General features: G+C 46.4%; 38 protein-coding genes and 1 pseudogene (1 of these 39 running past the window's edge). 20 read left to right on the forward strand and 19 right to left on the reverse strand.

The window, feature by feature from the left end; translation table 11 throughout:
* Nucleotides 1-149: 149 nt before the first annotated feature.
* Nucleotides 150-1,055 (reverse strand): lysophospholipid acyltransferase family protein, encoded by a 906-nt coding sequence (locus RDP42_RS05220; protein WP_303912778.1) that lies wholly within the window; start codon nt 1,053-1,055, stop codon nt 150-152.
* 126 nt (nt 1,056-1,181) lie between these two features.
* Between RDP42_RS05220 and RDP42_RS05225 the strand changes: the two genes are divergently transcribed.
* Nucleotides 1,182-3,017, forward strand: coding sequence for an ABC transporter ATP-binding protein (locus RDP42_RS05225; RefSeq protein ID WP_303912814.1), 1,836 nt, complete (start codon nt 1,182-1,184; stop codon nt 3,015-3,017).
* A 17-nt stretch (nt 3,018-3,034) separates the two neighbouring features.
* On the opposite strand, the gene RDP42_RS05230 is transcribed toward RDP42_RS05225, so the two are convergent.
* A complete protein-coding gene (locus RDP42_RS05230) occupies nt 3,035-4,066 on the reverse strand; it encodes a glycosyltransferase family 9 protein (protein WP_308762829.1) in 1,032 nt (343 codons plus the stop codon).
* Between the two features lie 17 nt (nt 4,067-4,083).
* On the reverse strand, nt 4,084-4,689 hold the full coding sequence (locus RDP42_RS05235) for a DUF4254 domain-containing protein (protein WP_303912773.1): 606 nt from the start codon (nt 4,687-4,689) through the stop codon (nt 4,084-4,086).
* A 144-nt stretch (nt 4,690-4,833) separates the two neighbouring features.
* Here RDP42_RS05235 and pdxB point away from each other — a divergent pair, with 144 nt between their 5' ends.
* From pdxB to rnc, 4 genes are all read left to right on the forward strand, one after another.
* Complete coding sequence (gene pdxB, locus RDP42_RS05240; RefSeq protein WP_308762830.1) at nt 4,834-5,844, forward strand: 4-phosphoerythronate dehydrogenase PdxB; 1,011 nt, start codon at nt 4,834-4,836, stop codon at nt 5,842-5,844.
* A gap of 157 nt (nt 5,845-6,001) precedes the next feature.
* Entirely contained in the window at nt 6,002-6,238 is a 237-nt protein-coding gene (locus RDP42_RS05245) for an acyl carrier protein (protein WP_022353800.1), read from the forward strand.
* 15 nt (nt 6,239-6,253) lie between these two features.
* Complete coding sequence (gene fabF / locus RDP42_RS05250) at nt 6,254-7,519, forward strand: beta-ketoacyl-ACP synthase II (protein ID WP_308762831.1); 1,266 nt, start codon at nt 6,254-6,256, stop codon at nt 7,517-7,519.
* A 3-nt stretch (nt 7,520-7,522) separates the two neighbouring features.
* Nucleotides 7,523-8,542: a ribonuclease III gene (gene rnc, locus RDP42_RS05255; RefSeq protein WP_308762832.1), complete on the forward strand. Its 1,020-nt coding sequence runs from the start codon at nt 7,523-7,525 to the stop codon at nt 8,540-8,542.
* Nucleotides 8,543-8,678: 136 nt separating this feature from the next.
* Here the strand turns inward: rnc and RDP42_RS05260 are convergent, their stop codons facing one another.
* Genes RDP42_RS05260 through RDP42_RS05270 form a run of 3 tightly spaced genes read right to left on the reverse strand, consistent with a single transcriptional unit; the run spans nt 8,679 to nt 12,939 of the window.
* On the reverse strand, nt 8,679-9,494 hold the full coding sequence (locus RDP42_RS05260; RefSeq protein ID WP_303912762.1) for a DUF3108 domain-containing protein: 816 nt from the start codon (nt 9,492-9,494) through the stop codon (nt 8,679-8,681).
* Nucleotides 9,491-11,416: an Ig-like domain-containing protein gene (locus RDP42_RS05265; RefSeq protein ID WP_308762833.1), complete on the reverse strand. Its 1,926-nt coding sequence runs from the start codon at nt 11,414-11,416 to the stop codon at nt 9,491-9,493. Before RDP42_RS05265 ends, RDP42_RS05260 begins: the two co-directional genes overlap by 4 nt.
* A 17-nt stretch (nt 11,417-11,433) precedes the next feature.
* Nucleotides 11,434-12,939, reverse strand: a complete 1,506-nt coding sequence (locus RDP42_RS05270) for a GH3 auxin-responsive promoter family protein (RefSeq protein WP_308762834.1) — start codon at nt 12,937-12,939, stop codon at nt 11,434-11,436.
* A 152-nt stretch (nt 12,940-13,091) separates the two neighbouring features.
* Here RDP42_RS05270 and RDP42_RS05275 point away from each other — a divergent pair, with 152 nt between their 5' ends.
* The gene (locus tag RDP42_RS05275) at nt 13,092-14,102 is read left to right on the forward strand and encodes an ATP-dependent 6-phosphofructokinase (RefSeq protein ID WP_308762835.1); all 1,011 of its coding nucleotides are present in this window, start codon (nt 13,092-13,094) and stop codon (nt 14,100-14,102) included.
* Nucleotides 14,103-14,157: 55 nt separating this feature from the next.
* Here the strand turns inward: RDP42_RS05275 and RDP42_RS05280 are convergent, their stop codons facing one another.
* Genes RDP42_RS05280 through ruvB form a run of 3 tightly spaced genes read right to left on the reverse strand, consistent with a single transcriptional unit; the run spans nt 14,158 to nt 18,086 of the window.
* Nucleotides 14,158-15,516 carry a TIGR00341 family protein gene (locus tag RDP42_RS05280; protein ID WP_308762836.1) on the reverse strand — a complete coding sequence of 453 codons (1,359 nt, stop codon included), beginning with the start codon at nt 15,514-15,516 and terminating at the stop codon, nt 14,158-14,160.
* A 44-nt stretch (nt 15,517-15,560) separates the two neighbouring features.
* Entirely contained in the window at nt 15,561-17,051 is a 1,491-nt protein-coding gene (locus RDP42_RS05285; protein WP_308762837.1) for an oligosaccharide flippase family protein, read from the reverse strand.
* A 9-nt stretch (nt 17,052-17,060) separates the two neighbouring features.
* The gene (gene ruvB, locus RDP42_RS05290) at nt 17,061-18,086 is read right to left on the reverse strand and encodes a Holliday junction branch migration DNA helicase RuvB (protein WP_204475594.1); all 1,026 of its coding nucleotides are present in this window, start codon (nt 18,084-18,086) and stop codon (nt 17,061-17,063) included.
* A 116-nt stretch (nt 18,087-18,202) separates the two neighbouring features.
* Here ruvB and RDP42_RS05295 point away from each other — a divergent pair, with 116 nt between their 5' ends.
* A complete protein-coding gene (locus RDP42_RS05295) occupies nt 18,203-19,009 on the forward strand; it encodes a 4Fe-4S binding protein (protein ID WP_308762838.1) in 807 nt (268 codons plus the stop codon).
* An 18-nt stretch (nt 19,010-19,027) separates the two neighbouring features.
* On the forward strand, nt 19,028-20,158 hold the full coding sequence (mnmA, locus tag RDP42_RS05300; RefSeq protein WP_308762839.1) for a tRNA 2-thiouridine(34) synthase MnmA: 1,131 nt from the start codon (nt 19,028-19,030) through the stop codon (nt 20,156-20,158).
* 87 nt (nt 20,159-20,245) lie between these two features.
* On the opposite strand, the gene RDP42_RS05305 is transcribed toward mnmA, so the two are convergent.
* The 4 genes from RDP42_RS05305 to RDP42_RS05320 are packed head-to-tail and all read right to left on the reverse strand — an operon-like array spanning nt 20,246 to nt 29,776.
* Nucleotides 20,246-21,787, reverse strand: coding sequence for a sulfatase (locus RDP42_RS05305; protein WP_308762856.1), 1,542 nt, complete (start codon nt 21,785-21,787; stop codon nt 20,246-20,248).
* A 52-nt stretch (nt 21,788-21,839) separates the two neighbouring features.
* Nucleotides 21,840-25,424 (reverse strand): glycoside hydrolase family 2 TIM barrel-domain containing protein, encoded by a 3,585-nt coding sequence (locus tag RDP42_RS05310; protein ID WP_308762840.1) that lies wholly within the window; start codon nt 25,422-25,424, stop codon nt 21,840-21,842.
* 9 nt (nt 25,425-25,433) lie between these two features.
* Nucleotides 25,434-27,437, reverse strand: a complete 2,004-nt coding sequence (locus RDP42_RS05315) for a family 20 glycosylhydrolase (protein WP_308762841.1) — start codon at nt 27,435-27,437, stop codon at nt 25,434-25,436.
* A 26-nt stretch (nt 27,438-27,463) separates the two neighbouring features.
* Nucleotides 27,464-29,776: a glycoside hydrolase family 20 protein gene (locus RDP42_RS05320; RefSeq protein ID WP_308762842.1), complete on the reverse strand. Its 2,313-nt coding sequence runs from the start codon at nt 29,774-29,776 to the stop codon at nt 27,464-27,466.
* A 670-nt stretch (nt 29,777-30,446) separates the two neighbouring features.
* Between RDP42_RS05320 and metG the strand changes: the two genes are divergently transcribed.
* The 9 genes and pseudogenes from metG (at nt 30,447) to RDP42_RS05365 (ending at nt 41,418) form a co-directional block, all read left to right on the forward strand.
* Nucleotides 30,447-32,489 (forward strand): methionine--tRNA ligase, encoded by a 2,043-nt coding sequence (metG, locus tag RDP42_RS05325; RefSeq protein ID WP_308762843.1) that lies wholly within the window; start codon nt 30,447-30,449, stop codon nt 32,487-32,489.
* Between the two features lie 105 nt (nt 32,490-32,594).
* Nucleotides 32,595-34,037: a lipopolysaccharide biosynthesis protein gene (locus tag RDP42_RS05330; protein ID WP_308762844.1), complete on the forward strand. Its 1,443-nt coding sequence runs from the start codon at nt 32,595-32,597 to the stop codon at nt 34,035-34,037.
* Nucleotides 34,038-34,997 carry a glycosyltransferase gene (locus RDP42_RS05335; protein ID WP_308762845.1) on the forward strand — a complete coding sequence of 320 codons (960 nt, stop codon included), beginning with the start codon at nt 34,038-34,040 and terminating at the stop codon, nt 34,995-34,997.
* 58 nt (nt 34,998-35,055) lie between these two features.
* Nucleotides 35,056-36,423, forward strand: a complete 1,368-nt coding sequence (locus RDP42_RS05340; RefSeq protein WP_148330214.1) for a bifunctional cytidylyltransferase/SDR family oxidoreductase — start codon at nt 35,056-35,058, stop codon at nt 36,421-36,423.
* Nucleotides 36,420-37,244, forward strand: coding sequence for a LicD family protein (locus tag RDP42_RS05345; protein WP_308762846.1), 825 nt, complete (start codon nt 36,420-36,422; stop codon nt 37,242-37,244). The genes RDP42_RS05340 and RDP42_RS05345 overlap by 4 nt, the downstream gene beginning before the upstream one ends.
* Nucleotides 37,228-38,275: pseudogene (locus RDP42_RS05350) on the forward strand (hemolysin activation protein). Before RDP42_RS05345 ends, RDP42_RS05350 begins: the two are co-directional and overlap by 17 nt.
* A gap of 10 nt (nt 38,276-38,285) precedes the next feature.
* Complete coding sequence (locus RDP42_RS05355; RefSeq protein WP_308762847.1) at nt 38,286-39,362, forward strand: glycosyltransferase; 1,077 nt, start codon at nt 38,286-38,288, stop codon at nt 39,360-39,362.
* A gap of 27 nt (nt 39,363-39,389) precedes the next feature.
* Nucleotides 39,390-40,652, forward strand: coding sequence for a glycosyltransferase family 4 protein (locus tag RDP42_RS05360; RefSeq protein ID WP_308762848.1), 1,263 nt, complete (start codon nt 39,390-39,392; stop codon nt 40,650-40,652).
* Complete coding sequence (locus RDP42_RS05365) at nt 40,645-41,418, forward strand: glycosyltransferase family 2 protein (protein ID WP_308762849.1); 774 nt, start codon at nt 40,645-40,647, stop codon at nt 41,416-41,418. Before RDP42_RS05360 ends, RDP42_RS05365 begins: the two co-directional genes overlap by 8 nt.
* 44 nt (nt 41,419-41,462) lie before the next feature.
* Here RDP42_RS05365 and RDP42_RS05370 read toward each other — a convergent pair whose 3' ends face one another.
* Nucleotides 41,463-43,955, reverse strand: a complete 2,493-nt coding sequence (locus RDP42_RS05370; protein ID WP_308762857.1) for a YfhO family protein — start codon at nt 43,953-43,955, stop codon at nt 41,463-41,465.
* Nucleotides 43,956-44,045: 90 nt separating this feature from the next.
* On the opposite strand from RDP42_RS05370, the gene RDP42_RS05375 reads away from it, so the two are divergent.
* Nucleotides 44,046-44,741, forward strand: coding sequence for a 5'-methylthioadenosine/adenosylhomocysteine nucleosidase (locus tag RDP42_RS05375; RefSeq protein ID WP_204475610.1), 696 nt, complete (start codon nt 44,046-44,048; stop codon nt 44,739-44,741).
* A 6-nt stretch (nt 44,742-44,747) separates the two neighbouring features.
* Entirely contained in the window at nt 44,748-45,233 is a 486-nt protein-coding gene (locus RDP42_RS05380) for an S-ribosylhomocysteine lyase (RefSeq protein ID WP_204475611.1), read from the forward strand.
* Between the two features lie 192 nt (nt 45,234-45,425).
* Here the strand turns inward: RDP42_RS05380 and RDP42_RS05385 are convergent, their stop codons facing one another.
* From RDP42_RS05385 to RDP42_RS05405, 5 genes are all read right to left on the reverse strand, one after another.
* Nucleotides 45,426-47,840 carry a sugar-binding domain-containing protein gene (locus RDP42_RS05385; RefSeq protein WP_308762850.1) on the reverse strand — a complete coding sequence of 805 codons (2,415 nt, stop codon included), beginning with the start codon at nt 47,838-47,840 and terminating at the stop codon, nt 45,426-45,428.
* Between the two features lie 17 nt (nt 47,841-47,857).
* The gene (locus RDP42_RS05390) at nt 47,858-49,462 is read right to left on the reverse strand and encodes a glycoside hydrolase (RefSeq protein WP_308762851.1); all 1,605 of its coding nucleotides are present in this window, start codon (nt 49,460-49,462) and stop codon (nt 47,858-47,860) included.
* 85 nt (nt 49,463-49,547) lie between these two features.
* Complete coding sequence (locus RDP42_RS05395; protein WP_308762852.1) at nt 49,548-51,245, reverse strand: RagB/SusD family nutrient uptake outer membrane protein; 1,698 nt, start codon at nt 51,243-51,245, stop codon at nt 49,548-49,550.
* 13 nt (nt 51,246-51,258) lie between these two features.
* Nucleotides 51,259-54,294 (reverse strand): TonB-dependent receptor, encoded by a 3,036-nt coding sequence (locus RDP42_RS05400; RefSeq protein WP_308762853.1) that lies wholly within the window; start codon nt 54,292-54,294, stop codon nt 51,259-51,261.
* A gap of 20 nt (nt 54,295-54,314) precedes the next feature.
* Entirely contained in the window at nt 54,315-55,823 is a 1,509-nt protein-coding gene (locus RDP42_RS05405) for a hypothetical protein (RefSeq protein ID WP_308762854.1), read from the reverse strand.
* A 173-nt stretch (nt 55,824-55,996) separates the two neighbouring features.
* Between RDP42_RS05405 and RDP42_RS05410 the strand changes: the two genes are divergently transcribed.
* Nucleotides 55,997-57,671, forward strand: partial view of a two-component regulator propeller domain-containing protein gene (locus tag RDP42_RS05410; RefSeq protein ID WP_308762855.1) — the 5' end (the start) only. Its footprint extends 2,426 nt past the window's final position; the window shows 1,675 of its 4,101 coding nt (coding positions 1-1,675); it begins with the start codon at nt 55,997-55,999; the stop codon falls past the right edge of the window.

Consider the following 57,671-nt stretch of genomic DNA (forward strand, 5'->3'; position numbering starts at 1 on the left):
AACACTTTGTGTATGAATTAGTTGGCTAATTTTATACTATTTACTGAATGTCCCTCAGAAGAAGAACGATATTATATCGAGCATTGCAGTAAGATTACTGAATGGACGGCCAGAGCGTTACAAAAGAAGAACGGATAACATTGTGCATCTTATTTGGGACCAAAAAGTTTCTCCCACTCCTCCTTTGTACGTTTCCAGCGGTTGTGACTCCAAAGCCAATAGGCCGGCTCTCGTTGAATCATTTGTTCCAACATACGTGCATACATATCGGTCAACTCATAATCCGGATATTCTTTTGGGTGGAGCGTCATCAACCGAAAGGTAGCACGATAATATCCTCTTTTTACCCGCTCCACATCCACATAATAAAGCGCAGCATCAACCTGCTTTGCAATACGTTCACAACCTATAAAAAAAGAAGTGTCATGATTCAAGAAGCGAGTCCAGTGATTCATATTTTCCCACTTGGGGAGCTGGTCAGAAATAAAACCAATCATCACTCTCTTATCCTGTTTTCTTAACGTCAAGATTCGACGAAGTGTATCTTTCATTAAAATGGATTCTCCTCCAAACTGCCCGCGCAAACGTAGAAAAAGCTCATCGAAGGCCTGATTGTAAATGCGATGATAAATCTGTCCCCCATGCATGCCTGGAATCCAGGCGGTCAAAGAAGCAATATATTCCCAGTTACAATAATGCCCTAAATAAAGAAAACAGAATTTCTTATCATTCTTTTCTAACTCAGCCCGTACTTCATCCAGATTGGTAAATACCATGCGACGTTTCATCTCTTTTTGAGAGATGGAGAACATCTTTATCACTTCCACCACATAGTCACAGAAAAAATGATAGAACTTTCTTTCAATAGCTTTAATCTCCTTTAAGTCCTTATCCGGAAATGACTCTACCAGATTCTTACGGACAATTTTTCCTCTGTAACGAAAACCATAATATAAAGGTATAAACAGAAGATCCGAGAAAAAGTAAAGTACGCGCAAGGGTAAAAGTGATAACAAGTACCACAGAGCAAAAACCAGATAATATGCAAATTTCATTCCACCTCTTTTTTTACAAAACACTGCAAAACTACAAAATTCCTGCTTTTTCAGAAGGTTTATTCAATTAAACTTGCAGATTTACATTATCTTTGCCCATTATTTTTCAAACCCTCAACCAACATGATGAAAGAATTCTTTCAATTGATGCGGCGCTTTGTTTCACCGTACAAAAAGTTCTTAGGGTGGTCAATACTGCTGAATGTATTGTCCGCAGTTTTCAATATATTCTCTTTCTCGCTACTGATTCCAATATTAAATATCCTGTTCAAAACCGGAGAAAACAGAAGTGTGTATCAATTGATGGAATGGGGCAGCGCTGATTTCAAAGATGTCGCCACCAACAATTTCTATTATTATACGACCCAGCTGATTGACAGCTTTGGGCCTGCTACCACCTTACTTTTCCTCGGATTATTTCTTGCCGGAATGACCTTACTGAAAACGGCTTGTTATTTTGGCTCTTCTGCCATTATGATTCCACTCCGGACCGGTGTGGTAAGAGACATCCGTATTTTAGTCTATAAAAAAGTGGTATCCCTTCCTCTCGGATTCTTCTCGGAAGAACGGAAAGGAGACATCATAGCCCGTATGAGTGGAGATGTGAACGAAGTGGAAACCTCCATTACCAGTTCATTGGACATGTTGCTGAAAAACCCGATTCTGATCATCTCTTATTTCGCCACTCTCATTGTTACCAGTTGGCAATTGACGTTGTTTACCATTTTGGTCCTGCCTACCATGGGATGGGTAATGGGAAAAGTGGGACGAGCCTTAAAACGTCAATCACTGGATGCACAGAACCGATGGAGCGATACCATGTCACAGTTGGAAGAAACGTTAGGAGGATTGCGTATCATCAAAGCCTTCATTGCAGAAAAGAAAATGACATCACGGTTTGAGAAGTGCTGCAACGATTATCGTGATGCCGTGAATAAAGTCGCTATCCGCCAATCATCAGCGCATCCGATGAGTGAATTTTTAGGAACAATACTTATTGTGGCAGTACTTTGGTTCGGTGGTTCTCTGATTCTGTCCAATCATTCTTCCATCAATGCATCAACCTTCATTTTCTATATGGTCATCCTGTACAGTGTGATTAATCCTTTGAAAGAATTTTCAAAGGCCAGCTACAACATACCTCGAGGACTGGCTTCTATGGAACGCATCGACAAAATATTAAAAGCCCCAAATACCATCCAGGACCCAATCCATCCACAACCACTGAGAGAAGTCAAGGACAAAATTGAGTTCAAGGATATTTCATTCAGTTACGACGGAAAGAAAGAAGTTTTAAAGCATATTAACCTGACCCTTGAAAAAGGTAAGACCGTGGCTTTGGTCGGACAATCTGGTTCCGGAAAATCCACACTCGTAGATTTATTACCGCGCTACCATGATGTCCAACAAGGAGCAATCACCATTGACGGCACCAATATCAAAGATGTGGCTATTCATGATTTACGCAGCTTGATTGGAAACGTGAACCAGGAAGCTATTCTTTTCAACGATACGTTCTTTAACAACATCGCTTTTGGAGTAGAAGGGGCTACCATGGAACAAGTTATTGAAGCGGCCAAAATTGCCAATGCACACGATTTCATCATGGAAAAACCAGAAGGATACAACACAAACATCGGTGACCGGGGAAGCAAGCTTTCCGGTGGACAACGTCAACGTATCAGCATCGCACGAGCTATCTTGAAGAACCCACCGATTCTGATTCTTGACGAAGCAACTTCTGCCCTTGATACAGAATCAGAACGTCTGGTACAAGAAGCGTTGGAAAGACTGATGAAGACACGTACGACCATCGCAATTGCACACCGCCTCTCTACCATCAAAAACGCAGATGAAATATGTGTATTGTATGAGGGAGAAATTGTGGAACGAGGAACCCACGATGAACTTATTCAAAAGAATGGATATTATAAACGACTTCATGACATGCAGTCATTATAAAACACTAGTGGAGGGCCTTATAAAAGGCTCTCCACTTTCTGTATGATCTGACGAGGAGTAATCTGATTCAAGCATGCATAGTCACCTCTCAGGCAAGGTTTATTTCCAAAAATAGAACAAGGCCTACAAGGTAAACTTACTTGTATGACATTGGTTTCGCTTTGTCCCCATCCCATAAAACCGGCATAAGGATGGGTAGCTCCCCAAATAGACACCACGGGAACACCTGTCAAGGAAGCCAAATGCATATTGCCGGAGTCCATGGCAATCATGACATCCAAATGACTCATCAAAGCCAATTCCTGCGACATCTTAAATTTCCCAGCCACAGAAATCACATGAGGATAAGTCTGTTCCCATTTACTCAACAAAGCCACTTCTTCCTTTCCACCTCCAAAAAGAAATAAAGTGACATTTTCTTTCTTTGAGAATTCCTGTACAACCTGCTCCTGAAGAGCTATCGGATAAATCTTTCCTTTATGGGCCGCAAACGGAGCCAGCCCAATCCATCGGTCATTCTCACCTTTATATCCCACTTCTTGACGAAGGGAGTCAATGTTTCCTTTTCGCACTCCATAAAGAGAGTGGAAAGAAATTGGGAATGAAAAACCTAACTTTTGAAAAACACGTATGTAACGAGTGAAGGATGTAGTCTGAGGCACTAATATCTTATGTTTCTGAGAAACCAGTTTCCTTCTTTTGCTTCTCTCCTTGTCTATACAAGCTACTTTTACTCCACTTACCAGGAAACACAAAGAAAGGAATCTGCTGCGCAGCACTCCATGCAGATCGGCTACAAAATCAAAATGCTCACGGCGGAGAAGAAGAAACAAACGAAATAATCCTTTGACTCCTGCATATTCTTTCTTCACATCGACTCCTCTAAACAAAAGATTAGAAGGAGCATTTACAAATAATGCAGCCATATTCGGACGACTCAAAACCACAATCTGATGTTGAGGAAAAGCTTGTGCAAAAGAATACAGCACCGGGACTGTCATTGCTACATCCCCCAGTGCTGAAAAACGGATGACCAGAATCCTTGCCATAATTTCAAGGAAATGGATTATTTCTTACCATATAATACCGGATTCAAAGCCGGGTCGTTGTACATCTTCATCTGTTTGTACACCTTCATGTATTTACGCCCCGCCTCAATGTCAGCAAGCAACTGGTCAATCGCCAACGATAAGTCTTTCTGCTGTTCCAGCAATACTGCCAGTTTGGCTTCGCACTGTTTGTGATGCACTTCATCCGTATCTGTACGTTCGACCTCTTTACGCATATGGTAAATTTTTAATGCTAAAATAGATAAACGGTCGATAGCCCATGCCGGACTTTCCGTATTGATGGTCGCATCTGCCAACGGAGTCACATTCTTATACTTATCCAGAAAATAGCTGTCAATCAACTCTACTAAGTCCGTACGGTCCTGATTCGACTTGTCGATTCTACGTTTTAGCACCAATGCTTCCGACGGATCAATATGCGGATCACGAATAATATCTTCAAAATGCCATTGTACAGTATCAATCCAGTTCTTCAGATATAAATAATATTCTATGCTCTTCACGGGATAGGGATTATGAATCGGAGCATCCACATTGTCCGTCTTATGATAATCATTGATAGCCTGCTCAAAAATAGGACGGCATAATTCTGTAAAAGTCATAGCCACAAATTTTAAACGATAAATAATAATGAAAAACAAAAATAATGATTGTTTCCTTAATAACCAACTGATAACCGCCCAAAATTATAGAATCATAAATCAAGGAAAATACTATCTTTGCAACCCTACAAAATCAACACAAAAATGAAAGTAATTGTAGACAACAAGATACCTTATATAAAAGGTCTCATCGAATCACTGGCAGACGAAGTCATTTATCTTCCCGGAAAAGACTTCACTCCGGAAGTGGTGAAAGAGGCGGATGCCCTGATTATCCGCACTCGCACGCATTGCAACCGACAACTTCTGGAAGGTAGCAAAGTACAATTTATCGGAACAGCTACCATCGGCTTTGACCACATTGATACAGCCTATTGTCAGGAAGCCGGCATCACGTGGAGCAACTGCCCCGGATGCAATGCCGGAGCTGTAGAACAATATGTACATGCAGCCCTATTGTTGCTGCAACAGGAAAAAGGGATATCACTCAAAGAATCTTGCCTAGGAATTATCGGCGTAGGACACGTGGGCGAACGTATCCGTCGAATGGCGGAACGTATCGGCATGAAAGTATTGTTGAACGACCCTCCACGGGCCGATGCAGGCGAACAAGGATTCACTTCACTGGACACACTGGCTGAGCAATGCGACATCTTAACCTTCCACACCCCATTGATTCGGGAAGGGAAATACCAGACCTTTCATCTGGCCGACCGGACTTTTTTCCAAAAGCTGCAACGGAAACCTTTTCTCCTCAACACCTCCCGTGGAGAAGTGGTAGAAACAGAAGCCCTATTGGAAGCCCTCGACACGAACACTATAGCAGGAGCCGTGATTGACGTATGGGAAAATGAGCCTCACATCAGCCGGGAACTGCTCGACAAAGTCTTTATCGGTACTCCCCACATTGCCGGTTATTCTGCCGACGGAAAAGCCAATGCCACTCGAATGGTACTGGAAGCCTTCTGCCGTTTTTTTCATAAACCGATGAACTTCCATCTCACCCTACCGGAGATTTCCCGCCCCACTCTTTCCGGAGAGGAAGATTTCCAGTTTCTCCAACAATACAATCCCCACATTGACTGTGAAAACTTACGAGCCCATCCGGAACTGTTCGAACAACTCCGTGGAGACTATCCCCTGCGAAGAGAATAAGGCACAAAAATACATGTTTTCGTGCACAGAATGTATAAAAATGTGCAAAGGGAATGCATTTATTTGTTAGAATACTTGTTTAAAAGCAGAAATATTTATTCCTTTGCAACGAAAAATCAATAAATTACATTATTTATAAACTTAAAAAATTAGAATTATGTCTGAAATCGCATCAAAAGTACAGAAAATTATCGTAGATAAATTGGGCGTAGAAGAATCAGAAGTTGTTCCAACTGCGAGCTTCACTAACGATCTGGGTGCTGACTCTTTGGATACAGTAGAATTGATCATGGAATTCGAAAAAGAATTCGGAATCTCTATTCCTGACGATCAGGCAGAAAAAATCCAGACTGTAGGCGACGCTATCTCTTACATCGAAGCTAACGCAAAATAATTTAATTCTACTTTTATGGAATTAAAAAGAGTAGTGGTAACAGGTCTTGGTGCACTCACTCCGGTAGGTAATACTGTTCCTGAATTCTGGAACAACCTTCTTAATGGAGTAAGTGGGGCAGGACCTATTACTCATTTCGACGCTTCTAAGTTCAAGACTCAGTTCGCTTGTGAAGTGAAGAACTTCAATGCTACCGATTTTATTGACCGTAAAGAAGCCCGTAAAATGGACCTTTATACTCAATATGCAGTCGTAGCAGCTAAAGAGGCGGTAACAGATGCAGGCATAGACGTCGAAACAGAAGATTTGGACAAAGTCGGAGTAATTCTCGGTGTCGGAATCGGAGGTATTCATACTTTCGAAGAAGAAGTTGCTGGTTATGAAAAGACCAAAGATACTATTGGACCGAAATTCAACCCGTTCTTTATCCCGAAAATGATTGCAGATATTGCATCCGGACAGATTTCTATCATGTATGGTTTCCATGGCCCTAACTTTACAACCACTTCTGCGTGTGCTTCTTCTTCCAACGCGATAGCCGATGCTTTCAACTATATCCGCTTGGGAAAAGCTAACATTATCGTAACTGGTGGTGCCGAAGCAGCCATTTTCCCTGCAGGAGTAGGCGGTTTTAATGCAATGCACGCATTGTCTACTCGCAATGATGACCCTGTACATGCTTCACGTCCATTCAGTGCAAGCCGCGACGGATTCGTAATGGGTGAAGGTGCCGGATGTCTGATTCTTGAAGAACTGGAACATGCAAAAGCACGTGGTGCTAAGATATACGCAGAGTTGGCCGGTACAGGTGCTTCTGGCGACGCTTATCATCTGACAGCTTCTCATCCTGAAGGTCTGGGTGCGAAACTGGTTATGAAAAACGCCTTGGAAGATGCCGGAATGAAACCGGAAGATATCGACTATATCAACGTACACGGAACTTCTACTCCGGTAGGTGATATTTCAGAAGTAAAAGCTATCAAAGACTTGTTCGGCGAACATGCTTATAAACTGAACATCAGTTCTACTAAGTCTATGACAGGCCACCTTTTGGGAGCAACAGGTGGCGTAGAAGCTATTGCATGTGTACTGTCTGTGAAAAATGACATTGTCCCTCCGACAATCAACCACGAAGAAGGCGATAACGATGAAAACATCGATTATAACCTGAACTTCACTTTCAACAAGGCACAGCAGCGTACTGTACGTGCCGCATTGAGCAACACCTTCGGATTTGGCGGACACAATGCGTGTGTAATCGTTAAAAAATACACTGAATAAACTGTGTTTAGCAATATACTAGATAAGATAAGACTCCTTTTTCGTAAGGATAAGGAGTCTTATCTTTGTTTTTATAAGATGCTGGGATTCTATCCGCGGAACATTGAAATCTATCAGCAGGCTCTCTTGCACAAATCCTCTTCCGTAAAGGCCAAAGGACGACTGCTCAACAATGAAAGACTGGAGTTCCTAGGAGATGCCATCCTGGATGCGGTTGTAGCCGATATCGTGTATAAACGGTTTGAAGGAAAGCGGGAAGGATTCCTAACCAATACGCGCTCTAAAATCGTACAAAGAGAAACACTGAACCGGATTGCAGTACAAATCGGACTGGACAAGCTGATTAAATACACCACCCGACAATCATCTCATAACAGCTATATGTGCGGCAATGCCTTTGAAGCACTCGTAGGAGCCATCTACCTGGACAGGGGATATGCCACCTGCAAGTTCTTCATGGAAGAACGCATTATCAAGCCTTATCTTAACTTGGACAAGCTGTCACGTAAGGAAGTCAACTTCAAATCGAAATTGATTGAATGGGGGCAGAAAAACCGGTTTCTCATCGAGTTCAGTCTTTTGGAACAAACAGTTGATGAAGACCTGAACCCGGTATTCGAGACACAGGTCATGGTAGAACAGGTTCCCGCAGGACAAGGAAAGGGATATTCCAAAAAGGAATCACAACAGGAAGCAGCCCATGAAACCTTGAACAAAATCAAGAACGATCCGCAGTTTATTGATACAATCTTTGCCGAAAAAGCAGCTCGTGAAAAGGCCACCGAAGAAGTCCAGAGTGCTTCTCCTGAAGTAACACAGGAAACGAGTCAGAATGATAATCTGCCATCTGTAGAAGAAACGGCTGAAGAAGTGAAAGTTGCCTCCCTGGAAGTCACTGAAGCAGCAGCTGCAGAAGAAAAGTACGACGATGTGGAACGGATTATTGCAGAAGCAGAAGAAGCCGCTTTCCAGCTTGCAAAAGAACCTGAAAAAGACACACAGGAAACACCTGCCACTACATAAGCGTTACATAGCGCTACAAGTGGCAGCAAATGCCTGATTACCTAAACAGTAAATCCTCAACTACCACGAAGTAATAGTTGAGGATTTTTTGTATATCCAGTCTTAAAAGACTCTTTCTTCCCGACAAGCTCCTGCCTTATTTTTCCTTGACCACAGAAGTCAACGGATGCCGATTTCCCTTGATATCAGTCAGGAACGCCTTCGCCGAACCAAAATTCAAATACATATCCAAACGTACCGGCAAATGATTACGATCGTCCGTCACGTAAAAGGTAATGACCTCCTTTTCCTTCTTTTCTTCTCCCACATATTCCACCAGCGAGAATACCAGACAGCGGTAAGTCACCCCGTTCTCCGCCTTATAATTCTCCTTGCGACGGTAAATCAATGTCTGCTTTTCCACCTCTCTTCCGGTAGCCATAGAGAAAAGAATCTTCTGACCAGGCTTATAGTCAGTAGGATCATACGAACGTGCCTGCAAAAGGATACTCAACATGTCATACACACACACCGGCATCACATCATGATGCTTGTCGGTATTGCCCCGCAACGTACGCTGCTGGTCGACAATACACTTTCCGTTCTGATAACTGAACTTCACCTCGTCCACCGTATAGCGTTTTCCTTCTTCCGCTCCTTTTCTAAAATACAGCGGAACCAAATCTTTCGACGTAATGCAAGTCAACGTATCACGCATCTTGAAGAAGAAATCAATCTTCTTGTTAGTGTACGACTGCAAATCCGTCTTCAGACACGGGATGCCCTTGTATTTAGTCTCATTGACCGTCATCTTTGCCCATCCGGCATTGATCCAGACAAACTTCCAGTTAAACTTCAGCTCATAAGAGAGCGTCTCCCCTGGCTTGATTGCATCATTTACAGCACCACATTGTGCATTGGCTGCCATTCCTCCCACCAGAAGGAAAAGGCAAAGAATCAGTTTCTTAATCATGTTTTTCCTAGTTTACGCGCCCGCTCTTTGTTGCGATCCTTGATTTTTTTCGCCTCATCGGGCTTTTGTTTCTTTATCTCATCCAACTTCTGTTTGTCGAGTGGTACAGCATGCACATCCCACGTTTCTTCAAACTCAAAGTTAGCTTTCATTTCCCACACTTTCGGAAAGTAAAACACGTCTTCCGGTTGTCGTTTTTCTTCGTAATTACCGGTATCCCACACCCCGTTGTTATTGTCGTCGTTGAACAAACGAATATAATACTTCGTACTGGGCTGGAGGAAATAAAAGTCACACGTATTCTTATCTGTCACCGGCTGCTGGCGCACCACTCCATCACTGCTATTCAATAACTGTACGATGGCATGAGGTCCAGCACCCACAATATTCAAATACAGTGTGCCGTATTCTTCCAAGGTTTTCACCTTCAATTGTTGCTCTACTTTATCTGTATAGAGCCCGTAAATGCCTTTAATGCCCAACGAATCTATTTTAAGTTGGTATTCTTGTCCGGGCTGCCAATCTGCTAAAATCTGATACTGGCGAGGAACTATTGAGTCTTTCATCAGAATAAATGGAATGGTATTCCACATAGAATCCACCTTAACAGCCATATGAATGGCGGCCGTATCAATATGTTCTACAGGTTCATCAAACTTCAAGACAATATTTCGGTTCAAATCCAGACTGGAAGGAGCATCCACCGACATCGCAAAAAACTTAGGCTCTACCCTCAACGTATCTCCTTTTTTAGCTCGTTTTTTCCGTTCCTTTTCTTCTTTCTTCATCGCCTCTTCGGCCAAAGCCATACGCCGTTTCTTGTCAATCTTGTTCACCATACGCAACGTATCGGTTTTCGGAACCAACTGCCCCAAAGTATCCGTGGCCAAATAATCCATCTGGAAAGTCAATGTATCCCGTTCACACATCACTGTATCCTTAATCCAATAACGAATTGTATCATTTCGAGGATTACTTTCAATGACAAACGCATTCTTCTCATCAAAATCCAGTCCCTTAATTGTAGGAAGCGTATCAGCCTTTGCACTAAAATACAGCGAAAAACGATTCAGTTGTTCCCGCTCGCTTTTCACCAAATACTGCATCGAATTCTCTTCCTTAAATGAACGCAGGACCAGATTATCGGGCAGGAATCGTGTATAATGTACCTCGTAAATCGTATCGTATGCCAGCGTATCGAGTTCGTTCCACACTGTATCCTGCCGCACTGCTTGACGCATATCAGGAATTACCAGTGAATCCTGAAAAGCAATCGCTTCCGTTTTTGAGTCAAACAGATAGTTCTGGTTCCCATCCATCAAGGCATAGATACGGTATTTCCCCGGAGCCACTCCCCGGATGGTAAAATGTCCGCGGCTGTCAGTACGCGAAATACGGTCGAACGGCAACTTTACAAACGCACTGTCCTCTAAGTTCTGGTGAAGTCCCACCTGAATCCCTTTCACCGGCTCCAGATTCTCAGCATTCAGCACTGTCCCTGAGACCTCCATCGTATCGATATGCGCCCCCGTGGAAAACGCATAGGCAAAATTTCCTAAAGGATTATCTTCGTTGTTGTCGACAATAGCATCTCCAAAGTCCACGGTATAGGTAGTGTTTTCCCGAAGCGTATCAAAAAACTCCACCAATACCCTATGTCCGCTCACTTTCACTTCAGGAGCCTCCTTTTGAGGGGGAGAAATAATCACTTTCTCCGACGGATTGTCCAACTTGATGTATTCGTCGAATTCAATGGAGATTTTTTTTCGCTTGTTGTTCGTCGCATTGGGTTCCGGATTCGCACGCACAAACTTAGGTGGTGTTTCGTCATACGGCCCCCCATCGGGCATACCCGTACTCGCACAGGCATAGAACCCGATAATAACGAGCAAAAAAGCTACATATTTAGGAATAGGTCTCATCTGTAATTGTCTGTCGTCTAGTTATTCAATTTCAACATTTCTTCAATATAGTCACGGCTGTTACTCAGACGAGGTATTTTGTGCTGTCCGCCCAGCTTACCTTTCTGCTTCAACCAGTCGTGGAACAGTCCCTCACGGGCCACAATCACTTCCAACCGCTGCAAAGTGATGTCCTTATGCCGTTTGGCTTCATAGTCCGAATTGATTTCTTGCAAAGCAGTATCGAGTACTTGCGTGAACTTTTCCAGCGAATCGGGCATCACGCTGAACTCAATCAGCCACTGGTGACGGCACTTGGCGTTGGCATCCATGAACACCGGCGCCGCCGTATATTCCAACACTTGGGTCCCCGTTTCCTTGCAGGCACGTTCCAATCCTTTTTCGGCATTGTCCACCATCAACTCCTCGCCAAAGGCATTGATAAAATGCTTTGTACGACCGGAAATAATGAACTTATAAGGATCTTTCTGCGTAAACTTCACCGTATCGCCAATAATATAACGCCACAAGCCGCACGAGGTAGTAATAACCATCGCATAGTTGCGTCCGACTTCTACCCCCCACAAGGGTACGATAGTCGGATTCGGTTTATCAATATCTTCCAACGGAATAAATTCATAGAACACGTCGTAATCAATCATCAGCAGCATGGCCGGGTCATGCAAATCACTCTGCAAACCAAAGAAACCTTCACTGGCATTATACGTCTCCATATAATGCATCTTATCAGAAGGAATCAATTCCTTGTACTGCTCACGATAGGGCGTAAAGCATACTCCCCCATGGAAAAATACCTCCAGATTCGGCCACACCTCATTGAGATGCTTGGCTCCTGTTTTCTCTAAAATGCGATGTATCACAGCCAGCATCCACGAAGGTACACCCGAAAGATTCGTCACATTCTGATGAATAGTCGTTTCGGCAATGCGTTCCACCTTCTCCTCGAACTCACCCAACAAGGCAATCTCTTTTTTCGGTACCCGAATCAGATTAACCAACGGATTAATGTTCTGAATCAGAATCGCCGAAAGATCACCTACCAGACTGTCTTTCACATTGTAGTTCGGGCTGTGACTTCCACCTAAAATCAAGCCCTTCCCAGAGAAGAAGCGACTTTCCGGGTTCTCTCGCAGATAAAGCGCCACTGCATCTGTACCTCCTCGGTAATGAATTCCTTTCAGGCCTTCCGGACTGACAGGGATGAATTTACTTTTATCATTGGTAGTGCCAGAAGATTTGGCATACCAGATAACCTTCCCCGGCCACAACACATCCTTTTCCCCATGACGCATGCGGTCTACATATCCTTTTACATCTTCATATGTCTGTATCGGCACATGTTGAAAATCGGTATAGTTCCGGATTTGGCTGAAATCATATTTTGTGCCCCATTCTGTAGAAGCTGCTTTCTGTATCAGTTTTCGGAATACATGATTCTGAATTTCTTCAGCCTTTGTCCCATACAGGTCAATTTCCCTTTGTCTGGGAGCAAATATCTTTCCTATTAACTTCGTTGAATTCATTCGTTTTTAAATTTCAAATCCTTATATGTGAGATATGCAAAGGTAGATTTTTTCTGCCTAAATCAACAGGCAGGAACATTATTTTTTCCACCTCCACGACAAATATACAGTTTTTTCTTACCTTTACACACAATCTATTAATACAACAAAACATGAAGATAGGAATCTTGACTTCAGGCGGTGACTGTCCCGGCATAAACGCTACAATCCGAGGGGTTTGCAAGACAGCCATCAATCATTACGGAATGGAAGTGTACGGAATTCACAGTGGATTCCGAGGATTGCTGGACAACGATATCATCCCCATGGATGAAAGTTCACTTACAGGTCTTCTGAACATGGGGGGAACTATTCTCGGCACTTCGCGTGAAAAACCTTTCAAGAAAAAAGGTACTGCCGTCTCGGAAGACAAGCCTGCCATCCTGCTACAGACTATCCGCGACCGACAACTGGATTGTATTGTGTGTATCGGAGGAAACGGGACACAAAAAACAGCGGCCAAACTGGCTGAAGCAGGAGTTCACGTAGTTAGTATTCCTAAAACAATCGATAACGACGTATGGGGAACCGATGTTTCATTCGGTTTCGATTCGGCCGTTTCTATCGCTACTGATGCCATCGACCGCCTGCATTCCACGGCCAGCGCCCACCAGCGAGTGATGGTCATTGAAGTGATGGGACACAAAGCCGGATGGATTGCCCTGTATTCAGGTATGGCTGGAGGAGGTGATATTATTCTGCTCCCGGAAATTCCGTTCGACATCCACCGCATCGGCGATGCCATCATCGGACGTCTCAAAAAAGGGAAACCTTACTCTATCGTCGTAGTGGCAGAAGGTATTCCTACCTTGGGAGGGAAAAAAGCCGCACAATACATTGCCGAAGAGATTGAATACGAAACCGGCTTTGAAACACGTGAAACAGTCTTAGGCTACATCCAACGAGGAGGAAGTCCTACAGCTTACGACCGCAACCTCGCCACTCGCATGGGAGGACATGCCACCGAACTAATCGCACAAGGCTTATTCGGACGAATGGTCGCCCTGAAAGGAGACACCATCGATTCTGTGCCACTCAGTGAAGTTGCCGGAAAACTGAAATTAGTAACAGAAGACCACGATTTGGTCGTACAAGGCCGCCGTATGGGAATCTGTTTCGGATAAATAAAAAAGTGTACTAAATAGGTTGAAATCAGCCCATTTAATACACTTCATTCTATTACTCCACAATCAATTTTAGATGAGTGTCCCCCGTCTTTGCCTTTAACCATTTCACAATCTTCTCCTTGCTTTTCGAATCAGGCACCTTATTACAATCAATAATCGCAAAAGTCAAAGTATCCACTCTCGAACTATCCACCGACAAACGCAAGCTTTTGGATACAGACAAGGATTTAATTTCCGGAAAAAGGACCTTGATTTCCTGCCCCAACTGTTTCCCCAGCCAATCTGATCCGGAGAAATCAGCCAGTTGTTTGTGCAGGGTATCAATTTCAGCCTCCTGCTCCTTTAAACGCTTCTCACTGTTCCGGTAGAAGTCTTCCATCACCATCGACTTGATGTTGCCGATGTCTACCGCATTCCCATCTCCCATCCCCTGGAATACAACCAGCTTGGTTTTCGCCAGATTGTAATCTGGCAAACGGTGCTGCGCAGCGGCAATCTGTTCTTTCGACACTTCTTTCCCCACCAATACTACTTTTATTTCCCGTTTGTCGTAGGAAATCTCACGGCTCAGGATTTGAGAATCGGGGAACTGCAACTCCTCGGTAATAAAATGACTGGCAGAGGTCTGATAAAAAGTTTCCCGCACAATGTTATAGGTAAGGTATACGGCCGGACACATGGTGCCAATGGTTATCCAGATAATATAACGTCGCACCAGCTTCTCACGGGCCTTGTCCACAAACTGCTTGCGCTGGAAGTGCATCACCCGCACCCCAATGTAAGTGGCCAGACTGATAAATACAGAATTGATGAAATACAGATAAAAGGCACCTAAGAAATACAACAGATTACCCGTAGCCAATCCGAAACCGGCCGTACACAAAGGCGGCATCAAGGCCGTGGCAATGGCTACACCCGGAATTACATTTCCTTTCTCTTTGGTTGCCAGTGCCACAATACCGGCCAAACCACCGACCAAGGCGATAAACACATCGTAGATGGTGGGTGACGTACGAGCCAGCAACTCCGACTGCACTTCATCCAGCGGGGTAAAGGCAAAATAAATCGTAGCAGTCGTCACGCTGAACAACGTGGCTACCAAATAACTTTTCAAGGAACGTTTCATCAGCTCGAAATCGTTCAAACCGATGGAGAGACCCACTCCCATAATCGGCCCCATCAACGGAGAAATCAACATGGCACCGATAATCACCGCCGTAGAATTGACGTTCAATCCCAACGAGGCAATGAAAGTCGCAAATATCAAGACCCACAAATTGGTTCCTTTAAATTCCACCCCGTTGCGGATGGTTTCCACCGTCAGTTGCTCGTCTTCCTTACTTCGGTTCAAATCCAGATATTCATTGAAAAATTTACGAAGCAGAAATTTTCGTTTGTTTCCCAGTTCCATAAAAGCCCGATTAAATTACATGGTAAATAGCTTCCTCTTACCGGTTACCGGAAAAAGCGACCGACAACAGGTAAAGTCCTTAAAGGTAAGTCTTTTTTGATAATAAATGCGACAAACAGCAAAATTAATATCGTACGGAAGCCTAAACGCAACCAGAGATTGGCAATCGGCGTTTCCTGCGACAGTACATAGAGCACTACGGCCACAATCAGATAGAGCGTCATGTCTTTCAACGGATAAGCTACCGGATACTTCTTCTGTCCGATGAAATAAGACAGCAAGGTGATTACTCCGTAGCCTGCTACCGAAGCCCATGCGGAAGCCACATATCCGTAAGTCGGCACCAGCCAAATGTTCAATCCCAGAATCACGGCACAACCAATCAAGGAGAAGTAAGCGCCCCAGTAGGTTTCATCGGTCAGCTTATACCAGAAAGAAAGGTTGAAATAAATTCCCTTGAAAATCTCGGCCAGCATCACGATAGCCACCACGCTCAATCCTTCCCAGTAGTCGGAAGCCACCATATATTTCAAAATATCCATATAACCCATCACGGCCAGGAAGGCCAGCAATGAGAATATAAAGAAAAACTTCATGGCCGAAGAGTAGACCTTCTTACTGTCTGCATCCTTGTTCTTGCCAAAGACAAACGGCTCATAGGCATAGCGGAATGCCTGTGTGAACATCGCCATGACCAGTGCCACCTTACTCGTAGCACTGTAGATACCCAACTGCACCAGTCCTTCGTAACGGTCATCAAACAGATAAGGATAAATCATCTTGTCGACCGTCTGGTTCAGGATACCGACTAACCCGAATATCAGAATCGGGAAAGAATAATTGACCATACGCTTCATCAGCACCTTGTCCATGTGATAAGACACCCCACGCAGTTCCGGAATGAAGAAAAACATCTGCAAGGCCGACATAATCAGGTTGGACACGAAGATGTAGCCTACCAGATATTCCGGATTATAGAACCAGTTCACCGTCTCAGGAGCATGGACATTCAACCACGGACAGACAAGCAGGAAGAATAGATTCAGCAGAATGTTTCCTACAATGTTCAACAATTTGATGGAAGCAAACTTGATGGGGCGCTTCTTGTAACGCAGATATGCAAAAGGGATGCACTGGAAAGAATCGAGGGCCACCACACACACCATCATGGCAATGTAATCGGGGTGGTCCGGGTATTCCAGCAAGGTAGAAAGCGGATGCAGGAACACCATGCACAGCACCACAAACAACAACGAAAGTCCTCCCACGAACAGCAGGGAGTTGGCATACACCTTCCCGGCATCCTCGTCCGACTTGTTGGCGAAACGGAAGAATCCCGTTTCCATACCGAAAGTCAGCAATACTAAAATCAGTGCCGTATAAGCATATACATTCGATACCACTCCGTACCCTCCGGAAGCAGCGGGCAACACGGCCGTATAGAGAGGTACCAACAAATAATTCAAAAAACGTCCTACGATACTGCTCAGTCCATAAATGGCAGTATCCTTTGCCAAAGATTTTATTCCGGCCATATTCTTCAATTAATCAAACAGTGTCTTCTCACTGCTGTATTTACTTTTTCCTAAATGTTTATACGCCAGTTCGGTCACTTCACGGCCTCGGGGAGTACGCTTCAGGAACCCTTCCTTGATCAGGAAAGGCTCGTACACTTCTTCCAACGTACCGGGGTCTTCTCCCAAGGCAGTGGCAATGGTAGTCAGTCCCACCGGACCTCCCTTGAACTTGTCGATGAGTGTACAGAGAATCTTGTTGTCAATCTCATCCAACCCATACCGGTCTATGTTCAAGGCCTCAAGGGCGAAACGGGCAATCTCCAAGTCAATCCGCCCCGAACCTTTTACTTGTGCGAAATCACGCACACGTCTGAGCAAAGCATTAGCGATACGAGGGGTTCCCCGACTGCGTGACGCGATTTCTCCCGCTGCATCCACATCGCACGGCACATCCAGAATACGGGCCGAACGAAGGACGATGCGCGTCAAAATGGAATCATCGTAATATTCCAGATGGAGGTTGATGCCGAAACGGGCACGCAACGGAGCGGTCAGCAACCCACTGCGAGTGGTAGCTCCCACCAGCGTAAACGGGTTCAAATCTATCTGGATGCTGCGAGCCGAAGGTCCTTTGTCAATCATAATATCAATGCGATAATCCTCCATGGCCGAGTACAGGTACTCCTCTACCACCGGACTCAACCGATGAATTTCGTCGATGAACAACACGTCGTTCGGCTCCAGGCTCGTCAATACCCCAGCCAAATCACCCGGTTTGTCAAGCACCGGACCAGAAGTCACCTTAAACCCTACTCCCAGTTCGTTGGCAATGATGTTGCTCAATGTGGTTTTTCCCAGTCCGGGAGGGCCGTGAAGCAACACGTGGTCGAGTGCTTCTGCCCGAAGCCGTGCCGCTTTTACAAAGATGCGCAGATTGTCCACCACCTTGTCCTGTCCGCTGAAGTCTTCAAACTGGAGCGGACGAAGCGCATTTTCAAAGTCACGCTCTTTTCCGGTAGGTTTATAATCGCGTATATCAAATTGTTCTTCCATAAATTCGTCTAAAAGTCTGGTCACAAAAGTACGAATAAAAGAAGAATCCCCGATGAAGAATCCCGAATTTCGTTTATATATTGTATTTTTGTCTACTACAAAAACTGATTGAACTTATGACATCAACCACTACCCCACTGAATGGGAACCGATTGATTTTCTTCTCTCCCACCCACACCTCGGCCCAAATCGCACGGGCCATCGGAGAAGGTATCGGCATGGAAAGAAGAATGGAAACCGACCTGACCTTGGATGAATCTTCCTCTCCAATTGAAGTGGAAGGAGAATTGTGCGTCATTGCCACCCCGGTATATGGCGGACGAGTACCAGCCCTCGCCCTGCAACGTTTACAGCGTCTCAAAGGAAACGGAGCTCCCGTGATTCTCGTCGTCGTATATGGCAACCGGGATTACGAAGATGCTTTACTGGAACTTCGAAATATAGCCATCCAGCTTGGCTTTGTGCCCCTGACAGCCGGAGCCTTCATTGGAGAGCACAGTTACAGCACACCCGAACTACCGATTGCCGCCGGACGACCGGATGCCGATGATTTGCAGCAGGCCCGCGAGTTCGGAAAGGACAGCCTGGAGAAATGGAACCAACTGCATACAGCCGGTACCCCAATTCCCGAACTGACCGTCAAAGGGAACTTTCCTTATAAATCGTGGACGCCGGGTGCCCCTGCATGTCCTACCTGTACGGAAGATTGCTTTGCCTGTGGCGAGTGTATCGAAGTCTGCCCTACCCACGCCATTCATTTCAATGCGGACCAGACCGCCATTGAAACGGACATCCATCAATGCATCAAATGTTGTGCCTGCGTAAAAGTTTGTCCAAACAAGGCCCGTGAGTTCAAGTCTCCGTTTGCGGCCATTCTTCATGAGAAGTGCAGTGCCCGCCGTCAACCGGAATTATTTTTTTAATCTCAACCTACTGTTTACATGAAAGAAAGAGAAAAAAGAGTCCTGGTCGGCATGAGTGGAGGGATTGACAGTTCGGCTGCCTGTATCATGCTACAGGAACAAGGATATGAAGTCGTGGGAGTGACCATGCGTACTTGGGACGTGGCTTCACATTTCACTCCCGGAAACGACCAGCCCAATGAAGTGATTGAGGCGCAACAGCTGGCTGCCCGTCTGGGCATCGAACACCATGTGGCCGATGTACGAACTGAGTTCCGCCAGGTCATCGTGCAGTATTTCATCGATGAATACATGCGGGGCCGCACCCCCAACCCTTGTGTGATGTGCAATCCCCTGTTCAAGGAACGGATTCTCTGCGAATGGGCCGACCGGTGCAACTGTGCCTGGATTGCCACGGGGCACTACTGCCAGTTGAAAGATATGAACGGCTACCGCTACATCCTGACGGGTGACGACCCCTTGAAAGACCAGTCGTACTTCTTGTGGAAACTGCCTCAGGAAATCCTGAAACGGATGATGTTTCCTCTTGGCGGCATGACAAAGGCCAGCGTACGCGATTACCTCGCCTCCAAAGGTTTCGAAGCCAAGGCCCGCGGAGGAGAAAGCATGGAAATCTGCTTCATCGAAAAAGACTATCGGGAATTTCTGAAAGAACATTGTCCTGATATTGACGAAAAAATCGGCCCGGGATGGTTTGTCGACAGCAAAGGACTGAAACTGGGACAGCACAAAGGTTTCGCCTACTACACCATCGGACAGCGGAAGGGGCTGGAAATCGCCTTGGGGAAACCGGCCTACGTATTGAAAATCAATCCGGCCAAAAACACAGTCATGCTGGGAGATGCCGACCAACTCAAGACCCAGTATATGCTGGTAGAAGATTACAATGTAGCCAGTCTGAATGAGCTGCTCAATTGTAAAAACCTTGCCGTGCGCATCCGCTACCGCAGCCGGTCGATTCCTTGCCAGGTGATTCTGCTGGAAAACGGACAACTGCTGGTCCGCTTCCAACAAGAGGCCTCCGCCATCACTCCCGGCCAATCGGCTGTATTTTACGAAGGCAACCGGGTGTTAGGGGGTGGATTCATCGCCTTCCAGCAAGCCATCAAGAAAATCGGTGCAGAAAACGAAACGAAGTTCCCGAAATAAATCACTCCTATACTTATAATTAAAAAAGATGCCCGGACTGCTCCTCACAAGCCGTCCGGGCATCTTTATTTGTCCAAACTTTAAAGATTATTCTTTGTCACGATCCGGAGAAAAACGTACCGGGTCATTGTACTGCTCTTGCAGTTTAGCCATTTCTGCCTTCAGTTCCGTCACGATTCCCTCATAGTCTTTCTGACCATACAAGTTGTGCATTTCGTGCGGGTCTTCCTGCAAGTCATACAGCTCCCATGTATCAATATCATTATAGAAATGAATCAGCTTGTAACGGTCTGTACGTACTCCGTAATGCCGTTTCACCATGTGTTCGGCAGGATACTCGTAGAAATGGTAATACAAAGCCTTACGCCAGTCTTTCGGATGCTCTCCTTTTAATAAAGGCAGCAAAGAGACTCCGTGCATGTCCGACGGAACTTCCACTCCCGCCAATTCCAGGAAAGTAGGTGCATAGTCGATATTCTGCACCATTTCCGTAATGTCTCCCTTGCGGGTAAAGCTGTCCGGCAGACGCATAATCAGCGGGGTATGCATGGATTCTTCATACATGAAGCGCTTGTCGAACCAGCCATGTTCGCCCATGTAGAAACCTTGGTCGGAAGTATAAACCACCAACGTGTTTTCCAACAGCCCTTTTTCTTTCAGGTAATCCAACACACGGCCTACATTGTCGTCCAATGACTTAACGGTCTTCATGTAGTCGCGCATGTAACGCTGGAACTTCCAGTTGGCCAGGTCCTTTCCTTTCGGGTTCTTCTTATAGAAATCGTCAATAATCGGACCGTAGAATTTATCCCAAGCCGCACGCTGCGCACTGTCCAAGCGTCCCAGGTATTTCTCATACAGACTTTTTAAACGGGAATCCTTGTCCGGGCGAAGCATCTTCAGGTCATAAATCATGTCCATGTCCTTTACGATGCTCATTTCCTGTGCCGCAGCTGCTTCACGCCCTTCATAATCATCAAAGAAATTATCCGGCAACGGGAAAGTCTTGTCTTCATACAAGGCCAGGTTGCAAGTATCTGCCATCCAGTTTCGGTGAATCGCCTTATGGTGAATCATCAGACAGAAAGGTTTCTTCTCATCCCGCTTGTGTTCCAGCCAGTCGATGGCATCGTCCGTAATCAGGTTGGTGATATACCCGTGTTTCTGAATGGTATCATTCTCCTGAGTGATGAAATCCGGATTGTAATAATCCCCTTGCCCCGGCACTATTTCCCAGTAATCGAACCCTGAAGGCAAACTTTCCAGATGCCATTTTCCAATAATGGCCGTCTGATAACCGGCTTTCCGTAGCAACTTTGGAAACGTTTGCTGAGCACTGTCGAACACACAAGTCGTATTATCATAAAACTTGTTACCGCAAGAATGTTTTCCGGTCAGCATACAAGCCCGGCTGGGACCACTCAACGAGTTGGCCACGAAACTATTGGTAAAACGCACCCCCTCGTTTGCAATTCGGTCCAGATTGGGGGTTTCCATGTAGCGTGTGTCATAACAGCTCATCATCTGCGCCGTATGGTCATCGGTCATGATGTACACAATGTTGTATTGCTTCTTTTCCTGCTTGTCAGCCTGCTGACAGGCAGTAGTCACAGCCGATAAAGTCACCATACCGGCCAAGGGATAAAGTTTATTCATAAGTCGTTTTTTAGGTTATTCTGATTTATAAAGCGGATATACGGAGTTTGTAACTCATCGGCTTCTGTGGTATCTGGTATTTCAGCATGGTTTCCGGGCCACAGCTTGCATTACCCAATCCCCGAAGTGCGGCATCCAGGTGCAACACCACATACGGACGTTTCTCCAGCTCCCAGGTATGCTTGGCATTCATCAAGTCTGCATCGGTGTAACGCAACGCGGAGAAGGATACATTGCCCTCTGTCTGGATACGGATACCCTTACCGGACGCATCCGTCAAATCCAGACTGCGCAAGCCTTCCCGGTTACCCATGGACTGCGGTTTGACATACTTTCCGCCCATCTCGTCAACCGTAGTACTGTAACGGCCCACCGGGCAAGCATCTTTCCGGTCCACATAATTTTCCCAAGGACCATGTGCGTAATAATTTACCTGCGTCAGCGTAGAATCCAGCAAGCATACCAGTCCGCAACGGCGCAAATTGGCAGTCTGCGGAGAGAAGCGTACGTCCATATCCAATACCCCGTTTGGAGTGAAAGTGTACACAATGTTGGTCGCACATAAAGAGCCCCCCCGAGAAGTACGAACCAGTACCTTCCCTTTTTCTGTCGTTACTTCGCATGTACCGGCCGCATCCAGTCCGTTGGCCACTTCCTTGAACAAATCATTTTCAATCCAGCGATGATTGTCGTACAAGAAACCGCCCTTGTGACTGATGATATCCTTACCGCCCATAGACAACTGAGTCAGCTGGCCTGTAGCCTTGTCGAACACGGCACGTACCTTTTCATTCACAACTAAAACCTGCTTCTCATCCTCCCGAATGTCCCAGTTGTTTTTCTTTTTCTTCGAAGCCAGTTCCGGCAACGCGGCCCGTTTGGTCAGTTCAAACTGACGGGAAGCCACTTCGTGGCCTGCTTCTGCCCACACAGTAGGAGCCAGCATCCGTACATGCAGATTCACCATTATTTCGTCGCCGTTCTTCTGGGCGCTTGCCAAATTCACCCCTGCCAGTTTCAGGCTGAGTGCTACAGAATCACCTGGAAGCACCGCCTCCAGTTTCAAGCTGTCAGCCCCCACAATCTCTCCATTCTTTACGGTCTCCCATTTCAGGTCGAATCCGTTCAACGGCAGGAACGCATATTTATTGGTCACCTGAATATTGGCTACATTATGCGCCACATCCATGCCCAAATCTTTGAAGCCTACATACTGATAAATCGCTTTCACTTCCTTTAATTTAGGAGACTCTTCCCGTGTAGCCGGAACAATACCATTGGAACAGAAGTTTCCTTGGTGCGGACCCGGATAGTCATAGCCTGTATGCAGACGATAAATCCCTTTCTTCATTTCGTGAGGGTCGTAAATCGCCTGGTCAATCCAGTCCCAAATAGCTCCACCAATCGTAGACTTACTACCTTCAATGCTTTCCCAATATTCCTTCAAGTTACCGATGGCATTTCCCATGGCATGGGCATATTCACAGACAAAGAGAGGCTTTTCGAACGCACTTACATGCTCATCCATCCAGTCCATGCTCGGATACATCTTGGAATAGAAATCGCTGAAACGGTTACCGCCGTATGATTTTCCGTCGCGGGTACCTTCATAATGCACCGGACGACTGTCCAGCTTCTTGGCAGCTGCATAACAATCACGGAAGTTAGCTCCACCTCCAGCTTCATTTCCCAAGCTCCAGAAAATCACACTCGGGTGATTGCGGTCACGTAGCACCATCCGGTCGATACGGTCCACAAACGCCGGAATCCATGAAGCCATGTCACTGATAGACTGGTTGGCATGGTCTTCCAAATCTGCCTCATCCATAGCGTACAAGCCATAATAGTCAAACATGGCATACATCTTGGCTGCATTCGGATAATGTGAGGTACGGATGGTATTGATATTGTTCCGTTTCATGGTCAGCACATCCCACAGCATCGATTCGGTCGTCACTGCCCGTCCATACATCGGATGTGTGTCGTGACGGTTCGTTCCCTTAAAGAATACCCGTTTCCCGTTCACATACAACAAAGAACCCTTTACTTCTATATCCCGGAAACCATATTTTGTAGAAAAAGCCATTTCGTCTTTATTTCCCTGACGCTGGATGACCTGCACCGTGTACAAGGAAGGAGTCTCTGCCGTCCACAAGGACAAGCCCGACAAATCGAACGACACCTCAGCTACACTCACCGGAGAAGAAGGTGCATATTTCACGGCTACCTCCGATTCAGCCACCTTGCGGCCTTCCGGATCCAGCAGGCGTACCAGCAGGTTCTTGGTACCCTTCAACTTGTCACGATTGTCCAATGACAGCTTCACATTCATGGTACCGCTCTCATAATTCTTTTCCTTGTTCAATACACAAGTGATGTAATGGTCACGTACACTCACCTTCGGTACATTATACAAATACACATCGCGGAAAATACCACTCATACGGAACATATCCTGACATTCCAGGTACGAACCGTCGCACCAGCGAAACACCTGTACAGCCAAACGGTTCTCGCCTGTCTTCAAATACTTGGTCAAATCAAATTCTGCCACATTGTTGGAACCTTGTGAGTAACCTACATATTTCCCGTTCAAATAAACAAACGCCGCGCTGTAAATACCTCCAAAATGGATGAACGTACGTTTTCCGTTCCATCCTTCCGGCAAGTTAAAGGTACGCACATACGAACCCACCGGATTGATACCGTAATTCTTTCCCCCGTCATTGAATCCTTTACGAGCTTGAATATAAGGCGGCGTATTGGCATGCGGGTATTCTACATTCGCATAAATCGGATGGTCATACCCCTGCATTTCCCAGTTAGACGGTACCGGAATGCGGTCCCAGTCGGAAACATCAAAATCTTCTTTGTAGAAATCCAGCGGACGCTGAGAAGGTTCAGACACCCAATGGAAAGCCCATGTGCCGTTCAACAGCATATAAGCCGGATTATGTACCTCTTCCCAAGGACGATCATAAAATGCCTTGTCACTCAACATATCCTTTTCAGAAGGATACGGCATATACGATGCATGACCTACTTCTTTATTTTCTTCAAAACGTGTTTCATCCTCCCAATATACCTTTTCGCGGGCCGCCATCCCCGTACCTTCCGGCATCGCCATACGGCTCACCTGTACCCGAAACAAGGAAGTCTCCGTATTCTCCACCTTTTTCCGGTCGGCCAATGTCAAACGTCCATTTTGGCACACCAACATCAACGAAGGAGTATTAGCCGGTACCAGACGTACAAACTTACCCGCTTCCAGCAGAGTCCACAACTGGGCCTCATCACTACCATTGACTTCTGCTACAGCCAGTACCTTGTGGTCTACATCCGCACGCAAAGCCTTATTGTCAAACACGTTTACCAACCGGAAACTTCCCGACAACTCCTCAATGTTCCATTGCTGCCCTTGGTCGGTCTGACTCAAAGGCTTCAATGTGACAGACGAAGCGCTCGCCTCATATCCCAATGCTTTATTCAACGCACTGGAGGGTGATACCTGATACAACTTGTTCTTATCGTATCTGCTTTGTGCACATACGTTCATCGCGGTTCCAATCAACAGTCCCACAATGAGCATAAAATGATAAAATTTCACCATAGAATCGTACTATTTTTTAAGTGGAATACATATTAAATTCTTTACTTTTCCCTTGAATCCCATGTGGATGTCACCCAACTGTTTCAGAGGGAATATCAAGGTTTCCTGATACCATATACGGTCCTTTCTCTGACTTCTAGCATTGAATACTTCTCCTACACGTCCTTCAAGCCTTTCCTGAAGCTGTCCGTCTACAAACAAGGAAGTCCCTTTTGCGTCTCCCTCTACCCGTACCTTTGTCCACTTGCCAACAGGCAAACGATAGGCATGGAACACAAACTCATACCCGTCACGGCGGAAAGCGAACTTACCCGTACTCTGCCAATTGGTCACAAACTCCGAATGAGGTCCCTTGAAGAGGATGGCATCTACATTCGGAACGGAATCCGGACAGATCTCAAACTCTACCGCATAAGGATAACCGATTTCATTGACCGAAGTGGTAAGCGTATCCGTCCCCGAAAGCACCACTTCTTTATCTGCCTCCGTCAAATTGGTACGTTGGGCCACCTTCGCCAACAAATTCACTCCCGGAGCTTCAGGAGTAGACTGACAAAGCGCCTCAAACTGTGTATACGGAACCTTCTCTACATTTTCTCCTTTCCACATCTTTTCGCAAACCACCTGCAAGGCTGGGAAGGTACGGAGATGCACATCCTGTTGACTGATGCCATTGCCTACACGGTCATTCCATACAGCCATCATCGCTCCCAAGAAATTAGGATGACGTTTTTCTACCTTCGGTTCCTCTTTCTTCATCATCTCAGGCATCCATGATTCATACAACCACTGATAGTCCAAGAAATCATGATAATAATTTACGGCCGGCACCAAATACAACAATGCGTCACAAAGATTCACCACTTTTGCACCCGCCTCCAGACAGGTATTCACATCCATCCAATTATCATTCCAGGCACTAACCACTTTCCCTTTCAAATCGACAGGCGTTTCTCCTTTCATAACGTTCAGACTTCCCCACAAACGAGGAGTCTTGCCATACTTGGACACAAACTCCATATAATGATTCGTAAAACGACGGAACTGCTCTGCTTCTTTCTGATTATATTCATCCGTTCCGATATGTACTTCCGGTCCCACAAACACCGGGTCTTCCCCCGACAGGTACTCATCGAAAAGAGAATCCACAAAATCATAGACTTCCTGTTTGTATAAATCCAGGTGGTCCATCCCGTATGCTTTATTATCCGCCGCCAACCGAGGATTATAATGCGTGAAAGCCAAGGAATGAGCCGGCACGTCTATTTCCGGAATCACATTGACTCCGTAGGTAGCCGCCATTTTCTGGAAATCCCGGAATTCCGCTTTTGTATAGGAACCGTCCTTTGCCGTCAATCCCGGATAGCGCTCACTTTCCAGACGGAAAGCCGCATACGTCTTGTTCCAGTCGTTGTCAAAGAATTCCACAAACCCGTTGTCATTCAAATGAACTTGCAGCTCATTCAATTTATAGAACGAAAGAATCTTCACATAATCACGTAAATACTCCATCGTGAAAAACTTGCGGCCCACATCAATCATAAACCCTCTGTTGGGATACAAAGGGAAGTCCGTAGCCCGACCCTTCATCAGCCCTTCCGACTGATGGTAAATCATCTGCAACAGAGTCCGTGTCCCCCAGAACACCCCTTTTGAAGTCGGTGCTTCAATGGTTACTTCATTCTGGATATCCATCCGATAGCCTTCGTCCCCCAAAGTCTTGTCCGGTTTACCCAAAGTCAGGAACACCGCTCCTTTTTCTTTCTTACCGGTTACCACCCGGTAATTCCAACCGAACATTTCTTTCAAGTCTTGTACCAATATCTCGGCACTCTCTTTTAATACTTCTTCCTCATCTGGAGAAACAATCACTTTCCCCGATTCCGGCAACACCAGTATACCCTTGGCCGGTTTCCACTGCTGCAACGCAGGAATCACCTGTGGAACACTTTGGGCTACAGCAACCATTACTCCCAACAACCACATCACAGTACATACAATCAAATGCTTCATTCTATCAGATATAAAATTTATAATTATCATTCTACTTGTATCTCATCAAAATAATAACGTGCAGGCTGTCCGGGACGCATATAATGATAAGACGGACAAGCCCCAAATCCCTCTGCAGTCACCCGTATATAGCGGGCATGCTGATTCTCAAAAGTAAAGATAATATCCTCCACGTAATTTCCTTCTCTAAAAATGTCTTTTTCAGAAAAATCTCGTTGCCCTACCGGAATAAACGTACGATTATCCGTCGAAATTTCCACTTTCAGCGTTTTAGGCTTGTGCACTGCCATCCCATAATTCGTTAAACAGCCCAATATCACTTTATGTACAGACTCTGCGGACTGCAAATCAACCGTAAAAGTAGACGATGAAAGATTATCCCACGTACACCACTCAAAGTCAGACTGCCGAAGACTCCCCCGTACCCCATTCGTCAACAAAGAAGTCCTTGAGTTCTCACTCAGCACAGGTTTTCCTGTGGCCTTATTACCCGACAGTGATAGTGTCAGGATCTCTCCGGCTCTCATATCTTCCCGGAACGAAGCACATCGCAATGTCGTTCCCTTCTCCAAACTTAACGGTTCTGTATACACAGGAGAATACATATCCGGTTCCTTCCCATCAAGCGTATAGCGTATTTTCACATCCGTACGCTCACATTCCAGCTTCACCCGTAATTTCCCATTTTCCGGACTCACCACATGCTGGATATTATACATCGACTTGGCATAAGTCACCCCTTTCTTCTTCAAATGTGCCAGGTAATTATCCAATCCTAACTGGAAATGCTCCCAGTTCTTGGTCCCCTTTGGTGACCATGCCACCTCGGCCAATGCAGCCAATCGAGGAAATACCATATAAGTCACATCCGTTGCAGTGGAACAAAACTCCGTCCACATGGAAGCCTGAACTCCCAGCAAATGTTTTTCATACTCCGGTTTCCAGTCAGCCTGCACAGGTTCGTAATCATAGACTCCCCGCATCGTATTATTCCCGAAATAAGTCAGGGGTTCAAACCATTGGGGCCCCTGATAGCGAATCAAATAAAGTATACGAGCCGGCGTCATGACAAAATCCAGCCCTTTATCCGCTGCCTTCAATGCCGCATTGCCGAGTCCCTGCCAGCCTAAAATGACAGCTCCTTCAGGCAACTGACTGTTGGTCAGCTCGTCCCAACCCATCAGGATACGTCCTTTACTTCGGATATAATCGTTCAACCGCCCCATAAAATACCCTTGCAAGTCCTCCACCTCTTTCAAGTGTTCTTCCTGCATCCTCTTCTGGCACAACGGACACACCTTCCAATATGTCTTGGTAGCCTCATCACCTCCCATATTAATATAAGGAGAAGGAAACAGCTGCAACAATTCATCTATCACATCCTGCAAAAACGTAAAGACCTTTTCATTCCCGGCACAATAGATCATCTCCGGATTACGCCCTCCCAATCCGGGCAGAACCGTAATCTTGTCTTTTACCACCGGACACGCCAACTCCGGATAAGCAGCCAGTGCTGCACACGAATGGGCCGGCACATCAATTTCCGGAATTACCGTAATCCGACGGTCCATGGCATATGCCACAATTTCCGCCATATCGTCCTGAGTATAAAATCCTCCCCATGTGGCCTTTTCTCCCTCTTGCTGATTCCGGCGGTCGTAGAAAGGCTGGTTTCCTCTGTCCACTCTCCATGCACCCACCTGCGTCAGCCGGGGATATTTCTTGATTTCCAGTCTCCATCCCGTATCGTCCGACAAGTGCAGGTGCAACGTATTCAGCTTCAACATTGCCATACAGTCCACAATACGCAAAACCTCCTCCTTCGGAATAAAGCATCGTGCTACATCCAACATCATGCTCCGATAGCCAAAACGCGGTTCATCTTTTATCTCAACAACTGGTACCTTCCATTCTTGATTCGCCAAAGTAGGGCTCTCGATATCAGCTGGTAATAATAATCTCAACGTCTGAAAAGCATAAAAGAATCCACTTGCCTCAGACGCATACATCCGTATGCCCCTCTCTGTCACCTCCAGCCGGTAGGCCTCCTTTTTCAAATTCCGGTCGGTAACCAATGATATCGCCGCATTCACAGCCCCAATCTCTACGTTAGGAGTAAATCCGGCGGGAACCGTAAACAAATCAGCGAAATCAGAAGCAAGACTTTCCTGTTCCTCATTTTCAACAGAAATTACAGCCTCTTCCGTGAGTTGGAAAAAACCATTTCCTTTTTCCAATTGTACGGGAGCCGGAACAAGATTCACTTGATGTTGTGCACGTATATTATCTGCGACGAAAACGAAAGCACTCAACAGGCACCATAAAAATAATCTATTCATAATTCAATTTAAGGTCATTAAAATATAAAATCGAGATAATTCAAACTAAGAGCAAATAAAATAAAGGGATTTTTCCCATACTACTTCTTTAAGGATTTTAAATTCAAATACAAAAATATGTATTTTTCTTCTGATTCAGGTCCTTTACTCCTGATTTTTAAGTCTTAAAAATATCTATTAACCCGTAAAAGTTTTCTATATATTCCATAGAAAGCAAAAATAATTCGTGACATTCAATACATCAATCTGCTGCACAATCGAGTTAGCAAAAGACTTTAAGGTGCGGAAACTTTTTGCAAAACATCCTTAGATTTTTTATGTCTCCCTGCCGAGAAACGTACGTTTCCCGTAGCGGAAACATACGTCTTCCAATAAGGAAACGTATGTTTTACTTATGGAAAACATAAAAATCTCAAGACTGAACAGCTATTTTCTCCAGGTCACTTTTTGATTACATACGCTTTATTTTTATCCATCCACCTCCAAAGCAAACAACTCCTAACTCCCTTCTATCCATATAATTGCCCAATACTCGCCGTCTTTTGATAAGATAGAAGACAGCTCTGCATAGCCAAATTGAAAAACTATGTTTTCTATTTGCCTCTGCGCCCGGCTTTCATTATCTTTGCACCCCGTAAGGTTGCAACTTAAAAATAAACTATATACGTATATGGAAAAGAAATTCAAACGGACGACCGTGACATCGGCACTGCCCTATGCCAACGGCCCGGTCCATATCGGCCATCTGGCAGGTGTCTACGTACCGGCCGATATTTATGTGCGCTATCTGCGCCTGAAAAAAGAGGATGTACTCTTCATTGGTGGTTCTGACGAACACGGAGTGCCCATCACCATCCGTGCCAAGAAGGAAGGCGTCACTCCACAGGATATTGTGGACCGCTACCACACCCTCATCAAGGATTCTTTCAAGGAATTTGGTATCTCATTCGATGTGTACGGACGTACTTCTTCTCCGACTCATCACCAAATGGCTTCTGATTTCTTCCGTAAACTATACGACAAGCATGAGTTCATCGAAAAGACTTCCATGCAGTATTACGACGAGGAAGCACATACCTTCCTGGCCGACCGTTATATCACGGGAGAATGTCCACGCTGCCATGCACAGGGTGCCTACGGTGACCAGTGCGAGAAATGCGGTAGCACCCTGTCACCTACCGAACTAATCAACCCGAAGAGTGCCATCAGCGGAAGCCAGCCGGTCATGAAGGAAACCAAACACTGGTACCTGCCGTTGGACAAACACGAAGGATGGCTGCGCAAGTGGATTCTGGAAGACCACAAGGAATGGCGTCCGAACGTGTACGGACAGTGTAAGAGCTGGCTGGACATGGGACTTCAGCCACGTGCCGTAAGCCGTGACCTCGACTGGGGTATTCCGGTACCGGTGGAAGGTGCAGAAGGCAAAGTGCTCTACGTATGGTTCGATGCGCCTATCGGCTACATCTCCAACACCAAGGAACTGCTGCCTGACTCATGGGAAAAATGGTGGAAAGACCCTGAAACCCGCCTGATTCATTTCATCGGAAAAGACAACATCGTGTTCCACTGCATCGTGTTCCCGGCCATGCTGAAAGCTGAAGGAAGCTACATCCTTCCAGACAACGTGCCGGCCAACGAGTTCCTGAACTTGGAAGGAGACAAAATCTCTACTTCCCGCAACTGGGCTGTATGGTTGCACGAATACTTGCAGGACTTCCCGGGCAAACAGGATGTGCTGCGTTACGTGCTGACTGCCAACGCTCCGGAAACCAAAGACAACGACTTCACTTGGAAAGATTTCCAGGCTCGTAATAACAACGAACTGGTAGCTGTATACGGAAACTTCGTGAACCGTGCGATGGTACTGACACACAAATACTTTGACGGAAAGGTACCGGCCTGTGGTGAACTGAACGACTACGACCGTGAAACCCTGAAAGAATTTGCCGATGTAAAAGCAGAAGTAGAAAAACTGCTGAACGTGTTCAAATTCCGCGATGCCCAGAAGGAAGCCATGAACCTGGCCCGCATCGGAAACAAATACCTGGCCGATACCGAACCTTGGAAACTGGCCAAGACCGACATGGGACGGGTAGCTACTATCCTGAACATTGCCCTGCAACTGGTTGCCAACCTGTCTATCGCTTTTGAACCGTTCCTGCCGTTCAGCTCTGAGAAACTGCGTAAGATGCTGAACATGGAAAGCTTCGACTGGGAGCAGCTGGGACGTACCGACCTGTTAGCAGAAGGCCATCAATTGAACAAGCCGGAACTGCTGTTCGAAAAGATTGAAGATGACGTAATTCAGGCACAGGTGGACAAACTGCTGGCTACCAAGAAAGCCAACGAGGCAGCCAACTACAAGGCCAACCCCATCAAACCGACCATCGCGTTCGAAGAATTTGAGAAGCTGGACATCCGTATAGGTACCGTACTGGAATGTGAGAACGTACCCAAGATGAAGAAGTTGCTGAAATTCAAAATTGCCGACGGACTGGAAAACCGTACCATCGTCAGCGGAATTGCCCAGCACTACAAACCGGAAGAACTGGTAGGCAAACAGGTGCTGTTCATTGCCAACCTGGCTCCGCGTCAGTTCAAGAATGGACTGGTAAGCGAAGGTATGATTCTCAGCGCAGAAAACTTCGACGGCTCTTTGTCCGTAACGACCACTTTGAACGAAGTAAAACCGGGAAGTGAGGTGAAATAATCCCGCTTCTCCCACTCCATTTTATATACTGACAGACACACGCAGATTTCCCTGGCCCACCCATGGAGGTCTGCGTGGTTTGTTCCATTACATCTAAAAACGAGCATGCCCGAACACTCTTTAAAAGAAAAAACCGCCAAAGGATTGCTTTGGGGAGGTATCAACAACGGAGCCATGCAGGTACTGAACCTGGCCTTCGGCATCGTGACAGCCCGCATTCTGAATGACAGTGACTACGGAATGGTGGGCATGCTGAGCATTTTCTCCCTGATTGCCGGCTCTTTGCAGGAAAGCGGATTCACCGCGGCCTTGGTCAACAAGAAAGAGATTACCCACCAAGATTACAACGCGGTATTCTGGTTCTGCAGCGGACTGAGCCTGACCCTCTACCTGATTCTGGCCGGATGTGCCCCGCTCATCGCCGATTTCTATCACAACGACGCACTGGTTCCCTTGGCGCGTTACTCGTTCCTGGGCTTCTTCATTGCCAGCTTGGGGATTCCACATAGTGCCTATCTCTTCCGCAACCTGATGGTGAAACAGAAAGCCTTGTCGAGCATCATTGCCCTGTTGGTATCCGGTACCACCGGTGTGACCATGGCCCTGTTAGGCTATTCTTACTGGGGAATTGCCACGCAAAGCATTGTCTACGTAGCGGTCATCAACCTGTGCTACCTGTATTTCTCCCCCTGGCGACCGACGTTCAATTTTGATTTCAGTCCCCTGAGAAGCATGGTCGGCTTCAGCAGCAAACTACTGTTGACCAACATTTTCAACCACATCAACAACAACCTGTTCTCCATCATCTTAGGGCGTTATTATTCCGAACGGGAAGTAGGACAATTCAACCAAGCCAACAAATGGAACCTGATGGGACATTCCCTGATTACGGGTATGGTGAGCAGTGTGGCTCTTCCCGTATTGCGCCAGGTGGCCGACGACCCAGAACGCCAGTGCCGCGTATTCCGCAAGATGCTCCGCTTTACAGCCTTCATTTCTTTCCCGGTAATGCTGGGCCTGTCCCTCATTGCCCCGGAAATGATTACCCTGACCATCGGCAGCAAATGGCTGCCCAGTGCCCACATCCTGCAACTGCTGGCCATAGGGGGTGCCTTCCTGCCTGTAACCAGTCTGTACACCAACCTGCTTATCAGCAAGGGAAAATCCAACCTCTTCATGTGGAACACCATTGCACAAGGTACCAGCCAGCTCGTGGTGATGTACCTGCTCTATCCTTATGGCATCCATCGCATGATTTTAGTATATATCGCCATCAACGTGGGGTGGCTGCTGGTATGGCACTATTTCGTGTGGCGGGAAATCAGACTCAGCCTCTTCCATGCCGTGAAAGACGTCTGTTCGTTCGGTCTCATCGCTGCCGTGATTATGGGGGGTGTCTATTTCCTGACCCGTTCCATCGAAAACATTTATTGGCTGGTGACCCTGAAAATCCTCTCTGCCGGAATACTGTATCCGCTCATTATCTGGCTCAGTGGCTCCGTCACCTTCAAGGAAAGCCTGAACTACTTGCTCAAAAAGAAAAGCTAAATGAAAACTGTATCCATCGTACTCTGCTCCTACAACGGCGAACGCTTCCTGAAAGCACAGTTGGACAGCATCGTCTGCCAGACCTATCCCATCCACGAACTGATTATTCAGGACGACGGGTCTACTGACCATACACTGGACATCGCCCGGGAATATGCCACGCAATATCCTTTTATCCGCATCGAACGGAACACGCAAAACCTCGGCTTCAACCGCAACTTTGAAAGTGCGCTGAAAAAGGCCACCGGAGATTTCATCGCCATTGCCGACCAGGACGATATCTGGTACCCGGAGAAAATTGCCAAGCAGATACAAGCCATCGGCACATGTGACCTCTGCATTTCGGGCTATCATACCGATACGACTTATCAAAAGGGGGAGATGAAAAAAGTGGTCATTCCCCGCCACAACCTGGAATACCTGCTGTTTTATGACAGTACCCCCGGACACAGCATGCTGTTGACCCGTGACTTCATCCAACAGGTTTTTACGGAATGGGACGGACACATCCTCTACGACTGGTGGCTGAGCGTCAATGCCCAACTGGGAAAGGGTATCGCCTGCGTGAATGAGCCGCTCAATTGGCATCGTCCGCACCAAGGCTCCGCCATCAACCGGCTCAATGCGCAATATGCAGCCTATCTGGTCAAGAAACCGACCTGGCAACCCTATGTCTATGGTTTCCGAAAATTCCGTGAGCAACAACAACTGACCACCTGGCAGTTTTTCTACGGCTACATTCACCGGCATACCAGCAAGGATAAGCACGCCTTGGCACATCAACTCAGTGGCCTCTTGCTGAAAAGAGACCCGATTAGCCTCTGCCGTCTGTGCCTGCTCTGCATGCGGTTCAAACACCTGATTTACTTCTATCCACAACAGAAAGGACTGATCAGCTACGTGAGAAGTTTCTGCTACCCGATGATACGGGCCTACGGGAATACTTATTTTTACCTTTAAATTGGAGAGGTGAGCAAGATTTCGTATTTTTGTCACAACTTATCGTCCATAAAAACGCATGAAAAAGAACATTGCAGTCATATTAGCCGGAGGAGTAGGAAGCCGACTGGGACTTTCCACCCCTAAACAATTCTTCAAGGTGGCCGGAAAGATGGTCGTAGAACATACGGTAGACGCTTTCGAGCGCAATCCCCACATCGACGAGATTGCCATCGTCTCCAACCCGTTCTATATCTCTGAATTTGAGAACATCGTCATCAAAAACGGATGGAAGAAAATCAAGAAAATCCTCAAAGGGGGAAAAGAGCGGTACGATTCCAGCCTTTCTGCCATTGAAGCCTACGCCGGCAGTGATGTGAACCTGATTTTTCATGACGCTGTACGCCCGCTCATCAGCCAACGCATCCTCAACGACGTGATTGAAGCGCTCGACAAATATGAAGCGATTGACGTGGCCCTGCCTTCTGCCGATACCATCATCGAAGTGGAAGATGACTTCATCTGCCAGATTCCGGACCGTTCCCGCCTGCGACGCGGACAAACTCCACAGGCTTTTGCCATCGACACCATCCGGAAAGCTTATCAGATTGCCCTGAAAGACCCGAACTTCAAGGTAACGGATGATTGTGGCGTAGTAAAGAAATACCTGCCGGAAGTACCCATCTATGTGGTGCAAGGGGAAGAAAGCAACATGAAGCTGACCTACAAGGAGGATACGTATCTGCTCGACAAGTTCTTCCAGCTCCGAAAAAGTGAGCTGAACCACGAACCGATTCAGGAAGAAACTTTCCGCGACAAAGTGGCTGTCATCTTCGGAGGAAGCTACGGCATCGGCGCCGAGACCGCCCGGATGCTACAAGAAAAAGGCGGAAAGGTGTACTGCTTCTCCCGTAGCCTCAACCATACAGATGTAGGTAACCGCCAGGCAGTGAAGGAAGCCCTGGAATCGGTCTACCAGAAAGAGAAGCGCATCGACTTCGTAGTCAATACGGCGGGGGTACTCAACAAAGAACCGTTGATTTCCACCTCTTACGAGACCATCCAGTCGGCCGTACAGACCAATTACATGGGTACGGTTAACGTAGCGCTGGAAGCCTTCCCCTACCTGAAAGAAACCAAGGGACAGTTGATTTTCTTCACGTCCAGTTCTTATACCCGTGGACGGGCTTTCTACAGCATCTATTCGTCGACGAAAGCGGCCATTGTGAACTTTGTACAGGCCATTGCCCAGGAATGGGAAAGCTTTGGCATCCATATCAACTGCATCAATCCGGAACGTACCAAAACCCCGATGCGGGTACACAACTTCGGCATCGAACCGGAAGACACTCTGCTATCGGCAGAGAAAGTGGCCGAAGCCACCCTGAGAACCTTAGCCTCCGACTATACCGGACAAGTGATTGACGTAAAACGGGAAACATTATGAACAATCCGTTCCTGACTGAATATGTAAAGCAAAACCTGAGAGAGTGCCAGTTGAAGCAGCTCTCCATCTTGGAAGAAGTAGACCGCATCTGCCGGAAGCATCAAATAGACTACTGGCTCGACGGCGGCAGCCTGCTGGGCGCCATCCGTCACGGAGGATTCATTCCCTGGGATGACGACATTGATATTGCCATGACCTTGGAAGGGCTGAAACAGTTTATCCGCGTAGCCCCTCAGGAACTGCGTGAAGGACTCTTCCTGCAGACCTCGGAAAGCGACCCCACCCACAAGGAACCAATTGTCAAGGTCCGCGACCTGAACTCGCTGTACATCGAAAGTGGAGACAACATGCAGGCCCCCTACCAGAAAGGACTGTACATTGACATTTTCCCCTTTATCGATTATCCCAGCGTACCGAAGGCATGGGTAAAAAAACTGACCAAAGGTATCTCTACCAGCTACTCCATCCTGCACAAGGCACATTACTATTCCTTGCGTGCCTTTGCCGAGTATTTCTGGTTTCATGCCAAATACAGTTTCTACCGGACCATCTGGGGACTGCTTTGCCTCTTTTCCCCGAAAGGTACCTACATGTCCAATATCCTGATAAACAACGGATACGGCATCATGCACCGAAAAGACTCCATTTTTCCACTGGGACGCATAACTTTTGAAGGAAAAGAATTTCTGGCTCCGCACAACCCGGACGCCTACCTGAAGGACCTCTACAAGAATTATATGGAAATCCCACCAGAGGATAAACGCAAGATACATGCCATTTATGTACATCCGGAATTGATTACTCATGGAAACGACCGTTAAACATACGCACAGTCATCCGGCCCTCGTGGAGGTAGCCGTATTAATTCTGTTCTTCAACCGCCCCGAACCGCTTGCAGCTGTCTTCGAACAGGTAAGGAAGGCACGTCCCTCCAAGCTGTTTCTTTATCAGGACGGACCCAGAGGAGAGAAAGACCTACCCGGCATATTAGCCTGCCGAGAGGTCGTAAACAAGATAGACTGGGAATGTGAGGTTCACCAGAACTTCCAAGAAAAAAATGCTGGATGTGATCCTTCTAATTACAATGCACAACGATGGGCATTTTCTTATGCCGACAAATGCATCATTTTCGAAGATGACAGCGTCCCCTCAGTCAGTTTCTTCCGCTTCTGCAAGGAACTGCTCGACAAATACGAAAACGATACCCGCATCTGCATGATTTCAGGCATCAACTACGATGAAGTGACGAAAGACGTACCCTACGACTACTTTTTCAGCACTACCTTCTCCATCTGGGGATGGGCCAGTTGGCGACGTGTCATCGACCAATGGGACGAGCACTATAGCTTTCTGGACGATGCATTCAACCTGCAGCAATTGGAAGAATACATCAAAGAACGAAAATACCAGAAAGAATTCATTGAATTCTGCCAACATCACCGGGAAAGCGGAAAGGCCTACTACGAAAGCATTTTCCATGCCGCCATGTTCTTCAACTCCGGCTTGAGCATCGTGCCTACGAAAAACATGATTCACAACTTGGGTGCTACAGCCGGGTCTACGCACTTCGGCAGCGGCAACAACCTCCTCCCGAGAGGCTACCCCCCGCCGTATCTTTACCATGGCACGCCATGAGCTGGATTTCCCATTGAAACACCCGCGTTATGTCATTGAGAATGTGGGCTACAAAGACCGTATGTTCCGCATCATGGCATGGGGACACCCCTGGATTAAAATCGGCCGCTCGTTCGAGGAACTTTACCTCAACCTGCGTTACGGGAATTTCAAGAATATCAGTAAAGCCTTGCGCAACCGCCTCAACAAGTGGCTGGGCAGAAACAAATGGCGTTAAATTCTGAGACATGAATCCAAAACTCAATATTTATTTCTATCACACCCGCCTCACGCGGGAAAGCTACGAAGAGTGGAAAAACTTCCGGTTCCCAGGACACATTCTCTATGGCCTGCCCTTGCTGGAAAACCACGGTATCCACTCGGTGATGCACCGTTACAAAGCTTTCGCCAGCCGATGGAAGCTGATGCTCTATGCCACCAAAGAGATTCTTTTCTGCAAAGAAAAATACGAGGTACTTTACGGCACTTCTTTCCGGGGCTTGGAACTGATTATCTTCTTGCGGGCCCTCGGACTGTACCGGAAGCCCATCATCATCTGGCATCACACGGCCCTGCGCAAATCGCCCAACCGGCTGAAAGAAGCCATCTCCCGTTTCTTCTACCGAGGCATCGACCACATGTTCCTCTTCAGCCGGAAACTGATTCAGGACTCCATTGCTACCCACAAGGTACCGGAACACAAACTGGAACTGATTCATTGGGGACCCGATTTGGCTTTCTACGACCACCTGCTGAAAGAATTGCCTCCACAACCACAAACTGGTTACATCTCGACCGGAAAGGAAAACCGCGACCTAAAAACCATGCTGGAAGCCTTCTCACAGACGGAAGAAGATCTGGAAGTATTCATTGCCGAAACATGTGGAAACCTCAACTATAAACAAATAGCCGACAGTCTGACACTGACCGACAACATCCATATTCATTATACCGAAGGAGTCATCCCCTACGAGCTGGCAAAGAAAGTAGCCCGCAAGAAAGCCATTGTCATCTGTTGTCTGGACTTCCCCTATACCGTAGGACTCACCACCTTGGTGGAAGCCTACGCACTGGGTATCCCCGTCATCTGCTCAAAGAATCCGAACTTCGAAATTGACATTGAGAAAGAAGGAATCGGTATCGCCGTGGAATATGGTGATGTGGAGGGTTGGGTAAAAGCCATCAATTACTTACATACGCACCCGGAAGAAGCGGAACGGATGGGACGGAATGCCCGCAAATTAGGAGAAGAGCGGTTTAATTTGACGATATTCAGTAAGGAAATTGCCGAAAGACTGTTGCACATAAGTGCAAAAAACTCCTAACTTTGCAGAAAACTTGAACGACACGCCATGAGAGTACTTATCATCAACACTGCAGAACGCATAGGAGGTGCTGCCATTGCCGCCAACCGGCTGATGGAAGCCTTGAAAAACAACGGGATAAAAGCCAAGATGTTGGTCCGCAACAAACAGACCGACCAAGTCACCGTTGTCGCGCTCAAGAAATCATGGCGTAAAATCTGGCAATTCACTTGGGAACGCATTGTCATTTGGGCAGCCAACGGCTTCAAGCGACACAATTTGTTTGCCGTAGACATTGCGAACACCGGTACCGACATCACTTCCTTACCGGAATTCCGTCAGGCCGATGTCATCCATCTGCACTGGATTAATCAGGGAATGCTTTCACTGAAAGACATACAGCGCATCCTGACTTCAGGAAAGCCTGTGGTATGGACCCTGCATGACATGTGGCCTTTTACGGGTATCTGCCACTATTCCGGCGAATGCGAGAAATACACGACCGAATGTCATAACTGCCCGCTCTTGCTGAAGCCTCATCGTCATGACCTGTCGGAAAAGACTTTCCGTAAAAAGCAAAAACTATATACTACCGCTCCTATCACGTTCATTGCCTGTAGCCGATGGCTGGAAGCCATGGCCCGAAAAAGTTCTCTACTTCAGGGACATACCATTACCAATATCCCCAATGCCATCAACACCAATCTGTTCAAGCCACGGGCCAAAAAGTTTGCCCGCGAGAAGTTACACCTTCCCACCGACAAAAAACTGCTGCTGTTCGGTTCGATGAAAATCACCGACAAGCGGAAAGGCATCGACTATCTGATAGAGGCCTGCAAACTGCTTTCTCAGGAAGAGCCAGAGTTAAGCAAACAACTCGGAGTCGTCGTATTGGGAAGCCAAGCCGAACAGTGCAAATCACTCTTCCCCTTCCCCATTTACCCGATGAACTACGTCAGCAACGAAAAAGAACTGGTGGATATCTACAATGCCGTCGACCTTTACGTGACACCTTCCTTGCAAGACAATCTGCCCAACACCATTGTGGAAGCAATGGCCTGCGGTATTCCTTGTGTAGGATTTAATGTAGGCGGTATCCCGCAAATGATTGACCATCTTCACAACGGTTATGTAGCGCAATACAAATCGGCGGAAGATTTGGCCAATGGCATCAGCTGGACCCTGACCGAAGGAGACTATGAAACGATGAGCTCAGAGGCCTACCGTAAAGCCGTGACGACTTATTCAGAAAGCACCATCGCCAGCCAGTACATTCAAATCTACAATCACATTACCGGACAAAATGCATAATTTTCACCACTTACATCCTAAGTTCTCTATTATTACCGTCACTTACAATGCCGGATCCGTATTGGAAGATACCATTCAGAGCGTCATCACGCAAACTTACAAGAATGTAGAATACATCATTGTAGACGGAGGGTCAAAAGACCGTACCCTACAAATTGTCGACCAATACAAGGAACACATACACACGGTGGTGAGCGAGCCGGACAAAGGATTGTATGATGCCATGAACAAAGGTATCAAGCTGGCCACCGGCGATTATCTTTGTTTTCTGAATGCCGGCGATGAACTGCACGAAGACGATACGCTCCAGCTCATGGTACATTCACTTACCGAAACGACCCTGCCGGACGTGATTTACGGCGACACAGCCATTGTGGACGAAGAGGGACATTTTCTGCACATGCGACGCCTGAGCCCCCCTGAAAACTTGAACTGGAAGAGCTTCAAGGAAGGTATGCTGGTCTGCCATCAGGCCTTCTTTGCCCGACGCGACCTGGTGGAACCTTACGACCTGCACTATCGTTTCTCGGCCGATTTCGACTGGTGTATCCGAATCATGAAGAAAAGCAAGGTACTTCACCACACCCATCTGATTCTGATTGACTACCTGAACGAAGGAATGACCACCCGCAATCACAAAGCCTCTCTGAAGGAACGCTTCCACATCATGTGCAAGCACTATGGGGTAGTATCTACCGTCATGCGCCATGCATGGTTCGTCATCCGGGCACTGAAAAACAAGAAACGTCCTGTTTCCAATGCATAAGCATCTTCCACAGGACGTTTTATCTTCTCAAAGGTAATTACCCTTTATTCTTTTTCCGGCTTTCTCCAAGCCAGTACCACAGCTACGACGATGGCCAGCAACAGGATTCCCAATGCCACAAAGGCGATGGTTTCCGTTACATGCAGTGATTTCGGGTCGAAGGTGAATTCTACCACATGTTTTCCTGCCGGTACATTCATCGCACGCAGAATGTAATCGGCACGACCGTGAGGCACTTCTTTTCCGTCAATGAACGAGCGCCAGCCCGGATAATAAATCTCGGCAAAGACCACGGTTCCTCCCTTCGGGGAGTTCACTTCGTATTTCAAGGCATTCGGTTCATAATTCGTCAAGACAATGGAGCTCAAGCTGTCTGCTCCGACAGAAGCCTTCACTTCACCTTGGAACTTCTTGTCAACTATCGCCACCTTACCCGGATTGACGTGATGCAATGCATCTATCTCCTCATTGGCGTTGTTTACATATTGTACCTGTTCTACAAACCAGGCATTGCCCAATGCATGCGGATTGAATACCGGAATGGTTTTGCCCTGCTGCAACGGGATGATGAAATAACGCGTGTTCAACATGTTCAGTACCGGTGTCAGCGTATCGCCTACCTGACTCAAATCGGCATTTACAGCCGGCAGAGTCTTGAACAAAGCTGTAATCTCACCCTGAATGTGCTCGTCAATCATTTCCTGATAACGACGAAGCTTGGCGGCATGATATCCACCGATACTCTTGTGCCAATAGGCCGTATTGTTTTCATTGAACGTATTGACCGACAAGTTCAACACACGGTAGTCCAGCGATTTGTCTTGCAGAATCTCCCGGTCAGTTTCCGACGGTTCCAGGAAAGGCTGCATCTCTGTACCTTTTGCCACGAACTGTTCATCGTACAGATAGCGCTTGTTGACGCTCCACATATCTACCAAACACAGCAAAGCCAGCAAGCCCACCAGGAGTTTGGCTTTCAACTTTCCAGCGCAATACGCCCACAACAGCACTGCGCCAATCACTATCACGAAGAAACTGCGCCATGCATCGGACGTAAAGATGGATTTGCGTATTTCTTCCAGATTGACCAGGATAGGTGCCAACTGGTCGGCTGGAATGGCATTCTGCAACGCGTTCATCTCGGCAGTAGAGACATATGACGGGAAGAAGAAACTCGGCGCCAAGGCAAACAAGAGTGACAAGCCACCGGTCAACACAAACGAGATGTAAAAGGCCTTGCGCGATTCATTCCACAACTGCGGACGCTCTACCACTTCTTTCAATGCCATGATGGCCAGCAAAGGAATGGTAAACTCTGCAATGACCAAAATAGAGGATACCGCACGGAATTTGCTGTACATCGGAATATAATCGATAAAGAAATCCGTCAGGCCCATGAAGTTATGTCCCCAAGAGAGCAAGATGGAGAACACGGTACCGACCACCAAGGCCCATTTCATCGGACCTTTCACAATGAACAGTCCCAAGATGAAAAGGAACATCACGAAGGCTCCCACATACACCGGTCCGGAAGTACCCGGCTGTTCGCCCCAATACTGTCCCAACTGGCTGTACAGTCCCATGTAATTCGGATCGGCCTTCTCCATGGCTTTTTCATTGTTAGCCAACGGTACGGAAGCACCTCCTTTTACATTCGGCACCAATAAAGAGAAAGTTTCCCCAATTCCATAACTCCACTGGGTGATATAGCTTCGTTCCAGTCCGCTGCTGGTCTGGTCCGAAGTATTTTCTTTTACCAGTTCGCTCTTGCCACGCATGGTCTCCTTGCTGTATTCATACGTGTGATACAGGTTCGACAAGTTCACGCAGACACCCACCAGACCAGCCACAATCAAGACTCCAGTGGCTTTGATAAACTGAGGCATCTTCTTTTCACGCCATGCCATCACGCCGTAGGCAATCGCCATAAACAGCATGACAAACAAGAAATAATAACTCATCTGCGGATGGTTGGCCATAATCTGAAGTGCCACGAACAAGGCCGTCACGATACCTCCTGCCAGGAATTTTCCCCGATAGGCCAGCACCATACCGGCAATGGTAGGCGGGATATATGCCAAGGCTACGAATTTCCAGATATGTCCGGCCGCAATAATGATGAAGAAATAGGACGAGAAAGCCCAAAGAATGGCCCCCAGTGCCGACATCCACACCTTGAAGTCAAAAGCCCGCAACAGGATATAAAAGCCCAGCAGCATCACAAACACATACCACACGTAGGTCGGCAAGAACAGGTGATATACCTTCTGCAACCAGCTCAACGTATCAGTTGAATCGTAGCTGGGCGACATCTGATAGGTAGGCATACCGCCAAAGATGGCATTGGTCCACCGGGTCCGCTCACCTGTCTTCTCCAGGTATTCACTCATCTCACGTCCCGAACCGATACCGGCCACGGCATCGTGCTGTGCCAGAATGCGTCCTTCGGTCACTGCCGGAAAGAAATAAGCAAACGAAATGATAGCAAAAAGAACGATTACTACCACATCGGGCAATAGTTTCTTGAACAAGTTCATATTATTCATAATTAATGTTTTCGGCAGGCAAAGATAACACAATACTGCCTGAAAAGTCGTAAATTTGCCCCTGAAAATCTTTTTTAACGCATGAAAATAGGAATCATCACGGCCATGGCTTCTGAGCAGAAGCAACTGGCTAACCAACTCGAGAACAAGACAGAACGTAAAGAAGGTCCCTTCACCTACATCGAAGGTTCCATCAAGCAAAATACCATCATCCTGATGCAATGCGGCATCGGAAAAGTCAATGCCGCTGCAGGTACCGTAGAACTGATCCGTACCTTCCAACCCGACTGCATCATCAGCACCGGAGTGGCAGGAGGAATCGACCGCTGCCTGAAAATCATGGACGTGGTAGTCAGCCAGCAGATTGTGTACCATGATGTATGGTGCGGCGAAGGCAATGCCTACGGCCAGATACAGGGTCTCCCCACCTTCTTCCAGGGCAACGAAACCCTTTACCAATGTGCCCTCTCACTGGACACGGAAACGGCTATCCACGGAGGCCTCATCTGCACAGGCGACAAGTTCATCACCGACCGCAGTGAACTGGATGAAATCAAGCGTAACTTCCCCGAGGGACTGGCTGTTGACATGGAATCGGCTGCCATCGCGCAGGTATGTTATCTCTATCAGGTGCCTTTCATCAGCTTCCGCATCATCAGTGACACCCCGGGAGCCGACAAGCATTTTGAACAGTACCTGAATTTCTGGGGAGAAATGGCCGACCGCTCCTTCCATGTGACCGAGACTTTCTTGAAAGCATTACCCAACAAACTATAACGAATCATGAAAAAGATACCAAGCTTTACCGTAGACCATATTCATCTGAAACGTGGCATTTTCGTATCCCGCAAAGATGAAGTCGGAAATGAGATTGTCACGACTTTCGACATCCGCATGAAAGAGCCGAACCGGGAACCGGCGTTAGGCCCTGCGGCCATCCATACCATTGAACACCTGGCTGCCACTTTCCTGCGCAACCATCCGGTATGGGCCGACAAAATCATCTACTGGGGCCCGATGGGTTGCCTCACCGGAAACTATCTGGTAGTGAAAGGCGACTTGCAATCTAAAGACATTGCGCCGCTGATGACTGAAACTTTCCGTTTCATTGCCGATTATGAAGGCGAAGTGCCGGGTGCTACCCCGAAAGACTGCGGCAACTACCTCATGATGAATCTGCCCATGGCCAAGTGGGAAGCTGCCAAATTCCTGCACGAAGTGCTGGAACAGCTCACCGAAGAAAACTTGAACTACCCGGCTTCCCTGTAAAATCTTATTCCCTGTCCCAAAAACACAAACAGGGTATTCCCTGAGGGCAGGTCTGAAAAATAAAAAGCCCGGCCAGGCGCTTTTCAGACAGCCTGCCGGTGCTCTGTCAGTACTTCCTAAGCAGTACCGTAGTACTTCTTCGGCAGTACTCCAGTACTTTCAAGGGAGTACTGCAGTACTGCCGAGGGAGGATTATTCAGCTTTCAATACCACTTCTGTTCCTTTCAAAAGCGGAGAAGTCAGTTTGACCCGAATCTCACCTTTCTTACCTGTGGTCTGCACATAAGCCAGCAGACGTCCGTGATAAGCCCGGTGGCGATTGTCCGTATAATCACTCATATCACTGTTGTTCGAGCCTTCCAAGCCCAACAAACGAGCCGGACCTTCCACTTCACAAGTCACCTCACTGTCACCTAATTTCACGATTGTACCTTGTTCATCGACCACTTCAACCGTGACATGAGCCGTAGCCTTGTCTGGCGACAATACGTCCTTATCTACCGTAGCCCGCAAGGCGTATGGACGACCTGAAGTCTTTATGGTATAAGTGGAAAGTACCTTTCCGCTCTCGTCACAACCTTCGGCACGAAGTTCTCCATCCTGATAAGGGATATCCCAGTAAATAATTCCGCTCTTGTCATCGTAAGGCTTCATCTGTCCGACTTCCTTTCCGTCCAGCAACAGACGTGCCTGTGGGGCATTGGTATAACATACCACCCGAATCAACTGGCCCGGATCATAGTTCCAGCTGTCCCAGGCATCCATGGAAAGCCAGCTGTGACCTGGTTTCACCGGATAAGTGCCGATGTATGTCATCGGTTTGTCGCTCCACAACGAAGCGCGGAAATAACCACGAGGTTTTGCAAAGCTGCCGAAATCCAGCAAGCCTGTATACAATCCGCGGGACGGCCATCTGCCGGCCTCACCCAGATAATCGGTACCTGTCCACAAGAACTGTCCGAAAATGAAATCATTGTCGCGTACGGCATGCCAAGCCTCAATGCCCACTCCGGTTTCACTTCCATAAATGATACGTTTCGGGTAGGTCTTATGGTCTTCCGCATAACGGTCTTCCGTATAATTGTATCCCACGACGTCTACCGCTTCCGGATAAGCCGTCTGGTTTGACATGATGACACCTGCCAGTGCACCGGTCACCGGACGTGACGTATCAACCGCACGCACACAAGCTGCCAGCTTCTGGGCAATCACCCCAATCCGCATGGCATCGGGTGCATCCGGTTTATAGCCCCCGAACATCGGCTGGTTGATTTTCGCTCCGTCCAATATCGGATGAGAATAAGGGTCATTCGGATAATCCACCTCATTACCGATGCTCCATAAGAACACACACGGATGGTTCCGGTCACGACGTACCATGTCGGTCACATCCTGCTCTATCCATTCTTTAAAGAAGTCGAAAGAGCCTTCATAGCTGGGTTCTCCCACATTCCATCCTTGAATCCATTTACGTTTCGGGAATTCCCATTCATCGGAAGCCTCATCCATGACCAGGAAGCCCAGACGGTCGCATAAATCATACAATACAGGTGCCTGCGGATTGTGGCTCATACGGATGGCATTTGCCCCGATTGCTTTCAAGTTCTTCAAACGTCTTTCCCATACTTCCGGAGGCACTACCGCACCTAATACACCGGCATCGTGATGCAGACAAACCCCTTTCACTTTCATCCATTTTCCGTTCAGGGCAAATCCCTTATTGGCATCGAACTGCAGCGTACGCAGACCTACGGTAGTGGAAGCGCCATCCATCCGTTTCCCGTCACAATACAATTCTGCTTTCAAGGTATAAAGATACGGATCGTCCAAGTTCCAGCGATGTGGCTTCTTCACCTTCAACGAAAGGGTTTGCTTGGAAAGTCCCGTTTCATGACCAGCCACACTTTTCTGGCTCTCTGCCACGAGCTTTCCATCCGCATCATACAAGGCAGCTTTCACCTCGAGTTTTCCCTCTGCCTTCATGTGCTTTTCCACTGCCAGTTCCACCGACACCACCGCCTGCTTGTCGGAAATCGAAGTGGCCTGCCAGCCTAAGCCCCACTGTGCAAAATGGATTTCCGGGGCAGCAATCATCCACACATCCCGATAGATACCCGAACCTGTATACCAGCGGGAATCTGCATACCGGCTATGGTCTACACGTACGGCCAGCACATTGTCTCCCTTTTTCAAATACGGAGTCATGTCGTACATAAAAGAGATGTAACCATTGGGACGCTTGCCCAGGAGATGGCCGTTCAAATACACCTCACTCCGGTTATAGACTCCTTCAAAATAAATGTAATGACGTGCGGCATCGTCGGTCAGCTGGAAATGTTTCCGGTACCAGCCTATTCCTCCCGGCAGATAACCCGTACAACTTGCCAGCGAAGGAGAGAGCTGCCCTTCGACTGACCAGTCGTGCGGCAAATCCAACTGCCTCCATTTACTGTCATCATACGAAACAGATGCCCCCAGACTGTCGTCCGAAAGACTGAAACGCCAGCCTTCATTAAACTTCTTGGCCTCTCCGAAAGAGACTTGGGCGTGCATCGACATACAAGAAAGCAGCCCTAATAATACTATCCAAAATACCTTATTCTTCATCTTCAATTTATTAACTCCTATTTGAATTCATATACTACGGTTGTCACACTTTCCGCATCCAATACCACGGGATCTCCTTCTTGCAGCACTTTCTCAACCAGTTGTTTGCTGCCCGAAGTGGTATACGTCTTGATGGTTTTCGGTTCTCCACCCCAATTCTGACGTGTTTCGTTCAAACGAATTCCCTTGCTCGATAGGTTCGTGTATACCGCGACAATACAATCCTGCTGCGGTGACATCCAGGCAGAGCCGAAGAAACTCATCGACTCATTTAATGTCATAGAAATCCGATGGTATCCAGGACGGATAAAACGACTGTAATTACCCAATACCCATAAAGTTGGAGTTGCATTGAAGCTTCCTTCCTCTTCCAGATTATCGATGCTTTCCTTGTCTCCGGCCCAACCTTTAGGGGTCAATGCCACCAATAAGAAACGGTTCTTCTGCCCCCATCTGGACACATCCATTGCTACCCAATAATTCCAGGAAGTAACGTTAGCTACCGTCAAGTCATTATGAATGACTTTCGACATATACAAAGCAATATCCATTTCTGAAGCGGCATCATATCCGACAAATTCTGACGAGCTATAATTATCGCCCAGCATACTCCATTCGCTTTGCCACACATCTACCCCATACTGCTCGGCAGCTTGTGCCACTTTTTTACGTACGTCACGCATTCCATCCCACGTTCCGTCTGTCCAATAACTATGTCCACAAATCAACTTCTCCACATGCGACAAATCACCCACATAGGCAGGAGATGAGGAGGAGAAAAAGGCCGAAAGCACATTACTGCGGTTTGCGTCATCCTTCACCTTGTAAAGGTACTCCCAATCTCCGGCTTCGCCCAATAAGATATTGGTAGAAAGACCTTTTTGAGTCAATTGGGTATCCAGTTCCCGAGCGAGTTTGGCCACTTCCTCATTTTTCCAACCACTACCTTCCTGACCATTTCCATCCCAATTATACTGAGGTTCATTCACCGGAGAGATATGGCTGACCGGATATCCTTCATCCACATAATGTTTAGCGACTTCCGCCATATAGGAAGCAAAATCATCATAGCACTCTGATTTCAGGTTCGCACTACCTCCACTTTGAGAAAATCCCTTTCCGTTCAAGGTGTACTGCACTGGAGGAGTATTGCTGAACAAAACAAAATTATCAATTCCAAATTCCTTTGCACGGCTCATAAAATAGCGTTGCCCCTCACAATGTGTCCAGTCCAACGACAAGTTATCCGTCAAATAAGATTCTGCACGTCGTGACTTGTCTACAATACCACTATCATCACCTTGTTCTGCACTTCCACCGCCTAAATTCACCCGCCACATGGAAAGTCCGATTCCTTTTGGCTGTCCATCCACAATTTCCGAGGAAAACAAAAGTTCAGAAATACGGTCACGACTACTTGTCCAATATTTACCAATATACGCAGGTGTCCAACAGTCGGATGCACCAAAGCCGACTATTGTCTGAAAAGCCTGTCCCGCATCAATCGTTACATTTTTTTCCACACTGACTATTTCTTCCTGATTTTCTCCTGGGTTCTCAGGAGTATTATCGCTACATGCGGCCAAACTCAAAGCACCCAATATGATTGCATATTTCTTCATCCTACAAAATTTTAAATAAAAATGCCATCCAGAAGAATTTAAGACATTCCTCTGAATGGCATAATCAATTCATCTTTTTACCCTATTAGTTCCAATTTGGATTCTGTTCAATAGAACCATTAGACATTGTCACCTCATACAAAGGTATCGGGAAAAGAAGGTCGCGGTCTTCGCGGAATGATTTTCCCTTATCGCTTGCTTCACCCTGATTATCCCATTCCATGGCATCACGAGTTTCAGGATCTGTATTCCATTTCACGAATGAACCGTTTTCACCCATCAGATTGGCAATTACCGGTTTGCCATTATCATCTTTCCAACGGCGGATATCATACAAACGGTTCTGCTCAAAGGCCAGTTCCAAACGACGTTCGTTACGGATGGCATGACGAAGGTCATTACCAGTCACCGTCACAGAAGCCAGACCTGCACGATTACGTACACGGTTCAGTGCAGCCTGTGCGTGTGTATCATCTCCCAATTCGTTGCAAGCTTCCGCATACATCAGCAATACATCCGCATAACGCAGGATACGATGATTCAGCGGGCTCTTGTCTGTGTTGTACACCTCAGGACGGTCATTCAACGGAAGATAATATTTACGGATGATACGAGCTGATTTATGACCCGACGGATCAATTACCAAGCAATTTTCCGGCAGATTATATCTTTCCACATATTCCTTATAGTTAGCAATCTCTTTGTTATCTTTCAAGATTGTTGCAAAATTGTCGGCTGTTTCTCCTTTGATTTCCGTACATCCAGTTTTGATAATTGTCCATTCACGACGTACATCATCTTCACTATAAGCAGCTTCCAGGTTGGCAGAAGGCTGGCACCATGCCCATCCGTCTCCCAATGCGGCACCACAGCTACGGGCACCAGTCACCGTTGAAAGAGAACCTCCTAATGCCAATGTAGGATGATATTCATATTGCACTTCGAAAAGGCTTTCCACACTGTTGTCATAGTTCTTGTTCCATACATCTCCGAAGTCAGGAAGCAAATCATATTCGGTCGTCTGTGCATCTTCTCCCGTATAACCAGATTCCGGAATCAGTTTCTGCAACACATCGCGAGCTTCTGTCCACTTTTCCTGATACAGATAAACCTTACCCAGCAAACCCAGTGCAGCTCCACTAGTAGCACGACCCATGTCCGCATCGGCATATTCGCTACGTTTAGGCAACACTTCAGCAGCAGCCTTCAAGTCGTCTTCAATGAACTTATAAGTATCTTCCAGTGACGCACGAGTAATACCCTGAATTTCTTCCGGCATCTTGAACTCCGTAATCAAAGGAACACCTCCAAAGTTTCTGGCCAATTCAAAATAGAAATATCCACGCAGGAAACGAGCCTCTGCCACCAGTCTTGCCTGCAGTGCCTTATCTTCCAAGCCTGCATTTCCGATACGGTCGATAGCCACATTGCAACGCAAGATACCTTTATAACGATACTGCCAGAAGTTTGAAATCGGGCCATTGCTTGCTCCGTTACCTTGATAATGAGCCAATGAGATATAATCACTCTGACTCTGTGTGGTATTTCCCATCCATGCATCATCACTACACATTTCAGACAAAAGCCATACCGTATTGATGTTCCACCATCCGCCACAGGTAATATCCTGATAGCAGCCGGTAATATAAGACTCGCACTCATCGGCTGTAGTGAAATAAGTGTCGAGGTTCTGCTGTCCACGCACCTCTTCCGTCAGGAAGTCTTCGCAAGAAGTAAAGGCCAGCGAGGAAAACAATGTTAATATTGCTAATAGCTGTTTCATAGTTATTCAAGAATTAAAATTTAAAGTCTATACCAAACAAGAATGTACGCGGGTTCGGATAAGCGATGTTATCAATACCTGTTTCAATTACACTACCATCCAGCATCGGACGTTCCGGGTCCATACCTGAATAACCGGTAATGGTAAACGGATTCTGTGCAGAGAAGGAAATACGCAAGTTAGCACCTCCTACCCATTGTTTAGGCAAGGTATATCCAATCTGCAACAATTTACAACGCAAATAAGAACCATCTTCCACATAGAAGCTAGACACACGCTGATAGTTCAAGTTCAGGTCGTTATAAGACAAACGAGGAATGTCGTTGCTTGTTCCTTCACCATCCCATGCCTTATTCAATGTACCAGCCCACACATTCTGACCGTTGGCACCAGAATAGTATCCTTTTGTCGTATTAAAGATATCATTTCCCACAGTACCATAGAAGTTGGCTGCAAAATCGATATTCTTATACGTAAATCCTAAGTTCAAACCAATCATCAGATCCGGATAAGGGTTACCGATGAAAGTCTTGTCGTTAGCATCCAAAGTACCATCGTGATTCAGGTCCTTGAAACGGATATCTCCAGGCTGAGCATTAGGCTGAATCAGGTTTCCGTGTTCGTCGGTGTGTGCATAGACTTCTTCCCAGTTCTGGAACAGTCCGTCTGCCACATAACCGTAGAAACGAGAAATCAGACCTCCATCCTCGTTGCTGATAATCTGGTCACTGTTGAACCCACCGGTATAAATCGGTCCATCACCTGAGAACTTGATGGCTTTATTACGTACAGAAGACAAGTTCAAACCGATGTTATAAGAGAAATCACCCTTCTGATCACGCCAATCCAAACCTAATTCCCATCCGTAAGCCTTCATACTACCTACGTTCATCCATACTGTACTGTTCCAGTTCGGATAACCGATTGCGAAGATATTCTGTTTTTCATACAGCATATCCTTTGATTTCTTCTGGAAATATTCAAAAGTCACGCCCAAACGAGATTCAAGGAATGACATATCCAATCCCACGTTCCAGTCTTCCACGGTTTCCCATTTCAGCTGATTATTACCTACGGTAGAAATAAAGTAACCGTTTGCCAATGTACTTGTCTTACCAAAATAATACTGTGTCTGGTCCAACAAAGTCAGAGTGGCATTGTTGTCAATGTTCTGGGTACCTACACGACCCCAACCTCCACGGACTTTCAAGTCACTGAAGATAGACTGATCTTGCATGAACTCTTCACTGATCACACGCCAAGAAGCAGAAACAGATGGGAACAACGCATATTTATTTCCTGCAGGGAAACGAGATGAACCATCCGCACGTAACGAAGCAGAAATATAATAACGGTTAGCGTAGTTATACATCACACGTCCCAGGAAAGAAACCATGGAGTTGAAAGTAGTCTCACCATAAGCCTCTGCATTGTCTGCATTACCGGCATTTACTTCCTGCATCTGATCGATGTTGCTCGGCAAATCACGACGTAAAGCTTTCGTGTTATACCATGCATAGCGTTCTGCAGTGAAACCTCCCATGACATTCAAGTTATGCTTTTCAGCAAAAGTGTCGGCATAAGTAATGGTGTTTGTCCAGTTCCAGTCTAACCATTCCTGTGATTGACGAGAAATTTCATTCAAATCGGTCTTTTCCAGTGGGTCCAAGCTAAATTCCGGTGTAAAGCTGTCTGAACGACGGAAATGTGCATTAGTACCAAACTGTGTACGCAAAGTCAGTTTCTCGATAGGGTTAATCTGCAAATAAGCATTCAAGAGCGCACCCATCTCACGTGAATGACTGTTAGAACGAGCAATAGAACCTGCCGGGTTCCAAGTCTGGTTGTTGTAAGAACGCTGGTAATTGTTGTATTCATTATCTACCCATTCAGATTCCGGTTTGAATACAGGAGTAGTAGGGTCCATTGACATGGCAGATGAGAACTGATTCGGTGTATCGTCCCATGATTCCATACGAGGAGCGATGTCCACACCCATCTTTACATACTTATTAAAGGTATATTCGGTGTTCAAACGTACGTTAATCTTATCCCAATAACCTACATCAAACTGAGAGTTGTTACGGTAATAACCCAAGCTGAAGTTATATACCAGCTTGTCTGTACCTCCAGCCACACTCAACGCATAGTTCTGAACCAAGGCAGTCTTGTTGACCACTGTATCCCACCAGTCTGTTCCGCCCGGATTGGTAGTAGCTCCCGTATCGTTCCAGTTGGAAGTAGATCCATCGTTCGTATAACGTTTGTTATATACTTCTTTATATTCGGCGGCATCTGCCATATCCGGTTTCGCAATGGTCTGGAAACCTACAGAAGCACTAAAGTTCACATTTGCCTTACCAGATTTACCTTTTTTCGTAGTAATCAAGATGACACCGTTAGAAGCACGAGTACCATAAATAGCAGCTGCAGAAGCATCCTTCAATACTTCCATTGATTCAATATCATTGCTGTTCAAGAAATTGATGTTATCACCCACCGGCATACCGTCCACTACATAAAGCGGATTACTACCGTTGACAGTGGTGACACCACGAATCAATACTTTCGGAGTAGTACCCGGTCCACCACCACTGGCCACTTGCACACCATTGATTTTTCCTTGCAAGGCATCCATGGCGTTACCCGTCACAGACTGTGTGATTTCTTCTCCTTTTACTGTAGAAATGGAGCTGGTCAAGTCACTTTTCTTTACGGTACCATAACCGATTACGACTACTTCATCCAATAACTCAGTGGCTTCCTTCAATACAACATTGATTACAGTCTTTCCATTTACAGGGATTTCCTGTGTGTCATATCCAATAGAAGAAAAGACCAGTACAGCATTCGAAGAGACGTTCATCAACGTATAGTCACCATCCAATCCGGTAATCGTTCCATTTCCTGTACCTTTGATCTGCACGGTGGCACCAATCATAGGTTCCTTATCGGAGGCTGAAGTTACCGTTCCTTTCACAGTAAGTGTCTGTGCATAGCCACACAACGAGAGCAGCATCAGACATACAATTAAAAATTGTTTCTTCATGTTTTATGATAATTGGTTAATTATTCTTTTACTAATTTGGCTCTACCCAAATGTGAATCGAAGTAGAAGCGATAAGTACCTCCTACAGTCACTGTGGGCTTTGACCATACATCATTACCTGTCTTCGGGCCTGTGTATTTATCATTCTGCGAACCGCTCTGTGTGTAATAATTGAAGACATCCAAGTCCGTTTCAGTATTACTACACCATCTAACCATGTTCCACCATTGAGAAGTATGATAATTATGGATAATGAAATTCATCTGCTCACCGGCTGCCAATTCCATCGGTTCAGAATAAAATAAATGAGGATTTGTCGCATCTTGAGTGAATGATTTTACACCTGTAGGATTATCAGAAGTCAATCCAAATGTGAAATTGATATATTCAGAGCCGTCTCCCCAAAGGTCAAAGCATTTCTCACCGTATGTCAGCACGGTAGGATCCCATGGATCTTGAGCTTCCTCCAAGGAATAAACACTCATGCTGTACGTCTTCTCCAAAATATTGAAATCAATCTTATAATATACATTTGCCTGATCCAATACAATTGGTTCTGCTAAAGAAGGATTATCTGTCAGTCTCTCGTTATTTGTAGGATCAAGACCATAACATATCGGAGAAAAACTTGTATTCTGCGGAAGGAAATAAATCTCCGTACCGCTCTTCGCATTATAATAGAGAGCTTCATACTGATATTCCCCTACGTGATCAACCAACATCGGGACACCAAATACATCGCTATTCAGTTCTGCATCAGTGGCCACATCTGCTAAATACATTTTTTCAAAATCAACCACATCGGTAACAGATATCGTACATCTAACGGTATCAGTTTTTCCTGCATAGTCAGTCACTACGATGGTTGCTGGATAATCTTTCTTTTCAGCAGGCAATTCAATCTTCCAAGTATAGGAAAAAGAAGGTACACTATCGATGTCTATTACTACATCTTCATACCCCGCAGCACCTTCGATGTCCAAATACAAAGATTTCAACGCACGGTCGTCAGTCAACTGAAGCTGCATGTCATAAGGATCTACACTTCCATCTCTCAACAACATGGCCACTAAGCTGCCATCTTCTGGAGCTACCGCAAATACGGGATTCTCAAAATCTCCGTCCATTGTAATCAACACATCTTGTGAAGTCTCACGCCCACCGACATCTATAACGGTTACTTTTACCGTGAACTGTTCACCGACTTCATCTTTTGCCAGACTGAATTTATAGCTCAAATCGTAAGAAGTTTGAGGAGCTCCATAAATATCAATCAAATCAATGGTCTTGTTCAGATACAAATCTGCACATTCCAATTTAATTGCAGAAATACCATCTGCATCCGTAAGCGTTCCTTCAATCGTGAAGTCATGTCCGGCACCACTTTGAATATGCTCAGTCTTTAATGTAGCAACAGGTGATTGTCCATCCACATCTGCATACTGATTTTCATCACTACAACCTGTTACAAAGACCCCTGTGGCAAAAAGCGCACAGAGCAAAGAAACTTTCAAGAATCTTGTCCTCATAATTATTAGTTTTAGATTAAACATTATATTTTTGCATGCGAAAGTACCTATTATCTATAATTTAATATAAAATATATCATGCAAGAAACGACTACAAATCACTCATTGCATTATTTATACACTATTTATTCAACATATATTTATATTTTTGAAACTATAAAAGCTTCATGATTATGAGAATTTGTCTGACTCTTTTTGTACTACTACAAGCCATTATAATCCATTCACAGCCCTATACCATCAAAAAACTGGGACCAGAAAAAGGGCTGTCGAACAGTTATATTATCGATATAACCGAAGACAAGAACGGATACTTGTGGTTTGCGACAGAGGAAGGACTCAACAAATTAGAAGGCAACCATTTTACCGCTTTTTACAAAAGCAACAAGCACAAAGCTTTGAATCTGGCTGGGAATGAACTCAACAGTCTGTTGGATGATCCTAACGAACCTATCTTATGGATTGCCACCCAACGGGCAGGACTTATTGCATTCAACTACCAGACCAATACTCAAACAATATACCAGCATCACCAGAATGACCCGTCAAGCATTGCTACCAATGACGTGACCGGCATTCATCCTTCTCCTGACGGAAACTTATGGATTACCACGTACTGGCGGGGAGTAGATTATTTAGATAAAAAAACAGGGAAATTCACCCACTACAATCAATCTACCGTTCCAAGCCTTCCCAGCAACACGGTATGGAGCCTAATGGACGACCAAAAAGGGAATCTGTACATTGGGCATCACGAGAATGGAATGAGCATCTTGTCATTAAAGACAAAAAAAGTCAAGAACTTCACCTACGACGACTCGAACGACAAAACTCTGCCAAACAACAACGTACAATGCATCTTCAAAGACAATACAGGAAATATCTGGGTAGGTACCGGTAAAGGACTTGCTCTGTTCAACCCCGAGACTGAAGAATTTATCCGCCTGGGCGATAAAGGTTCCCCACTCTCCCATCTCATTTATGACATCCAACAATTCAATGAACATCAGTTATGGGTAGCTACTGAATTCGGAGGAATCGCCATTATAGATCTCTCCAGAAGCCTGTTTAACACCACAGAAAAGATTCACCTCATACAAGCTGGTGACAATGAATACAGCCTCAACAATGCTACGGTGCGATGCCTGTTCCAGGATTCCCATCAGAATATCTGGGCGGGTACCTGGGGAGGAGGAGTCAACTTCCTCAGCTCCAATACTGCCTTATTCAAGTCATTCAGTTATTCGTCCAGCTCACCCGGCAGTAACCTGAATGCCCACATTGCCAGCGCAGTCTGCATCGACTTGCAAGGTAACCTGTGGGTAGGGACAGACGGTGGAGGCATCAATGTCCTGAAAAACGGACAACGCACCGCTACCTATACCGAAGCAAACAGTGGCCTCAGCGGAAACTCCATCCAAACGGCCTTGTGTGACCGGAAAGGCAACCTGTGGTTCGGCATCTTTAATGGAGGAATCATGTACTACAACATCCATTCCAAAACCTTCAAACAAGTCTTTCCGAAAGAAGAGAGCAACCATGACGTGCGCTCGCTTTTTGAGGATAAAGAAGGAATTATCTGGGTGGGAACCAGCGAGGGAGTCTTTCAAATCGACAGAGATTCCCAGAAAATCCTGCACCATTTCAATACGCCCGACAACCTGATTCGTACGGTCATCAAGGATCAAAAAGGCCAAATATGGGTAGGGAGTTTCGGAAGAGGAATTTTCCTCTATTCGGCCGATCAAAAGCATTTGAAAGACTTCAGTACCTACCTCGATTTTCCTTCCAATACCATCAACCAGATTTTTGAAGATTCCCAAGGAACCATATGGGCTGCCACCGGGG

The organism is uncultured Bacteroides sp. (assembly GCF_902472605.1).
Lineage (GTDB): Bacteria > Bacteroidota > Bacteroidia > Bacteroidales > Bacteroidaceae > Phocaeicola.

Excerpts from the sequence above, each read along its gene's own strand:
- RDP42_RS05220 (WP_303912778.1), bottom strand. The coding sequence starts at position 1,055 with ATGAAATTTGCATATTATCTGGTTTTTGCTCTGTGGTACTTGTTATCA.
- RDP42_RS05225 (WP_303912814.1), top strand. The coding sequence starts at position 1,182 with ATGAAAGAATTCTTTCAATTGATGCGGCGCTTTGTTTCACCGTACAAA.
- RDP42_RS05230 (WP_308762829.1), bottom strand. The coding sequence starts at position 4,066 with ATGGCAAGGATTCTGGTCATCCGTTTTTCAGCACTGGGGGATGTAGCA.
- RDP42_RS05235 (WP_303912773.1), bottom strand. The coding sequence starts at position 4,689 with ATGACTTTTACAGAATTATGCCGTCCTATTTTTGAGCAGGCTATCAAT.
- pdxB (WP_308762830.1), top strand. The coding sequence starts at position 4,834 with ATGAAAGTAATTGTAGACAACAAGATACCTTATATAAAAGGTCTCATC.
- RDP42_RS05245 (WP_022353800.1), top strand. The coding sequence starts at position 6,002 with ATGTCTGAAATCGCATCAAAAGTACAGAAAATTATCGTAGATAAATTG.
- fabF (WP_308762831.1), top strand. The coding sequence starts at position 6,254 with ATGGAATTAAAAAGAGTAGTGGTAACAGGTCTTGGTGCACTCACTCCG.
- RDP42_RS05260 (WP_303912762.1), bottom strand. The coding sequence starts at position 9,494 with ATGATTAAGAAACTGATTCTTTGCCTTTTCCTTCTGGTGGGAGGAATG.
- RDP42_RS05265 (WP_308762833.1), bottom strand. The coding sequence starts at position 11,416 with ATGAGACCTATTCCTAAATATGTAGCTTTTTTGCTCGTTATTATCGGG.
- RDP42_RS05270 (WP_308762834.1), bottom strand. The coding sequence starts at position 12,939 with ATGAATTCAACGAAGTTAATAGGAAAGATATTTGCTCCCAGACAAAGG.
- RDP42_RS05275 (WP_308762835.1), top strand. The coding sequence starts at position 13,092 with ATGAAGATAGGAATCTTGACTTCAGGCGGTGACTGTCCCGGCATAAAC.
- RDP42_RS05280 (WP_308762836.1), bottom strand. The coding sequence starts at position 15,516 with ATGGAACTGGGAAACAAACGAAAATTTCTGCTTCGTAAATTTTTCAAT.
- RDP42_RS05285 (WP_308762837.1), bottom strand. The coding sequence starts at position 17,051 with ATGGCCGGAATAAAATCTTTGGCAAAGGATACTGCCATTTATGGACTG.
- ruvB (WP_204475594.1), bottom strand. The coding sequence starts at position 18,086 with ATGGAAGAACAATTTGATATACGCGATTATAAACCTACCGGAAAAGAG.
- RDP42_RS05295 (WP_308762838.1), top strand. The coding sequence starts at position 18,203 with ATGACATCAACCACTACCCCACTGAATGGGAACCGATTGATTTTCTTC.
- mnmA (WP_308762839.1), top strand. The coding sequence starts at position 19,028 with ATGAAAGAAAGAGAAAAAAGAGTCCTGGTCGGCATGAGTGGAGGGATT.
- RDP42_RS05305 (WP_308762856.1), bottom strand. The coding sequence starts at position 21,787 with ATGGTGACTTTATCGGCTGTGACTACTGCCTGTCAGCAGGCTGACAAG.
- RDP42_RS05310 (WP_308762840.1), bottom strand. The coding sequence starts at position 25,424 with ATGGTGAAATTTTATCATTTTATGCTCATTGTGGGACTGTTGATTGGA.
- RDP42_RS05315 (WP_308762841.1), bottom strand. The coding sequence starts at position 27,437 with ATGAAGCATTTGATTGTATGTACTGTGATGTGGTTGTTGGGAGTAATG.
- RDP42_RS05320 (WP_308762842.1), bottom strand. The coding sequence starts at position 29,776 with ATGAATAGATTATTTTTATGGTGCCTGTTGAGTGCTTTCGTTTTCGTC.
- metG (WP_308762843.1), top strand. The coding sequence starts at position 30,447 with ATGGAAAAGAAATTCAAACGGACGACCGTGACATCGGCACTGCCCTAT.
- RDP42_RS05330 (WP_308762844.1), top strand. The coding sequence starts at position 32,595 with ATGCCCGAACACTCTTTAAAAGAAAAAACCGCCAAAGGATTGCTTTGG.
- RDP42_RS05335 (WP_308762845.1), top strand. The coding sequence starts at position 34,038 with ATGAAAACTGTATCCATCGTACTCTGCTCCTACAACGGCGAACGCTTC.
- RDP42_RS05340 (WP_148330214.1), top strand. The coding sequence starts at position 35,056 with ATGAAAAAGAACATTGCAGTCATATTAGCCGGAGGAGTAGGAAGCCGA.
- RDP42_RS05345 (WP_308762846.1), top strand. The coding sequence starts at position 36,420 with ATGAACAATCCGTTCCTGACTGAATATGTAAAGCAAAACCTGAGAGAG.
- RDP42_RS05355 (WP_308762847.1), top strand. The coding sequence starts at position 38,286 with ATGAATCCAAAACTCAATATTTATTTCTATCACACCCGCCTCACGCGG.
- RDP42_RS05360 (WP_308762848.1), top strand. The coding sequence starts at position 39,390 with ATGAGAGTACTTATCATCAACACTGCAGAACGCATAGGAGGTGCTGCC.
- RDP42_RS05365 (WP_308762849.1), top strand. The coding sequence starts at position 40,645 with ATGCATAATTTTCACCACTTACATCCTAAGTTCTCTATTATTACCGTC.
- RDP42_RS05370 (WP_308762857.1), bottom strand. The coding sequence starts at position 43,955 with ATGAACTTGTTCAAGAAACTATTGCCCGATGTGGTAGTAATCGTTCTT.
- RDP42_RS05375 (WP_204475610.1), top strand. The coding sequence starts at position 44,046 with ATGAAAATAGGAATCATCACGGCCATGGCTTCTGAGCAGAAGCAACTG.
- RDP42_RS05380 (WP_204475611.1), top strand. The coding sequence starts at position 44,748 with ATGAAAAAGATACCAAGCTTTACCGTAGACCATATTCATCTGAAACGT.
- RDP42_RS05385 (WP_308762850.1), bottom strand. The coding sequence starts at position 47,840 with ATGAAGAATAAGGTATTTTGGATAGTATTATTAGGGCTGCTTTCTTGT.
- RDP42_RS05390 (WP_308762851.1), bottom strand. The coding sequence starts at position 49,462 with ATGAAGAAATATGCAATCATATTGGGTGCTTTGAGTTTGGCCGCATGT.
- RDP42_RS05395 (WP_308762852.1), bottom strand. The coding sequence starts at position 51,245 with ATGAAACAGCTATTAGCAATATTAACATTGTTTTCCTCGCTGGCCTTT.
- RDP42_RS05400 (WP_308762853.1), bottom strand. The coding sequence starts at position 54,294 with ATGAAGAAACAATTTTTAATTGTATGTCTGATGCTGCTCTCGTTGTGT.
- RDP42_RS05405 (WP_308762854.1), bottom strand. The coding sequence starts at position 55,823 with ATGAGGACAAGATTCTTGAAAGTTTCTTTGCTCTGTGCGCTTTTTGCC.